Here is a 56669-nt window from a genome sequence, read left to right as displayed (position 1 = left end):
CGGGGGGGGGGGGGGGGGGGGGGGGGGGGGGGGCGGGGGGGGGGGGGGGGGGGGGGGGCGGCGCGCCCCCCCCCCCCCCCCCCCCCCCCCCCCCGGCCCCGCTCAGGCGATGAGCTGCTCGCGCAGGAGGGCGTTGCCCAGCGGGGTGAGCGTGTGCGTCACCGTGTTGTAGGACCTCAGGGTCGTCACCAGCCCGGCGCCCCGCAGGATGGACGCGTGCTGGCTGGCCGCCGCCACGGAGATGCCCACCCGGTTGCCGAGTTCGGTCGTGCTGCAACTGTCGGCGAGGGCTCGCAGGACGGCGGCCCGGGTACGGTCCAGCAGTGCGCCGAGCGCGTTGTCCTGGGCGGGGTCGTCCGCCCAGATGGCGGCCATCAACTTCTGCTTCACCGGGATGGGGTAGACCAGCACCGGCGTGCCGGCCCCCGACGAGCCGTTCAGGAGCACGGGCGCCCGCGAGTGCAGGAAGAGCGAGGGCGCCAGCAGCAGGCCGTCGTCGCCGATCTTCAACTCGCCGTCCGTACCGGGAACTTCCAGGACGGGTGACTCCCAGTGCACGGTGGGGTGCAGGGTGCTGAGCACCTTCTCCATGCCGCCGCTGAGCATGACCTGGCCGCGGGCCGCACGGTCGATGGCGAGCCTGCCGCCATTGCGCTGCCAGTACGGGGCGATCGCGTGCCGGTAGAACTCCCTGACCTCCCGGAGGATTCGGGCGCCGGATTCACCCGGCTGCCCCTCGGCGGCGCCTTCCCGGCCGATCGCGCGCCTGACGATGTCGTGGATGTCCGGGAGCGGGCGCAGGGTCGGTGTCAGCTTGAAAAGGGCCCGGAGACCAGGTGAAGCCAGGGCGTGCGCCCGCCATGGCGCGAATTCCTGGCTACCTCTTCCGGAACCCAGCAACTCCAGTGCGAGAAGCGTCTCCACGAGCTCGTCCGGCTCGTCCAGGATTCGCGTCTTCGCAAGACTCGCAGACGACAGTATAAGACGTGTCACTCTCCCACCCCCGTTAATGGCAAACGACAGCTCTGCGCTTCTTCCGATCTTCTGTGAGTTAACCTTTCTGCAGCCACCACTCCACCCCGAAGCAACCCCTCCGTCCGACGACGGAGGGGTTGAACGGGTCAAGCCGCCGGATCGAGCCGGCAACCATCGACGACCCACCGGAATTCTTCACAATGTGAACGATGTGAACGTTCTACCAGGCCACGTCATTCGTCCACAAGTTGATCTGTTCATGCTTCCACGCCATCTCACGATAGGTCAACAACCCCACTGTGCAGTCCAGTTGACCATGGCGGCTGGTGGGGAGGCGCGAACAGATTCGACCGCAAAGGGATTGTCGGGTTCCGGGTTTTCGCACAGCGAACCCTAGCCCGGCCCGACCGGCGGGGCAGGGGGGTGGGCTGCCGTCTTGGGGTGCAGAAAACTGCCCCTGGACATCCGGAGCCATTCGCTCCCCGGCCCCGCCACCCGCCTCCCACCTCCGTTGTTTCGCCCCGCCTTAAAGACGTGGCGGCCCGCAGCGGTGCGGAGGCAGGCTGGCAGTGATCCTCCTCTCCGAGCGTTGGCAGCGGCATGCCCCGGACCCGCCGCACCCCGGAACGAAAGGAACACCTCACCGTGTCGAGCCCCTTCGAGGACCCCGACGGCCGCTTCCTCGTCCTGGTCAACGACGAGGGCCAGCACTCGCTGTGGCCCGCCGCCCTGCCGGCGCCCGCCGGCTGGCGAACCGCCCGCCCCGAGGACAGCCGCCAGTCCTGCCTGGACTACGTCGAGCAGCACTGGACCGACCTGCGCCCCAGGAGCCTGGCCGGGGCGACCGGCCGCCGGACCGACTCCTGACCCGGCCACCCGGCGCCGGCCCGGGGGAGAGCCAGGCGCAGGCGCGCCTTCCGACGAGCGTCGTGCGCGCCCTGACGCAACGGGCGCGCGATCCGTTGACCTGGTGGGAGGCGGCCGTCATCGCCACCTACCAGGTCGCGGTCGACTGGCCGGCCGGCACGGTGGCACTGCTGGTCCCGCACCTCATCGGCGAGCGCCTCATCGTGGGAGCCACCAGTGCCATGCCGGTCGCCCGCCTGGCGGTGCCGGACTCCGCACACACACCAGGAGCGCACCGTCAGGCCTTGCCGGTCAGGCGCCGGATCCGGTTCTCGCGGTGCTGCCCTGGCCGGCATCCACGGACGACACGGAACTGCACCTTGCGCATGCGCGATCTGGAGCCGCCCGACTGATCAGTCGCCGTTGGCGGTGAGGGGGATGCGCAGGCTGACCCGGTAGCCGCCCTCGGTGGTCGGGCCGGCTTCGAGGGTGCCGTGCAGGATCTCGGCGCGTTCACGCAGGCCGATCAGGCCCTGCTGGGAGCTGGGCAGAGCGAGGGAGGGGCGGGCGGGCGCGCTGTTGGTGACGGTCACCCCGACGTCGGTGCCGTCCTGCCAGAGTTCGACGGTCGCGGTGGCACCGGGGGCGTGCTTGCGGGCGTTGGTCAGCGCTTCCTGGACCGTCCGGTACACGGCCCGCTGGGCGGAGGCGCCGAGGTCGGGCGGCAGGTCGCCGGTCAGGCGGGTCTCGATGCCGCTGGAGTCCACGAGCCGGTGCAGGTCGGCCAGGGTGGGCTGAGGGGTCGGTTCGGTGGCGCGGCCTCCCGAGGCGCGCAGCAGCCTGACCATGGTGCGCAGCTCGTCGAGCGTGGTGACGCTCAGGGAGCGGATGGTGCGGGCGGCGTCCTCGGCGTCCTCGTCCCGGGTGGACATCTGGAGGGCCCCGGCCCGCACGGCGATCAGGCTGACCTGGTGGGAGACCACGTCGTGCATCTCGCGGGCCAGTTGGGCGCGTTCGCGGGCGAGCACGGTCTGGGCGTGCAGGATCCGCTCGTGCTCCCTGGCCTCCTCGGTCTCGACCATCTGCCGCTCCAGGTCTCTGCGGGTCTGGAGGAGTTGCCCGAACAGGACGGCGGCGGCCGCGGTGGCCAGGCTGTACGCGAACGTGACCAGGGTGAAGGTCCGGCTGACCTCGAACGGGCCGCCGAGGGACCACGGGACGATGCCGGCGAGCGCGGTACCGAGGTTCCGCTACCGCAACCCCAAGTGCCCCCGCCAGCAGGTCCCGGAGCTCGCCCTCGAACCCGACACCGGCCCGCTGCGCCGCATCCTGCTCCAGCACCTTCGCGGTACACCTGGCACGAGCGTGGCCGACCTGCAGCGCTTCGCGCTCCTGGAGACCGTGTACCGCCCCACCCAGGTCATCCCTGTCCTCACCAGGACGCGCGACGAGCAGACGATCGCCACCGCTCCGGGGCGTATCGTGCGGACCACACAGGTGACGGCCGCACCGCGGGACACCCTGTCCTGACGTCCACTCGAAAACGGTCCAGTCCGCGCACCTCCGGCTCACGGAACGAACCAGCGGCCCGCGCCTGGTACCGGCCGTGCCCTACTCGCGGATGCCTGCGGCTTCGATCGCCCGTCGGCGGGTTGCCCGCCAGGTCGCTCCCGACGCGGTGACCACGGCGACGAGGGCGCAGAGCGCGATGGTCCCACCGATCTGGGCCCACGGGATCACCGTCGGCGCGCCGCTCACGAGCTTGTTCAGCGAGACGTGCTGGGTCACCGCAGCGAGGCCGGTCGCCACGGCGGCGAGGACGGTGCCGACGACTACCGCCACCGCCGACTCAGCCGCTGCCACCTTCACAATCTGGCCGCGCACAGCGCCGGCCAGTCCGAGCAGGGCGAACTCGCGCCGCCGCCCGGCCATCGTCATGATCAGGGTGTTGGCAACCGCGATCAGCGCGTAGGCCAGCGCGATCCCCAAGATGACCACCGCGGCGTTGTCCGTCTGCTCTGCGGCGTGCGCGCGCCGGGCCTCCAGGTAGGCGTCGTAGCTCGTGACGTGCGCGCCGGAGCCGGCCAGCACCCGGTTCACCGCGGCCGTCTGCTGCGCGTCAAGCAGCCCCGCGCCCGTCCAGGAGTCGAGGTAGACCTGGGTTGGCGTTAGTGCGCCGGTCAGCGACGCTGACAGGTAGGTATCGTCACCGTTCAGGCCCCGTGCGACGACCGCCGCGATGACGGCGGTCACCCGTGTGCCCGTGGGCAGTAGGGTGACCACCTGGTCCCCCACCGAGAGACTGTCGGACTGGGCGGCGTGTTCGTCGATGACCAGAAAGTTGTCCGGCAGCGAGGTGAGCGAGCCGGAGACCACGGGCGGTGTGATGGTCGTGCCCAGCGCCGCCGCGGGCACCGCCTTCGTGCTCAGCGAGTCGATCTGGTCGCCCTTCGCGGTGCCGATCCGGATGTTCATCGACGTGACCGCGGTGACCCGGACCCCGGGCACGGCCGCCAGCTTCTCCAGCGCCCGCGCGTCGATCCCTGCACCGCCGGGCACCACCACATCGGCTGCATGGACCTCCTGCTGCTGGCGGACCAGGACCGCGGCGTCACCGGACTTTTGCATCGTCAGCAGGGTGGCGACCAGCCCGACGGCCACCACGATCGGCGCCACCGTGGCGGCCGTACGCCGCCGGGAGGTGAGGACGTTCTCTCGTACCAGCACCGGTCCGGCCTTGGCCGAGCCGCGCAGCGGGCGGATCAGCAGCCGGGAGACCGGCCGCAGCAGGGCCGGCGCCAGCAGGGCGACCGCGCCGACGTACAGGACCGGGACCACCTCGTACTTGCGGGCGCTGGCCGCCAGGTACGGCTCGGTCCGGCCGATGACGATCCCCACGACGACCGCGCCGGTCAGCATCCCGATCCCCAGCAGCCAGCGGGTCGGCGTCATCACGCGGCGTTCCACCGCGCTCTCGCGCAGCACCTCGATCGGCCGGACCAGCGAGACACGGACCAGGGTGGCGGCCGAGCCGGCCAGCGCCGCAGCCACGCCGATGACGAAGGAGAGCAGCAGCGGCAGGGGGTCGAAGGGGATGGTGAACCAGGACGGGGCCACCTCGTGGTCGAGCATCCAGGAGCGCAGCGGCACAGTGCACAGCGGGGCAAGGACGCAGCCGCAGGCTGCCGCCGCCAGGCCGATCAGCAGTACCTCGCCGAGCACCATGCGCCGCACCTGCCGGGGCGCGGCGCCCACCAGCCGCATCAGTGCCAGTTCACGGCGGCGCTGCTCGGTGGCGAAGGCGAAGGTCGCGGTGACGACGAACACCGCGACGCACACCGCGAGTCCTGTCGTGCTGCCTGCCATCGCCTGGGCGTTGGCCAGTGCCTGGGCGCCGCCGGTGGAGTCCGGGTCGAGCCGGTTCAGGTCGTCACCGTTGAGGACCACGGCCTGGCCGGCCACGAGGCCGGACAGCTGCTCGGCGTTCTGGTCGGTGACCAGGGCGTTGACGCCGGGCGACAGGTGCTCGGCCTCGGCATCGCTGAAGAAGACCGCGCTCTCGAACCAGAGAGCGTCGGTGACCCCCACCACCCGGTAGTGACCGACCCCGATGGCAGTACTGGCCTGGGCCTGACGCCCGATCAGCGATCGGTCGCCGCCGCCGATGACGATCTCGTCCGAGGCCTGCGGAGCAAGCCCGGCCACCAAGTGGTAGCCCGCGAAGGCGGCCGTGGACCACGGGTGACCGGTCGTCCTTGCGGAACCGGGGTTCAGCTGCACCGGGAAGCTGCGGTCGGGCGTGGCCTTGCCCACCGCGCTCACCTTCGCCACGACCTCGGCCGGCAGCACCGCCGGGGCCTTCATCGTCCGCCCCTCGAAGCCCTGCGGCGCAATCACGACCTGGGCTTCCTTGAACCGCTGCGGCCCCGGGTGTGGCGTGCCGAAGGTAGCCGCGAGGGTCAGCGTCATCATGCCGATCATCGTCGTGCCGAGCGCGAGGGCGAGGAAGGCGCCCACGAAGCCCATCAAACGGTGGCGCAGGGTGGCTACGGCGATCTTCAGCATGGGTCCGTCTCGCTCTCGCCGGGTTCCAGCGCGGCCATCCGCAGGGCCACGGTCTCGGCCGTCGGCTTGAGAAGCTCGCCGGTCACCTTGCCATCGGCGAGGAAGACCACCCGCTGCGAGTACGAAGCTGCCACCGGGTCGTGCGTGACCATGATCACCGTCTGCCCGTGCTCCTCGACGACGCCGCGCAGCAGCGCCAGGACCTCCCGCGCGGTGCGCGAGTCCAGTGCGCCGGTCGGCTCGTCCGCGAAGATCACCTTCGGCCTGGTCACCAGCGCACGCGCGATGGCGACCCGCTGCTGCTGACCGCCCGAGAGCTCGGCGGGTCGGTGCTCACCACGCTCGGCGAGGCCGACCTCGGCCAGTCCCCGGTCGATCGCCCTCTGGTCGATTTTTTGCTCGGCCAACCGCAGCGGCAGCTCGACGTTCTGTCGGGCAGTAAGCGCAGGGATCAGGTTGAAGGACTGGAAGATGAAGCCCATGTGCTGACGGCGCAGCTCGGTCAGGGCGCGCTCGGAGAACTCGTGCAGCGGCGCGCCGTCGAGGAGGACCCGGCCTGCGTCGACCCGGTCGAGGCCCGCCGCGCACTGCAGCAGCGTCGACTTGCCCGAACCCGAGGCGCCCATGATCGCGGTGAAGGTGCCCGCCTCGAAGTCGACGTCCACCCCGTCGAGCGCCTGCACCCGGTTGTCGCCGCGGCCGTACGCCTTGTGCACGGCTGCCAGGCGGACAATGTCGCCCACCCTCTCCGCACTGACGAAGGCCGGGCTCGAACCCCGTGCCGGTAGAGCCTTGTTCCGGAACACTCGCTCGCCTTTTCCATAGGGACATCGGTCGACGGCATCGGTCACCCGCCGCACCGACGCTAGGGCCGTGTGCGGGATCCACACCTCCGGGCTGCCCCTGATCTCGTCCCTGAGGAACCCCTGACCCGAGTAGGCGCGGCCGTTCAGCGCAGACACCCGCAGCTCGCCACCGGCGCGGGCTTCGAACGCGACCTCGCCGCCGTCACGGCCGGCCTGACACCGCCGTGGAGCTCGGGCGTCGTCGAAGGTCATGTCAACCGGATCATTCTGGGGAATCCAAGCCGTCAAGTACCGCCGGGGATCCTTCCGCTTCGAATATGTATTGGCCGGTTGGGCCGCAGGCCGGAAGACTCAGGTGCTGTGAACATGGGGATCTCTGGTTTCTCAAAACCCACGACCCCTACCTGGCCGGCTGGCGCCTGAGAGTGAAGCCCACCGTCGGAAACCGGCCTGACGCCCGGCTGTTCACCGGGCCACTCGGCGGCCGGGTCACCACCGCGATCCTCCGCGACGCCACCCGCTGGGACGACGTCGTCCTCCGCCTCGGCCTTGAGTACCTACGCCGACACGACCTTCGCCACACCGCCCTCACCTGGTTCGCCGACGCCGGTGTCCCACCCCACGTCCTCATGCGCATCGCCGGCCACGGCCAGCTCACCACCACCCAGCGCTACCTCCACCCCGACCTCCGTTCCATCCAGCGCGCCGGAGCCCAGCTCACCGCCTACATCAACGCCACCCGCGGCCTGCCCGGCCCCAAGGTCGAGGTCGAGCAGATCCGCCAACTCGCCCTGACCAGCTGACACCAACCCGTCCCGGCTGTTCAGGGAGACCTCCGTGTCAACGCACACGGAGGTCTCCCTGCTCGGCTGCGCGGAGCTTCCGGTTGTGCCGCTAGGCTCCGTGCAGCCGAGTCCGGGGAAGAGGAAGTTGCCATGTCCAACAAGGAGTCGCGGCGCCAACGGGACGCGGCCCGCACCAGGGCGGCTGAGATGCGGCGGCAAGAGGGTCTCAGCGAGGCACACGCCCGGACCGTCGCCGAGCGGCACCTGGACCCGCGTTTCGTGCAGCGCCGTCGCACCGACGTGGGCGACGGAGTCTCTTGGCATCCCGACAGCCAGACCGGACAAGGCCTCCAGGACGCCGTTCAGCGTCAGTTGGCGCGTTTCCGGGAGAAGTTCGGGCGTGAGCCTGGTCCCGACGACCCTCTGTTCTTCGACCCGGACGCCGACGAGCCCCGCCCGAGGAGCGCATCACCGGGATGCTCGGCGAGATGGCGGTGATCGCCGAACAGGCCGGGATCGATCCGGCCTTCGTCCACGCCCGGCGCGACCTCGGGTATGTGGTCACCGAGGATACCCGGCACCTGTTCAGCGCCACCGAGGTCCAGGCGTTCTCCGACGCCGTGAAGGCGCACCAGCGCGGTCACCGCTCGCAGCCAGAACAACCGGAGCCCAACGCCCCTCTGGAAAGCCTGCGGAACGTCATCAGCGCCATCATCGACCGGCATGATCCGCGGATCGCCATGCGCTTCGTACTCGGCATCGACCGGGCGGCGGCGACGGAAGGCGAGGAGGCCGCCAGCCTCATGGCCTCCCTCCTCTTCGGCGCCCTCCCGGGCTGGCTCTCGGGCGGCCGCGGAAACGGGACTCAGCCCGAACGACGCCACCGCGGCCGTCGACTGGGTCCGTGAATCGCTCGGCACCGCCAACGGCCGCAAGGTCATGCACCTCGCCGGCATCATCCGTCACCCCAGCGCGTCCGGCGTCACCGTCAACGAAGCCGCCGACCAGCTCGGCGACGACTTCCTCCCCACGTTCATCTGGCTCACCGCCGACGTCGTCGCCACCGCGGGCAAGGGCGACGTCCACTGGCTCAACCAGTTCGACATCTCGTCGGGCGACTGAACCCCACGCGGACGGGAGTGTGCTCAGGCGCTCCCGTCCGTCCTCACCATCACCTGGCAGATGGCCCACCCCCGCACACGTGGCTGGGACGACAACACACCCCTTCGGCACGCCGGCCGTTCTCCGTGCGCCAGGAGAGCACGCCTCTGCGGCGGCAGGCGGTTGAACCGTGGCCGGCCGATCTCCCCTTGCGCCGGGAGAGCACCGCGTCCGCATCAGGTCCGATTCCACGATCCCCGGCCGATCTCCGTACGCCGGGAGAGCACGCCGAGCGAGCGGCCCTCGGTGTGCTCGTCGACGGCCGATCTCCGTACGCCGCGAGAGCACTTGATGACCTGCAAGGTTTCGGCCGCTTTGCTGTTTCTTTGTCAAGGATCGAGGTCTTGACTGTGTGCCTGGCTGACCAGTCCGAGGGTGGGGTGGACGATGAGATCGCGGTGGCTGCCTCGGTACGGCTGGGGGGCGGTGTTGTTCATCGGTTGGGGCAGGAGCCGGAGGTGGCATAGGGCAGCGATGTTCTTCCAGGTGGGTGGCGGGTCTGTGGCGGGATTCGCTGCGTCGAGGAGGGCGGCGCGGACAGGGATGCTGAGGTTCACGAGGCGGTGCATCGTGGCGGGGTCGGTCCGGTCGGGCAGCGGTTGGGTGGCTCGGCGGTTGAGCCATGTCCGGCTGTCTGCGGTGTAGACGGGCAGGACGCGCAGGGTATCGGCGCCGAGGCGGGTTTCGGGGTGAGGGTCTTCGCCTTCGGACAGCAGGTGCAAGTCAGTGATCCGGGCGGGCCGGGGGACTGCGGCCTGGCATGATCCGTGGCCTCCGCACTCGTGACCCCCGGGTCGGCTCTCGCTTTCAAACCGTCTCGGCGATCGTCACCGTGCGTAGACGATCGCGAGCCGCAAGCGGGCCTGGTCCGAGCCCTCGGAGGTATCCGGACGGTTCCGGGCGATGCCTTGGGCGCGAGGTCACGAAATCGGCTGACGTCTTGACAGATTCGAAGGCGGTCGCTCAACTGCGCGAAAACATGGCCGAATTGCGTCGTGAGGTGTCGAAAAGTCGTTGGTAACGATTCAGCATTGGTCACCGTGGGTAGTCAATTTCGGGGCCGAAAACACCCCTTGAAGGGGGTCTCGCCCCCCGGATTCGACCACTCCGGGTCCACTTGACCCCCAACCGGTCCCCAACCGTATGCGAACGAGTGTCGATCAAACCTGACGCCACGTCACGCAAAAGGCCGCTGACCTGGGCGTTAACCCGGCCAACGGCCTTTCCGACTCACGTCGGGACGACAGGATTTGAACCTGCGACCCCTTGACCCCCAGTCAAGTGCGCTACCAAGCTGCGCCACGTCCCGTGGTCTCGGCGCCTGCAGCGGGGCCTGGGGGCTCTGCTGCGGGCTTCTCGACCTCGTCTCCGGTTGCCCGGCGACGTGGAAAACAATACAGCACGTCGGGGGGTGCTCGCTGCCAGGTTCGGGGGCGGGGTGGGTCAGGGGGTGGGGTGGCGGGCGTCGTAGGTGAGGAAGGCGGGGCGGCGGGCGGCGAGGAGGAGGACGGCGGCGACGCAGGCGAGGCCGCCGGTGATCACGGAGGTCGCGGGGTTGGTGAGGGCGGCGACGGTGCCGGATTCGAAGTCGCCGAGGCGGGGGCCGCCGGCCACCACCACGATGAAGATCCCCTGGAGGCGGCCGCGCATCTCGTCCGGGGCCGCGACCTGCATCATCGTGTTGCGGAAGATCATGCTGACGGTGTCGGCGCAGCCGGCGACGGCGAGCAGCAGGAGGCCGAGCCAGAGGTTGTGGAGGGCGCCGAAGGCCGCTATGGCCAGGCCCCAGGCCGCGACGGCGGCGAGGACGGCGATGCCCTGGCGGCGCACGCGGCCGACCCAGCCGGAGAAGAGCGCGCCGACCAGGGCGCCGACGGCCGGGGCGGAGACCAGCAGGCCCACGGTGCCGGCGTCGCCGCCGTAGAAGGTGACCGCGATGGCCGGGAAGAGGGCGCGCGGCATGCCGAAGACCATGGCGGCCAGGTCGGCCAGGAAGCTGGTGCGCAGGTTGGGCTGGTCCCGCAGGAAGCGGAGGCCGTCGAGCACGGAGGCACGGCCCTTGCGCTCGCCGTGCGGGCGCATGGCGGGCAGGCGCCACATCGCGTAGAGGGTGCCGGTGAAGGCGACGGTGTCGACCAGGTAGGCGGCCTGGGCTCCGTAGGCGCCGATGAGCACGCCGCCGAGCATCGGGCCGACGGTGAGGCCGAGGTTCATGCTGACGGTGTTCAGGGCGTTCGCCGCCGGGAGCTGGTGGCTGGGCACCAGGCGGGGGATCATCGCGGAGCGGGCGGGCGAACTGATCGCGAAGAAGCCGGCCTGCGCGGCCACCGCGGCATACAGGACCGCGACCAGGCCGAGGCCGGCCAGCGCCTGGGCGGCCAGGACGGCGGAGACGGCTGCCAGACCGGCCGCGCCGAGCAGGCCGAGCCGGCGCCGGTCGACGGTGTCGGCGATCGCGCCGCCGTAGAGGCCGAAGGCGACCAGCGGGACGAGGGAGAAGATGCCGACCAGACCGGTCGCGAAGGCGGAGCCGGTCAGGTCGTACACCTGGACGGAGACGGCGACGGCCGTCATCTGCTGGCCCACCGAGGAGACGGCCTGCCCGGCCCAGACCCGGCGGTAGTCGGGGTGGTCCCGAAGCGGGCTGAGGTCGGCGAAGGCCCGCCGGTACCAGGGGGAGCCGGCGCCACCGTCCGGCCCGGGATCCGGTTCGGGTTCGGCGGAGGAGGGGGAAGAGGGGGAGGAAGAGGGAGACGCGGGCGCCGACGTGGATTGTTGATCCTTTGACATGACCCACATGCTCCGCTCCACCCCCGGGCGGCCCCGCACCGGGGTCCGCCCTGGCCCGCAGAGCCCCGCCCGGCCCCGCAGCGCCCCCGCAGCGCCCCCGCCCGCTAGCGGCTCAACACCTGCCGCTCCCCCGCCTCCACCGCGAAGTCCAGCCGGTTGCCCGGCGGCGGGAACGGGCAGATGAAGTGGTCCGAGAAGGCGCACGGCGGCAGGTAGGCCCGGTTGAGGTCGAGGACGGTGCGGCCCTCCCCGTCGGGCGCCGGCAGGGTGATGAAGCGGAAGCGGTAGGTGTCGATGCCGCTCGTCGTGTCCGCGATCACGCCGCTGAGCCGGTCGCCCGACCGGCTCACGGTCAGGGTGCGGTGCTCGCCCGCGACGGTGAAGGCGATCTGGCCGGAGACGGCCAGCGGGCGCTCCCGGCCGTCGGCGTTCGGGACCACGACGGAGCGTGCGTCGCCGTCCTCGAACGGGGTGAAGACGGCGGGCACGGCCCATTCGGGGGCGTACGGGTAGGCGGAGATGCCCGCGAAGGCTGTCCGGCGGGGTGCGGCCGGGTCGAAGACCCGCAGGGCGAGCTCGCCCTCGCGCTCGATCGGGACGAGCAGCAGGGGGCCGAGCGTGGCCGTGTCGGCGGCCGGATCGGTGTCCGGGCGCAGCAGTACCTCGCCGTCCACGGGCGTACCGGCGCCGTCGACCGTGATGCCGTCGGCGGCCGCCGCCCGGACCCGGACGCCCTCCGCATCGGCCCACCAGCGCCCGGGCAGGCCCGGGATCTCGGCGGGCTCGGGCTCCAGCCAGTGCGTACCGGTGAGGGCGAGCTGGCCGTGCTCCGCGCTCACCGACGCCGCCCGGCCCTCGCTCCAGTGCTTCCAGTCCTCTGCGGCCGTCTCCGTCATCCGTCCACCGTCCCGCTCGATCCTCGGACGGCCCGCCGTTCGGGCCGCCCGTCTCGGTCATCCACAACGCCGTCCGCCCGGACGGCTCATTCCCGTCGGCCGGAAGTCACCGAAACCGCAACACGGTGGCAACGCGCCGACACAGGGCACCACGCGAAGCCACCGGGCGCCGCACGGCGCACGGCTCCGGACACCCACCTGCCCGTCGCACAGCTCCTCGTCACACTCCTACCCCTCGTGCGCCTCCCCTTCGCGGCGCTTCAGTGGACGGAACAGCCCCTCCTGCACCACGGACACCACCAGCCGGCCCTGCCGGTCGAAGATCTGCCCGCGGGCCAGGCCGCGCGCCCCGTGCGCGATCGGGGACTCCTGCTGGTAGAGCAGCCAGTCGTCCGCCCGGAACGGCTGGTGGAACCACATCGCGTGGTCGAGCGAGGCCATGTCGAAGTTCCGCTCGCCCCACAGCGGCTCGACCGGGGCGCGGACGGCGTCCAGCAGCGTCATGTCGCTGGCGTAGGTGAGGGCGCAGACGTGGATCAGCGGGTCGTCCGGCAGCGCGCCGTTGGTGCGCAGCCAGACGCCGCTGCGCGCCTCGACGCCCTCCAACTCCTCCTTCGTCCAGCGCAGCCGGTCGACGTAGCGGATGTCGAAGGGCTGGCGGCGGCTGATGAACGGGGGGAGTTCGCCGAGCCGGGAGCCCACCTCGTCCAGGGCGCTGGGCAGGTCCTCGGGGGCGGCGACGGGCGGCATCGGGTACTGGTGCTCGATGCCGGCCTCCTCGGGTCTGTGGAAGTCGGCGGTGAGCGCGAAGATCGACCGGCCGCCCTGGATGCCGAGCACCCGGCGAGTGGTGAAGGAGCGGCCGTCGCGGAGCCGGTCGACCTGGTAGACGATCGGCACGCCGGGAACCCCGGGGCGCAGGAAGTAGGCGTGCAGCGAATGGACCGGGCGCTCGCCGTCCACCGTGCGCCCCGCCGCGACCAGCGCCTGCCCGGCGACCTGGCCGCCGAACGTCCTTTGCAGCGCCTCCTCGGGACTGCGCCCGCGGAAGATGTTGAGTTCGATCTGTTCGAGGTCGAGCAGATCGACGAGGTCGTCGACGGGGGTACCCATGCGCACGCTTCCTTTCGGGACTCCGAACGAATTCTCCAGCTCACTCGAATCCTCTGGCGACCGGGGTCATTCCCGCACAGCGGTTCGCAACCCTCGGTTCACTCGAACGAGTTGTCGATCAAGCGAACAGGTGACGGCCGGGCGCTCCTCGCCGACCGGGACCACCGGAGCGGCACGCCCCCGCACGAGCCAGACCTCCACCGAACCCGCCCCCGCGAGCCAGACCTCCACGGAACCCGGCCCCGCACGACTCAGACCTCCAGGCCCGACTCCCGCACCGTGATGTTGAGCCGCCCGACCAGCCCCAACGCCGGGTCGGCCGTCCCCGGCAGCGTCCGCACCACCCCGTGGTACGCGAACCGGGCCGGGCCGCCGAACACCAGCAGGTCGCCGCTGTGCAGCTCCAGGTCCGTCCACGGCCGGGTCCGGGTCTCGGTGTTCCCGAGCCGGAAGACGCAGCCGTCGCCCAGCGAGAGCGAGACCACCGGCGCGTCCGCCCGCTCGTCGCGGTCCTGGTGGAGGCCCATCTTCGCGCCGTGCGCGTAGTGGTTGACGATCGCGACGTCCGGCGCGTACGACGCCGCACCCGCGACCTCCCCCGGCGCGGGCCCGTACGCCTCGGCGACCGCCCGGCGCGCCAGGTCCCCGAGCAGCGGCGGGAACGGCTTGACCGGCGCGCCGTCCTCGGCGACCCGCCGGTAGCCGTACGGGTACCAGTGCAGGCCCAGGCTCACCATCCGGACGGACATCATCCCGCCGGTGGGCATCCGCACCGCGTGCAGACCGGCCGGCGGACGGGCCCACTCGCGGCAGGCGGCGACCAGGCGGCGCTGCGCGTCGAGGTCCAGCCAGCCGGGGAGCAGCACGGCGCCCGGCGCCGGCTCGGAGCGCCCGCGCGCCCCCGGGGCCCCGCCGCGGTCGCCGGACGGCTCGCCGCCGCCGAACAGCTCGCCCTGGATCACCCCACCATCCTCCCGCACCGGGCCCGACCGAGCCCGCCTCACCCCCCGGACCCGACACCGCCCCCGGTCCCTCCGGCGGCACCACCGCCACCGCCCGCGCCACCAGAGCCCGCACCACCGCCACCACCCGCGCCACCAGAGCCCGCACCACCGCCACCGCCCCCAGCCGCAGGCGCGCCTCCGAGCAGCCCCAGCTTCCGCGCACAGGAGGGCCAGGCCTCCCACCCCTGGCGGCGCACGATCTCCTCGCCCACGGTCGTCTGCTCCCGCCGGCTCGCGTGGTCCGGCCGGTCGGCGAAGCGCGGCCCTCCCGACTCCGCCCAGGTGGACGGCCGGATCTGGAGGCCGCCGTAGTAGCCGTTGCCGGTGTCCGCCCGCCAGTCGCCGCCGCTCTCGCAGTCGGCGAGCTCGTCCCACACCAGGTCGGCGACCCGGACGGCCGCTCCGGCCCGCCCCCCGCCCGACGCGACGACCAGCAGGGCCGCCGTCACGGCTGCCACCCGCGCCAGGGCTCGCCCTCCGCCGGGGCGCCCGTCCCACGACTGCTCCATGGCAGCCGACCCTAGGCTCCCCGTGCACACACCGCCCGCCCGCTGCTCCGAATGACGCCGACCGCCCCACGGGACACCGCGAAACGCCGACGGCCGCTCCCCCGCCCCGCGGGAGAACCCGCGCGGCGGAGAAGCGGCCGTGGAAGCCGGGCACGCGATGCGCGACCGAGCGTGTCGGGCAGCCGGGCCCGTCAGGGCCTCAGCACGCCGGAGGACCTCAGATGCTGAGGGTCTGGCCCGGGAAGATCAGGTCCGGGTTGCCACCGATGACCTTGGCGTTGTTCTGGTACAGGTCGTGCCAGTCCAGGCCCTGGGCGGCGGCGATGGAGCTCAGGGTGTCACCGGCCTTGACGGTGTAGCCGCCCTTGGCGGCCGGCTTGGCGTCGTTGGAGCGGTTCCAGGACTTCGCGCCCTGGTCGGCCTTCGGCGCGGCCTTCTGGGTGTCGGCCTTCGGGGCAGCCTTCGGGGCGGCCTTCGGCGCGACGGCGTCGTTCTTCGGCGCGGCCTGGGCCTTGGGCGCGGCCTTCGGGGCCTCGGCCGGCTTGGCGGCGGCCTTCGGGGCCTGCGCCGGCTTGGCGGCGGTCGAGCCCGAGGCGGAGCCCGCCGAGGTGTCGACGGCGGCCGGGGCGCCGCCCTTGGTCAGGCCGGCCTTGACGGAGCAGACGGGCCAGGCGCCCGGGCCCTGCGAGGCGAGGACCTTCTCGGCGACGGCGATCTGCTGCGCCTTGGTGGCCTGGTTGGCCTGCGGGGCGTAGGCGGTGCCGCCGAAGGCGGCCCAGGTGCTGGAGGTGAACTGCAGACCGCCGTAGAAACCGTTGCCGGTGTTGATGGCCCAGTTGCCACCGCTCTCGCACTGGGCGACGGCGTCCCAGGTGGAGACGGAGGCGGCGGAGGCCGAGGTGGCCGTGACGAGGCCGGCCACCGGCAGGGCCGCGACAGCGGCGCCCGCGACGACAGCCATCCGCACGCGGTTGCGCTTGGTGGCGGTGGAGGGGGTGGCAGCGGCGATCTCGTTACGGAAAGTCATGGGGTTCCTCTCGACAGCCCCGGGCGGGCATGCGGAACCAGGCCCCGGAGGGGCCGCGATCGCTTGCCGCGTCCGTCGGACGGCCGTGCACGTGTCGGACGTGCCCCTGCCGCCCCGGCCACCCAGCCGCTCGCCGGCGACCTGTTCGAGCGATCGCGTCGGCGGGCACCTGCCGCGCCCGGCGGACCGGGGGGCTGTGCGTCGGGGGTGAGCCCGGGTGGCGCTCGTTGCGCCGACCAAGAAGCTACGAGCCGGTCGCCCGGGAAACCAAAACCTTGGGGGTCTGCCCAGCTCAGCCCGGGGTTACCAGCGGTAACGACCAAGGAATCATGTCCGGAATGTCCGATTTAACCGTCGATTCCTAGATCAAACATCCGAAACCCGTGACTCACCTCACTCATGGATTCCGGCAGTCCCGGCACCGACTTCGACAGATTGCGACCAGGAGAACACGGGGTGCGGTCGGATCCGAGGCAATTCCCGTCAGCCTCGACGGGCACCCGTGACGCCTGACACAAGGGCCCGTTGGGCATGGCGACCTCTCCGTGTCCGCCCCCGAACGCCACCCGCACCCATCCGAGGAGACCCCCGTGCCGCGCATGCTCGACGTCAGCGACGAGGTCCGGTCCGAGATCGGCGACGACGAGGCCGACCGCCTGCTAGGCGGCGACCGCGCCCCCGACAGCTACGAGTGCACCTCCTGCCGGACCCCCGGCGACACGCACGTGGAGCCCACCAGCACCGTGCTGTTCGTCGGCGATGAGACCGCCGTCCTCGCCTTCGCGCACGCCCGCTGCATCCCCTCCCAGGTCGTCCCGGTCTCCGAGGAGCAGCTGGCGGGCGCCGTCCGCAGCATCAGCCAGTCCCAGCCGGGCACCCCGCCCTCCTCCACCGTGCCGGACGCCCCCCTGCCGGGGGTCCCCGCACCGGGCGCCCCCGCACCGGCCCAGGCGGCGCCCGCCGCGCCCTCCCCGACCCCCCAGCCCGCCCCCGGCCAGGCCGCCATCCTCGGCATCACCTGCGGCCTGGTCCTGCACGGCAAGGTCGGGCACGCCTCGCTGGTGGTCGAGCCGACCGGGCCGGTCGGCCGCCCCGGCTCCACCTCGGGCGAGGACGAGTTCCTCGACCTGCTCCAGGACGCCGGCTTCCAGCCCGTCACCGACCTGGACGAGACCCCGGAGCAGCTGCCCGGCTGGTCCGTCCTGGTCGCGATGGGCAAGCTGCACGCGATCCTCCAGCCCGCCGCGGCCGGCGGCAGCACCGGCTGGTGGCAGGCGCACCAGCCGCTCCAGGTCACCGACGCCTGGCGGATGGCGGCGAGCCAGCTCTCCGAGGTGACGATGTACGCCGTACCGGCCGGGATGGTCGGCCGGCAGCCGCGCGAGGACCTGCTGCGCCAGGCGCTGGAACGGGCGGTGGCCCTGGGCCAGGTGGTCGCCGCCTCCCTCCCGCTCGCCGGGACCTGATCCGCCTGCGCCCCCGGACCCGCCGGGCGGCGGCCGCCCACCCCCACGGCCGCCGTCCGGCGGACGCGTTCCGCCGCGCCCACCCCATCCCGTGCGCCCCTCGGCGCCCCCCGGCGCCCCGCACGCCCGAGCCGACGCCCGGACGCCCGAGCCCGCCCCGCGCATCCGCCGCACCCCGGCGCACCCACCCCCTCCGCACCCCGGCGCGTGGAGGCGCCCACGCACCCGCGGCCCGCATCCCCCGCCCCTCTCACTCGTTGGCCCCTACGTGTACAGCTACGACGTCTCCGCGTCCCCCGGCCGGTCCGCCACCGCCTCGCGCTCGATCCCGGGCATGCGCCCCTCGTACGACGCCGAGCACCCGCACTCCGCGACGCCGATCTACGACGAGCTGTACTCCGAGTACCGGCGCCTCTTCCGCGCCCTGCCCGGCGACCGCACCGGCGAGGAGGACCTGGCGTTCACCGGCTTCGCCGTCCGCGACGGCTACCCGGTGCTCGGCGAGCAGCGCTCGTACCCGCCGCAGCAGCAGGCCTTCCACACCTTCGGGGGCCAGGTGCCGGGCCTCCCCCAGTTCATGCCGGGCTCCCAGCAGCACGGCTCCGGCCACGGCGCCGCCCCGCAGCACGGTCACACCGGCCACCACGCCGGCGCCCACCCCGCTCCTCACCCGGGCAACCACACGGGCAGTCACACCGGAAGCCACCCCGACGGCGGCCGGACCGCGAACCCCGGCACCGGCCGCCACCACGCCATCCCCCGCCCCGCCACCGAGGGCACCGGCCCCGTGCCCCCGGCCCGCGCCCAGGAGCAGGCCTCCCCCCAGTTCACCAACGGCCAGGGGTGGGTCGCGGCCGGCTACCTGGGCGCCGCCCCGCTGCCGGTCCCCGCGCCCGCCCCGCCGGCGCCGCCCGCGCCCGCCCCGGTGATGGGGACGGCCACCGGTCTCGCCCCCGCCCCGTCCACCGGCGGCCGCCACCGCCAGATGCTCTCCCTCCCCCCGGGCCCCACCGTCGACCACCGCTGACGCCCGCCCCGCAGCACGGCCCCGCACCCCACCCCCCGAAACGCCGGAGGGCCCGGCCGGCACACGCCGGAGGGCCCCGCCACCACCGTGGCGAGGCCCTCCGGCCGTCGGGTCGGCGGTAACCGACCCGACGCTCTCCCTTACTACTTCTTCTTGCGCTTCTCCCGGACCCGCACCGAGATCGAGATCGGCGTCCCCACGAACCCGAACTCCTCACGCAGCCGGCGCTCGATGAAGCGCCGGTAGCCGGCCTCCAGGAAGCCCGAGGCGAACAGCACGAAGCGCGGCGGCCGGGTGCCCGCCTGGGTGCCGAACAGGATGCGCGGCTGCTTGCCGCCGCGGATCGGGTGCGGGTGGGCGGCGACCAGCTCACCGAGGAAGGCGTTCAGGCGCGCGGTCGGGATGCGGGTCTCCCAGCCCTCCAGCGCGGTCTCGATCGCCGGGACGAGCTTCTCCATGTGCCGCCCGGTCTTGGCCGAGACGTTGACGCGCGGGGCCCACTGCACCTGGACGAGGTCGCGCTCGATCTCGCGCTCCAGGTAGTAGCGGCGCTCCTCGTCCAGCTGGTCCCACTTGTTGTAGGCGACGACGACGGCGCGCCCGGCCTCGACGGCCATCGAGATGATCCGGGTGTCCTGCTCCGCGAGGGTCTCGCTGGCGTCGATCAGGACGACCGCGACCTCGGCCTTCTCCAGCGCGGCGGAGGTGCGCAGCGAGGCGTAGAAGTCGGCGCCGGCGGTCAGGTGGACCCGGCGGCGGATGCCGGCGGTGTCCACGAACTTCCAGGTCTTGCCGCCGAGCTCGATCATCTCGTCGACCGGGTCGCGGGTGGTGCCGGCCAGCTCGTTGACGACGACGCGCTCCTCGCCGGCGACCTTGTTCAGCAGGCTGGACTTGCCGACGTTGGGCCGGCCGATCAGCGCGATCCGGCGCGGGCCGCCGGGGGCGGCGTCGCCGAAGGTCTGCGGCGGGGCCTCGGGCAGCGCGGCCATGACGGCGTCCAGCAGGTCGCCGGAGCCGCGGCCGTGCAGGGCCGAGACGGGGTAGGGCTCGCCCAGGCCCAGCGACCACAGGTAGGCGGCCTCGGCCTCGGTGGAGGGGCCGTCGACCTTGTTGGCGCACAGGACGGTCGGCTTGCCCGCCCGGCGGATGATCTTGATCAGGGCCTCGTCGGTGTCGGTGGCGCCGACCTTGGCGTCCACCACGAACAGCACCGCGTCGGCCTGCTCGATGCCCAGCTCTGCCTGGGCGGCCACCATGGCGTCGATGCCGAGGACGTCGATCTCCCAGCCGCCGGTGTCGACGACCTTGAAGCGGCGGCCGTTCCAGCTGGCCTCGTAGGTGACCCGGTCGCGGGTGACGCCCGGCTTGTCCTCGACGACGGCCTCGCGGCGGCCGATGATGCGGTTCACCAGGGTCGACTTGCCGACGTTCGGGCGGCCGACCACGGCCAGCACCGGCAGTCGGACGTGCTCGGCGCCGTCCTCGGCGTCGAGGTCGAGGTCGATGCCCTCCTCGGCGGCGAGGGCCATGAACTCGGCGTAGTCGGCGGCGTCCAGCCCGCCGAGATCGGCGGCGGAGTGCTCTGCGGTCATGTTCGTCTGTTCCGTTTCCCGGCCCGGCCCTTCCCAGGGGCGTGCCGTGCGTACCTGCCCCGTTCGGGGCAGCGCGATGGTTGTTTCCGCGGCGCCTCGGCGGCCCGCGGTTCACTCGTTGTGGCCCGAGCTCGTCGGACCGAGGAGCTCCGGCCGCTCCGGTTCGGGGCCGGTCCCACGCGGACCGTTCCCGCGCGGACCGGTCCGCTCCGGCCGGCCGCACCCGCGACCGGCGTCGGCCGGTCAGACCGAGGACAGTCCGGCCCGCTCCTCCACCAGTCCGGCGATCCGGTCGATCACCTGCTCCAGGGTGAGGGCGCTGGTGTCCACCAGGACGGCGTCCGCGGCCTGGACCAGCGGGGCCGTCTTCCGGGAGGAGTCGGCGGCGTCGCGGCGGGCGAGGTCGGCGGCCATCGCGGTGATGGTCGCCTCGTCGACGCCCTTGGCGCGCAGCTCGGCGGCCCGGCGCGCGGCCCGGGCCTCCTCGGAGGCGGTCAGGAAGACCTTGACGGTGGCGCCCGGGAACACCACCGTCCCCATGTCCCGGCCCTCGGCGACGATGCCGCGCTCGGCGACCTCGGCGCAGCCGCGCTGGAGCTCCACCAGCCGGGACCGTACGGCCGGCACCGCGGACACGGCGCTGACCTTGGCGGTCACCTCGGGGCCGCGGATCGGGCCGGACACGTCCTGGCCGTCCACCGTGATGGTGGGGCCGTCCGCGTCGGTGCCCGAGACGATCACCGGCTTGCCGCAGGCGACGGCCACCGCCTCCGCGTCGTCCACGTCGACGTCGTTGGCCAGCATCCACCAGGTCATCGCCCGGTACATGGCGCCGGTGTCCAGGAAGCTCAGCCCCAGCCGGGCGGCGACCGCCCGCGAGACGGTCGACTTGCCGGAGCCGGAGGGTCCGTCGATGGCGACGACGACCGGGGCGTGCGCTCGGTCGGCAGTGTCCACGGGCGAACCTCTCTCTGAGCATGGGAGCCGGAGCCTGGGAGGCGGACGGCCGGGATTGTCTCCCTCAAGGTTAATGGACCGCCGCCGTGACCGGCTCCGCCGCCCGCCCCACCCCGCGCCGGCCGCCCGTCCGTCCTGCAGAACCCGACCGGCCCCGACCGGCCCGGCCGCCCGCCCGTCAGTCCCGCACGCTCCAGCCGCTCGACCGCAGCGCCCTGGTCAGCCCCTTCACCGCCGCCGGCGCCACCGACAGCTGGACGAAGCCGACCTGCTGCCCGGTCGAGTGCTCGATGACGACGTCCTCGATGTTGACCCCGGCGTCGCCGACCTCCCCGAACAGCCGGCCCAGCTCGCCCGGCTGGTCGCCCAGCACCACGGCCACCGTCTCGTACCGGGTCGGCGGCGCACCGTGCTTGCCGGGGATCCGGGCCTGGCCGGTGTTGCCGCGGCGCATGACCGCCTCGATCCCGGCAGCGCCGGCCCGCCGCTCGCTCTCCTCGGCGGCCTCCAGGGCGCGCAGCGCGGTGACCGTCTCGTCGAGGTCGCGGGCGACCCCCTCCAGGACGTCGGCGACCGCTCCCGCGTTGGCGGAGAGGATGTCGACCCACATGCCGGGGTTGGAGGCGGCGATCCTGGTGACGTCGCGCACGCCCTGGCCGGAGAGCCTTATGGCGGTGTCGTCGGCGTTCTCCAGCCGGGCCGCCACCAGTGAGGAGACCAGCTGGGGGGCGTGCGAGACCAGGGCCACCGCCCGGTCGTGCTCGGCGGCGTCCATCACGATCGGCACCGCGCCGCAGAGCGCGACCAGCTCCAGCGCGGCGTTGAGGGTCTCGGTGTCGGTGTCCGCGGTCGGGGTGAGCACCCAGGGGCGGCCCTCGAAGATGTCGGCGCGGGCGGCCAGCGGGCCGGAGCGCTCGCGACCGGCCATCGGGTGGCTGCCGATGTAGTGGACGGTGTCGCAGCCGAGCTCGGCGACCTCGCTGCCCGGGCCGGCCTTCACACTGGCGACGTCGGTGTACCAGTGCGCCAGGTTGCGGCGCTGGCAGTCGGCCAGCACCTTGCCGACCAGCGCGGGCGGCACCGCGATGATCGCCAGGTCCACCGGGCCGTCGACCGGGTCGGTGGTGCCCGCCCCGAGCGACTCGGCGGTGCGGGCCGCGTCCGGGTCGGCGTCCTCCAGGTGGACGGTCAGCCCGCGAGCGGTCAGCGCGAGCGCGGCGGAGGTGCCGATCAGTCCGGTGCCGACGACGACGGCAGTGCGCATGGCGGGTCGCTCTCCTCATCACGATTCTCGGTCACGAATCTCGACAGGTGCCGGGACCGTCCGGGAGCACCCGCGCCCCATCCTCCCTCATCCGCCCGGCCGAAGTCCCCACCGTCCGCCCGGCAACCGCGGCGGCCGCCCCGGCAGCTTCCGGGCCCGGCAACCGCGGCGGGCCCGCCCCCGTCCCACACAGTGCACACGCCGCAGCCGGAAAACCTGCGACGCCCGCCCCGAGCCGGGCAGACTGGCCGCCGGGGCACGGGCGCCACGAAGCAGGCGCCACGAAGCGGGCGCCACGAGGCGAGCGCCACCAGACGAGCGCCGCGCGGCGGGCGACACGCGAACGAAGGGGTTGCGCATGGACGATCAGCACCACGGCCCGGGCGGGCCGTCGAAACCGCCGGCCGTACCGGCCCACCCGTCGGTCCTCGACTCCGTCGTGGTGTACGCCGAGGGCGCGGTGTGCCGCCGCCGGGCCACCGTCCCCCTCCCGCCCGGCGGCCGGCTGCGGCTGACCGGCCTGCCCGCCGCCGTGGACGGCCGCTCGCTGCGCGCCCGGGTGCTCGCCGGGCCGGCCGGCACCGCCGTCACCGAGGCCCGGCTGGAGCTGCTCGCCGAACTCCGCGAGCCGGACGAACTCCCGGGCCTGCAACGGGCCCTGGACGAGGCCGCCGAACGGTGCGGCGCGCTCGCCGAGCGCCTGCGGCTGGTCGAGGCGGCCGTCGCCGAGACCGCCGCGCTGCGCCCCGTCCCGCCGCGGCGCCGCCGCGACGAGCCGCTGCGCCGCACCCCCGCCGACGCCTGGCTGGAGCTCGCGGACTTCGTCGAGGCCCGGCTGTCCCGGCTCCAGCAGCGCGCCGAGGAGCTCACCCGGGAGCTGGAACTGGCCGACCACGAGCGCGCCCTGGCCGCCGACCGGCTGGAGCGGGCGTCCACCGCCGAACGGGCCGAGCCCGTCGGCACCGGCACCACCGCCCTTCTCACCCTCGGCACCGACGGCACCGACGGCACCGCACCAGCCGCCGACGCCGCCACCCCGACCACCGGCACCGCCGCACCCACCACCGACACCGCCACCCCGGCCGACGGCCACCCCGTCCTGGAGCTGGAGCTGGAACTGGAGTACGGCGTCCCCGCCGCCCGCTGGGTCCCCGCTTACCGGCTGTCCTACCGCACCGGCTCCGACACCGCCGACCTGGTCCTGCGCGCCGCCGTCGCCCAACGCACCGGCGAGGACTGGACGGGCGTGCGCCTCGCCCTGTCCACCGCCGACCTCGACCGCCGCACCGACCTGCCCCGGCTCGCCTCGCTGCGGATCGGCCGCAGCCAGCCCGCCCCGCCGCCCTCCGGCTGGCGCGAGCCCCCGGCGGGCCTGAACGACCTCTTCTCCGGCTACGACGCGGCCGGCGCCGACCGCCCCGCCCCGCGGCCCCACCCGTACGCCCCGGCCGCCGCGGCGGGCCCCGTGCGCGCCGCCCGGGTCGGCGGCGTCCGTCCGGGCGGCCCCCGGGCCGAGGCCTTCGCGGCCGAGGAGCACTTCGCCCCCGCCGCGCCGGGCCCGTACGGCGGCGGCCTGCTGAACGCCGACCAGCCGATGCCCGCACCCCCGGGCGCCCCCGCCGCCCCGGGCGCCGCCGCCCCGGGTGCCCCGGCCGGCTTCGCCGGGTACGGCGGCCCGCCGCTCCCGCCCCCCGTCGCCGCCGCGCCCGCGCCGTCCCAGGCCAAGCGCGGCCTCCCGGCCACGGAGGCCCAGCGCCACCCCGCCCCGCCCCCGCCGCCCGGCCTCGCCCCGGACGCCTCCCTGCTCGACTACCCCGACCTCGTCCTGGCCGGCCCCGAGGAGCCCGCCGACCGCCGCGGCACCCTGCGCCCCCGCCTTCACCACACCCACCAGCCCGGCTACCAGGCCCTGACGGCACCCGGCACCGACGGCACGACCCGGCTGCGCACCCTCGCCCTCCCCCGGCACGCCGTCCCGCCCCGCGAGTCGGCCGGCTCCTTCGACCACCGCTTCGACGCCGCCGCCCCCGCCGACGTCCCGTCCGACGGCACCTGGCACACCGTCACCGTCGGCGGGATCCCGCTCACCGTCGCCCCCGAGTACGTCACCGTCCCCGCCGTCGAGGAGAAGGTGTACGCGACGCTGGTGCTCGCCAACCGCACCGACCAGGCCGTTCTGGCCGGCCCGGCCGAGGTCACCGTGGACGGCGAGTTCCTGCTCACCGCCGCCCTGCCCACGCTGGCGCCCGGCGGCACCCGGCGGCTGGGCATCGGCGTCGCCGAGAGCATCGAGGTGGCGCGCCGCACCGAACTGCACGAGTCCACCACCGGCGTGCTGAAGGGCAACAGCACCGTCCTGGACCACCGGGTGCACGTCCGGCTGGCGAACCGGCTCGCACGCGCCGTCACGGTGGAGGTCCGCGAACGGGTGCCGGTCGCCTCCGACGCCGAGATCCGGATCGAGGAGCGGGCCGACTGGCACGCCCCGGCCGTCCCGGCCCCGGACTGCCCGCCCAGCACCCGGCTCTGGCGCGTCGACCTGCCGCCGGGCGGACGCACCGAGCTGGCCGGCGGCTACCTGATCAGGATCCCGGCCGGCAAGGCCGTCGTCGGCGGAAACCGGAGGAACTGAGCGATGACCGTCGAAGCCCTTCCCCTCCCCGTCACCGCCGTGACCTGCCTGGAGGACCGCGCCCACGTCGAGCGCAGCACGACGGTCGGGCTGGCCGCGGGCGTGCAGCGGCTGCGCCTCGGCCCGCTCACCGCCCTCGCCGTCGACCGCACCCTGCGCGCCGAGTCCGGCACCGACGGCGTCCGGGTGCTGGACGCCCGGCTGGTGCGCGGCTGGGCCCCGCGCGCCCCGCTGCCGCCCGGCCCGGACGACTCCGAGCTGCGCCACCGGCTGCACCGGCTGGACGCCGAGACCCGCCTGGCCGAGCAGGCCAGGGCCCGGTTGGAGGCCCGGCTGGCACTGCTCGCCCGGCTCTCCGCCGACCTGCTGCGCGAGATCGGCGAGGGCGCCGGCCTCGGCGAGCTGGAGCCCGACCGCTGGGCCCGGGAGCTCGGCCGGGTGGACGCCGAGCGCGAGCGCTACGGCGAGGAGCTGCGCACCGCCCACTCCCGGCTGCGCCGCCTGGAGCAGGAGCGCTCACAGGCCGTGGCCGCCCTGGAGGAGGCCGAGGAGGACCCGGCCGAGCTGACCGCCCACCTGGAGCTCACCGTCGAGGCGGCCCGGCCCGGCCCCGCCGAGCTGACCGTCTCCCACCTGGTGCCCTGCGCGCTGTGGCGCCCCTCCTACCGGGCGGTCCTGGACGGCGGCGAGCTGCGCCTGGAGTCGGAGGCGGTGGTCTGGCAGCGCACCGGCGAGGACTGGGCGGGTGCCCGGCTCACCTTCTCCACCGCCCGCTCCGCCCTCGCCACCGCCCCGCCGGCCGTCGTCGAGGACCGCCTGGTGCTGCGCGAGCGCACCGACGAGGAGCGCCGCACGGTCGAGGTCGAGCTGCGCGAGGAGGCGGTCGCCGCCCTGGGCCCGGCCTCCGGGGTGCCGGGCGTGGACGACGGCGGCGAGGTCCGGGTGCTGCCCGCCCCCGCCCCGGCGACCGTGCCCTGCGACGGCCGTGCGCACCGGGTGCCGCTGGGCGCCTTCACCGCCCCGGCGGACAGCGAGTACGCCTGCGCCCCGGAGCTGTCCCCGCTGGTCACCCAGGTGGTCCGGTTCCGCAACGCGGCCGGGCACCCGCTGCTGTCCGGCCCGGTCGAGCTGGTCCGGGGCAGCGGCTTCACCGGCCGCGGCGAGCTGCGCTTCACCGCCGCCGGGGCCGAGGCGGAGCTGTCCTTCGGCAGCTCGGACGACTACCGGGTGGTCCGGGAGGCCGAGGAGCGCCGGGCGACGGCCGGCCTCACCGGCCGCCAGACCACCACCCGGACGGTCCGGCTGCACCTGTCCCGCTTCTCCGGCCCGGAGGAGCTCGACGAGCGGACCGTCACGGTGCGCGAGCGGGTGCCGGTCTCCGAGGTGTCGGCGGTCGAGGTCCGGCTGCGCAAGGAGGACTGCTCCCCGGCGCCGGACTCCTTCGACGCCGAGGGCATCGTCCGCTGGGACGTGCCGCTCGCCCCGGGCGCCCGGCGCACCGTCACCCTGGTGTACGAGGTGTCGGCCTCCGCCAAGGTGGCCGGGCTCTGACCGCCGCGGGCGGCCGTCGGCGGACACCGCCGTGCCGGTGACGGCCGCTCAGGACCGATCCGCAGACAACGGGTAGAAAGGGAAGCATGATCCTCCACCTTGCCCCCCTGGACGACTGGCTGGCGGACCCCGGCCGCCCGTACGCCACCGCCTCGCTGCTCACCGACGGGTTCATCCACTGCTCGGCGGACGAGCGGACGGCGCTCGCGGTGGCCAACGCGTTCTTCACCGACACCCCCGACCCGCTGATGGTGCTGCTGATCGAGGAGTCGCTGGTGGAGCCGATGGTGAAGTGGGAGGCCGCGCACGGCGCCCCGCCGCCCGGGGCCACGCCGGGCGTGCTGTTCCCGCACATCTACGGGCGGCTGAACCGCACCGCCGTCGTCGGCCTGCAGAAGGTCGAGCGCGGGCCGGACGGCCGCTGGGCCTCCCTCAGCCCCTGGAGCTGACCGGCCCTCCTCGGACAGGCGCCTCTAGAGCCACCCCCGCTCCCGGGCCGCCATGCCGGCCTGGAAGCGGGTGGTGGCGCCCAGCGAGCGCATCAGGCTCTGGAGCCGGCGCTGGGTGGTGCGGGCGCTCCAGCCGAGCGACCGCGCGATCGACTCGTCGGTGAGCCCGGCCGCCAGCAGGCCGAGCAGCTTGCGGTGGTCGGCCTCCGGCTCCGGCCCGGCGCCGTCCCCGTCGACCGCCGCCTGGAGCCGGACGGCCCGCTCCCACTCCGCCTCGAACAGCGTGTCCAGCGCCTGGAGCAGCGCCGAGGGGTGGATCACGTACGCGGCGTCCAGCACGCTGTCCCCGACGCTGATCGGGATGATCGCCATCCGGTCGTCCGAGATGATCATCTTCATCGGCAGCGACGGCCGCACCCGCGCCTCCTCACCGTCCGCGACGCCGACCAGGATGTTCTTCTCCAGCCGCCCCGGCCAGGCCACCGCCTCCCGGTCGTAGACCGTCCGGAACTTCACGCCCTCGCGCAGCCGCCGCCGCTGCAGGGGCATCGGCGCGACCGGGTCCTGGATGTACGGCGGACGGTCGAAGCCGCGCACCTGGTACTGGCTGGTCTCGGTGATGTGCTCCAGGCGCTGGGCGATCGCCTCGCCGCCGGTCAGCACCTCCACCGAGTGCGCCGGGTCGGTGTACCGCGAGGCCTCCCGGAAGGCGTCCATCAGCCGGTGCATCTCGGCCCGGGCGTAGCGCAGCTCCGACTCCCGGTGGCCGATCAGGGTGCCGATCGCGACGTCCGGGGGGACGGGCAGGTAGCGGTGCCGGTCCACCGGCGCCCGGGTCGCCATGCCCTGCTGCGCCAACCGGTCCAGCGCGCGCACGCTCTGCTGGAACGTCAGCCCGCAGCTCTCCGCCAGCTCCTCCGCCGTGGACTGCGGGCTGGCCACCAGCGCCGCGTAGACCTGCCCGTCCGGCTCCGCCAGCCCCAGCGCGCCGAGGGCCTGCCCGCCGGCCCGTCCCAGTGCTGCATCGGACACGACGCCTCTCCCCCTGCTCGCCCGTTCCCGCTTGGCCGTTCCGTCGGCCGCCCCCGCCCCGACCGCGCCGCCGTGCTGGCGCGGTCCCGCCACGCGGCGGGGTGGCGCTCCGGTGGCCATCCTCGGCCACGGATCATGGCGCTGACAAGGCCGTGACCAGCGGTTGCGTCCCGGCTCACACGCCCCGTCCGGAATGCGGACATCCGCGGACGCGGCTCCGGGCCGCGCCGGGGAACGCCGGAGCCCCCGGCCGCGTGGCGTGCGGACGGGGGCTCCGGCTGGACGGTGCTCCGGCTCGGCGGGGCGGACCCTACAGGCCGACCTCGCGCATCAGCTGGCCGACCTCCGGGTTGGTCAGGCGGCGCAGCCAGCCCGACTTCTGGTCGCCCAGGGCGATCGGGCCGAAGTGGGTGCGCACCAGCTTCTCGACCGGGAAGCCGGCCTCGGCCAGCATCCGGCGGACGATGTGCTTGCGGCCCTCGTGCAGGGTCACCTCGACCAGGTAGTTCTTGCCGACGTTGGAGACCACCTTGAAGCTGTCGGCACGGGCGTAGCCGTCCTCCAGCTCCACGCCCTGGGCCAGCTGCTTGCCCAGGTCGCGCGGGATCGGGCCCTGGATCGCGGCCAGGTAGGTCTTGGTCACGCCGTAGCGCGGGTGGGTGAGGCGGTGGGCCAGCTCGCCGTGGTTGGTGAGCAGGATGATGCCCTCGGTCTCGGTGTCCAGGCGGCCGACGTGGAACAGCCGGGTCTCCCGGTTGGTCACGTAGTCGCCCAGGCACTGGCGGCCGTCCGGGTCCTCCATGGTGGAGACCACGCCGGCCGGCTTGTTCAGCGCGAAGAACAGGTAGGACTGGGTGGCGACGGTCAGGCCGTCCACCTTGATCTCGTCCTTCTGCGGGTCGACCCGCTTGCCCTGCTCGGTGACGCGCTTGCCGTTGACCTCGACCCGGCCCTGCTCGATCAGCTCCTCGCAGGCGCGGCGGCTGCCGACGCCGGCCCGGGCCAGCACCTTCTGGAGGCGCTCGCCCTCGGGCTCGCCGAAGGTCTTGGGCAGCTTGACGGCCGGCTTGTCGTGCCGGGCGAGGACGGCGTCCTCGATCTTGGCCTGGAGCTCGCGGGAGCGCTGCGGCTGGCGCCGCGGGTCGCCCGGGGCGCCCTGGCCCTCCCGGCGCGGGCGCGGGGCCGGGCCGGGGCGCCGGCCGGCGTAGCCGCCGCGGGCGGGGGTGGCGTTGGGGCCGCCGCCGTACTCGGGGCGGTCGTACTTGCGCTCCTCGGGCCGCAGCGGGCGGTCCGGGTAGCGGCGGTCGTCGCGCCGGTCGTCACGGCCGACGGAGCCGCCGCGCGAGCCGCCGTCACGCCCGTAGGAGCCGCCGCGCGAGCCCGAACCCGAGCCGCCGCGGCCGCCGCCGTACGAACCCCCGCGCGCGCCCGAGCCGCCGCGGGCGCTGCCGCTGCCGCCGCCGTAGGAGCCGCCGCCCCGGCCCCCGCCCTGTCCGCCGCGACCGCTTCCGCCGCCGCTGCTGTTCCTGCCGTTGCCACTGCTACGCATCAAAGTGTCCGTACGTCGTTCCGTCTGGGATGTGCGGTCGTTTCGGCCGACCTCACCGCCCCCTACCGATCCGGCCCGGCCCGACCGGCCTCGCCACTGCCGTCCGCGGCCTGCGCGGCAGCGGCGGCGACCGCCTCCGCGATCATCGTGCCCTCCAGGGACTCCGCTTCCACGTCGTCGACCTCGGGCAGGAAGGGAGCGAGCTCCGGCAGCTCGTCCAGGCCGCGGAGCCCCATCCGTTCCAGGAAGTAGTTCGTCGTCCGATACAGGATCGCACCTGTTTCGGGCTCGGATCCGGCCTCTTCCACCAGTCCTCGCTGTACCAGGGTACGCATCACGCCGTCACAGTTCACACCGCGGACGGCGGAAACCCGCGATCTGGACACCGGCTGCCGGTAGGCGACCACCGCCAGGGTCTCCAGCGCGGCCTGGCTGAGCCGGGCCTGCCGGCCGTCCAGGAGGAAGCGGTCGACGGCCTCGGAGCAGGCGTCCCGGCTGTAGAACCGCCAGCCGCCGGCCACCAGCCGCAGGTCGAAGCCGCGGCCCTGGGCGGTGTACTCGGCGGACAGCTCGCGCAGCGCCGCGGCCACCTCGGCCCGCGGCCGCTCCAGCGCCCCGGCCAGCCGCTCCTCCGCCACCGGCTCGTCGGCGACCATCAGGACGGCCTCCAGCCCGGCCCGCAGCCCGGCGTCCGCACGTCTCCCGGTGGCCGGGGCCGGCTGCTGCGGCACGACCCGCCCCTCCGCGGGCTGAACGCCCTCGGCGGGCCCCGCGGGCTCCGGCGGATCCGGCAGCAGCGCGAAGGCCGGCTCCAGCCACTCCTCGGTCCGCGGCCGCCCCGGCAGCCCCAGGGGGCGCCGCACCGGCCGCCCGCCCTCGTTCCCGCCGCTCATCGCCGCCCGCCCTCCTCGGCCCCGCCGGCTCCGTCAACCCCGTCAATCCCGTCAACCCCACCGACCGAACCGGCCCCACCGGCCGAACCGGCCTCGCCCGCCGGCCGGTCGAACTCGTCCGTCACCTCGACGGCGCCCCGGCCCTCCCCGGCCACCCAGCGCACCCGCAGCTCGCCCAGCGCCTCCGGCTGCTCGAAGGCGAGCACCTGCTCCCGGTACAGCTCCAGCAGCGCCAGGAAGCGGGCCACCACGACCAGGTCGTCCGGCGCGTCCTCGACCAGCCGCTGGAAGGACGCCTCGCCCAGTTCGGTGAGCAGGGCCACCACCAGCGCGGCCTGCTCGCGCACGCTCACCGGCGGGGTGTGGATGTGGTCCACCGCCACGACCGGCGCGGGCCGGGGCTCCATCGCCCTGGCCGCCAGCTCGGCGAGCCGCTGCGGCCCGATGCCGAGGACGACCTCCGGCAGCAGCTCCGCGTGCCGGGGCTCCAGGGCGGCCGTCCGGGGCCGGCGCAGCAGCTCGGCCGCCCAGCGCTCGCCGAACACGGCCGCCGCCCGCTTGTACGCCCGGTACTGCAGCAGCCGGGCGAACAGCAGGTCGCGGGCCTCCAGCAGGGCGAGGTCGGCCTCGTCCTCGACCTCCGCCACCGGCAGCAGCCGGGCCGCCTTGAGGTCGAGCAGGGTGGCGGCCACCACCAGGAACTCGGTCGTCGCGTCCAGGTCCCAGTCCGGGCCCATCGCCCGGATGTGCGCCAGGAAGTCGTCCGTCACGGTGGCCAGCGCCACCTCGGTGACGTCCATCCGGTGCCGCGCGATCAGGCCGAGCAGCAGGTCGAAGGGGCCTTCGAAGTTGTCCAGCCGTACCCGGAAGCCGCCCCGCGACTCGTCCTCGGTCGCGCTCTCGGCGGTGCTGGCTGGTTCGGTGGTCCTGGGCATGACGGTCCATCTTCACCCGGGGCCGCCTCCGGGCCCGCCCCGGGGCCGCCCGACACGCCGCCCGCGCCGCACCCCGCGCTCCGCCCGGCACTCCCGGGCCCCCGCTGTGGACCGGCCCCCGCCGGGCGCCCACGGGCCCGTACGGCGCCTCGGCGCACCCGGTACGGCCTCCCGGCCCCTCTCGGGCCCCTTCCGGCCGCCCTGCCGCCGTGTCGCCCGTCTCGGCCTGTCGTCCCGTCTCGGCCTGTCGCCCTGTCTCGGCCTGCCGCCGTCTCGCCCGCCCGCGGCCTCCCCACGCCGGGCCGGCGCCCCCCTCGACGCCCGGCGCTCGACCGCCGGCCGCCCGTGCGCGGGCCTCAGCGGCCGCGCAGCCGCCGCACCAGGATCGAGGCCTCGCCGCGCTGTTCGAGGTCCGCCAGGACGACCGCGATGGCCTCCCGGACGATCCGCCCGCGGTCCACGGCCAGGCCGTGCTCGCCGCGCAGCACCAGCCGGGTGTGTTCGAGGTCCATGAGCTCCTCGGCGGACACGTACACCGTGATCTTCTCGTCGTGCCGCTCGCGCCCGCTCGGCCGGCGCGGGGCGCGGCCGCGCGGGCGGGCCCGGCCGCCGGCACCGGCCTGCTCCTCGGCGGCGCCCTGGTGCGCCCGGCCCGCCGGCGCGGCTGCGGGGCCCCGGCCGGCCGTGGCGGTACCCGTGGCCGCGCCGGCGGGCCCGGCGGCCGCACCGGACCGCTGGACGGGCGGCTGCGCGGGCGCCGGCACCGTGGCGGCCGCCTGCTGCTCCGGCGTCAGCTGCCGGTCGTCCTGGTCGCCCTGGACGGACTCGGCGCCCTCGGCGCCGTCCGGTCGGCCGTTGACGGCCCGCGCGGTCTCCGGTCTGGATGCCTCGGCGGCCGGACGCGGCGCGAGGGACGGCGACAGCGCCATCCCCCCCGTGGTCCGGAACAGCTCGTCGGCACCCGGGAGACTCACTCGGCGGGGCGGCACCGGTCGAGCACCTCCCTGGCGAGCTGGCGGTAGGCGGCGGCACCGACCGAGTTGGTCGCGTACGTCGTGATGGGCTCGCCGGCGACGGTGGTCTCCGGGAAGCGCACGGTCCGCCCGATGACGGTGTGGAAGACGTGCTCGCCGAACGCCTCGACGACCCGCGCCAGCACCTCGCGGCTGTGCACGGTGCGCGAGTCGTACATGGTGGCCAGGATGCCGTCCAGGCGCAGGTCGGGGTTGAGCCGCTCGCACACCTTCTCGATGGTCTCGGTCAGCAGCGCGACCCCGCGCAGCGCGAAGAACTCGCACTCCAGCGGGACGATCACGCTGTGAGCGGCCGTCAGGGCGTTGACCGTCAGCAGGCCCAGCGAGGGCTGGCAGTCGATGATGACGTAGTCGTAGTCCGGCAGCAGCGGCTTCAGGGCGCGCGCCAGCGCGGACTCCCGGGCCACCTCGCTGACCAGCTGCACCTCGGCCGCGGAGAGGTCGATGTTGGAGGGCAGCAGGTCCATCCCCGGGACGGCCGTCTTCAGCAGCACCTCGTCGGCCGTCAGGCCCCGCTCCATGAGCAGGTTGTAGACGGTGACGTCGAGCTCCATCGGGTTGACGCCGAGGCCGACCGAGAGGGCGCCCTGCGGGTCGAAGTCGACGAGCAGCACCCGGCGGCCGTACTCGGCCAGCGCCGCGCCCAGGTTGATGGTCGACGTGGTCTTGCCGACGCCGCCCTTCTGGTTGCACATGGCGATGATCTGGGCGGGGCCGTGCTCGGCCACCGGCGCGGGGATCGGGAAGTACGGCAGCGGACGGCCGGTCGGGCCGACCCGCTCGCGGCGCTGGCGCGCGGCGTCGGGGGCCAGCGTGGCGGCGTACTCCGGGTCCGGCTCGTACTCGGCGTCCGGGTCGTCGTAGGCGCCGTAGGCGAACTCGCCGTAGGCCAGGCCGTAGGCCGCCAAGTCGGCGTCGTGATCGGTCACCGTGGTCACCTGTGCTGTGTTCTGGCGTGCTTCGAAAGTACGGAGTGCGACCGAGCCGACCTCGGCCGAGCCCACGGAGGGCTGCCGGGCCCCGGGCTCCTCACTCGGCTGGCCGGCGGTGAGCTCCGCCAGTCCTGGCTGACCACCCCCGGGAGCAATTGTCGACTCATTCACAAGTCGTCTTACCTCCTTGGGCATCCAGGACTCTATGTCGATTCGTCAGTGTGGCAGCATGCCGACGGTTTGCGACTCTAGGCCGTTCAAGGCGTTCGCAGCAACACAATCCACGGTAGTGGGCAGGATGTGTCGACTATCGAGCGGGCTCCTGTCAAGGGATGAGCGGGCCACTGGCCCCAACGTTTCTGCGGGCGGGTGACATGACCGGCGGACATTGACGACAGAGCGACCTACCCGGTGCGGCCGGGCGACTTGCCCGGCCCCCCGGCCGTTCGCGGGCACGGCGAAGCCCCCGGCCCGAAGGGATCGGATCGGGGGCGAACGACCGCCGGGCGGTCAGGGGGTTCAGGCGAGCACGCTCTCCAGGGAGACCGACTCCAGGCCGAAGGCCTCGGCCACGGCCGGGAAGGTGATCTGGCCCTCGTGCACGTTGAGGCCCTTGGCCAGCGCGGCGTCGCGGCGCAGCGCGTCCTTCCAGCCGCGGTTCGCCAGCTCCAGCACGTACGGCAGGGTGGCGTTGGTCAGCGCGTAGGTGGAGGTGTTCGGGACGGCGCCCGGCATGTTGGCCACGCAGTAGAAGACCGAGTTGTGGACCTTGAAGGTCGGGTCGTCGTGCGTGGTGGGGCGCGAGTCCTCGAAGCAGCCGCCCTGGTCGATGGCGATGTCGACCAGCACGGAGCCCGGCTTCATGCGGGAGACCAGCTCGTTGGTGACCAGCTTCGGGGCCTTGGCGCCCGGGATCAGCACGGCGCCGACGACCAGGTCCGCCTCCAGGACGGCCTTCTCCAGCTCGAAGGCGTTCGACACGATGGTCTTGACCTTGGTGCCGAAGATGCGGTCGGCCTCGCGCAGCTTGTTGATGTCGCGGTCCAGCAGGGTCACCTCGTAGCCCATGCCGACGGCGATGGTGGCGGCGTGCCAGCCGGAGACGCCACCGCCGATGACGACGGCCTTGGCCGGGTGGGTGCCGGGCACGCCGCCCGGCAGGGTGCCGCGGCCGCCGGCCGGACGCATCAGGTGGTACGAGCCGACCTGCGGGGCCAGGCGGCCCGCGACCTCGGACATCGGGGCGAGCAGCGGCAGCGCGCCGTTCGACTGCTGCACGGTCTCGTACGCGATGGCGGTGGTGCCCGAGGCGATCAGCGCGTCGGTGCCGGCGCGGTCGGCCGCCAGGTGGAGGTACGTGAAGAGGGTCTGCCCCTTGCGCAGCCGGTGGTACTCGGAGGCGATGGGCTCCTTGACCTTCAGCAGCAGGTCGGCGGTGGCCCACACCTCGTCGGCGGTGGGGAGGATGGTGGCGCCGGCGGCCACGTACTCCTCGTTCGGGATCGAGGAGCCGAGACCGGCGTTGTCCTCGATGTAGACCTCGTGTCCGTTGCGGACCAGCTCATGCACGCCGGCGGGCGTGATGGCCACGCGGTACTCGTGGTTCTTGACCTCGCGGGGGATGCCGACCTTCACGGCTAAACACGTCCTCTTGCCATGGGGGTCCCGACCGGAGAAGACCGGTGGGCGACGCGCACGTGGGGAAGCCTCCGGGGCAGCCCGGGGCAGGGATCGCTGCGCGACTGAGTTCGAGTGTAATGAAGCCCAGGCGGCGTGTCAGCCTTCCAAAGTGAATAATTTTCCCGCACACATTGGCAGGTTCGTAGGCTTCCCCTGCGACTTACCTGCCAAAGACGTTGCAACCGGGCATCTTCGACGGTACTCCGATAGTCCCCCTCACCACCCGGCGTCGACACGTTCCCGCAGGTCCGCGAGGGCGCTCCCGACGGCCTCGCGGCCCCGCTCGTCGCCCAGCCGGCGCAGCACCGCGAGGGCCGCGCGGTACTCCCGGTCCGCCTCCTCGAAGCGCCGCTGCGCGGTGTGCGCCTCGGCCACCCGGGCGAGCAGCCGGGCCTCGGCGGCGTGGTCCCCGAGCGCCTGCCGCAGGCCCAGCGCCCGGCCGTACCAGTCGGCGGCCCGGACGGCGTCGCCGAGCGCCCGGTGGCAGTTGGCCGCGCTCTCCAGGGCCCGGGCGCACAGCGGTTCGTCGTCGGCCGTCCGGGCGTGCTCCAGGGCGGCCCGGTAGTGGACGGCGGCCGGCTCCCAGCGGCCCGCCGAGGCCTGGAGGTCGCCCAAATTCAGCAGCGCGGCCGAGGCCCGGCGGGGCCGGCGGTTGCGCTCGGCGACGGTCAGCACCAGCTCGTGCAGCCGGTAGAGGTCGGTGGGGGCGGCGGCCCCGGTCAGCGGCAGCGTCCGCAGCAGCGCGGTGACCAGCCGCCCGGCCGAGCCGTCCAGGTCCCCCTGGCCGATCGCGTCGGCCACCGCGCCGAGCAGCAGCTCCCGCTCGCCCAGCAGCCACTCGCGGGCGTGCGCGGCCGAGCCCAGCCGCAGCGGGGCGGGCAGCGGCTCCGGGGCGGGGCCGGCCGCCGGGTCGAGCAGCGCGCGGGCCGACTCGGTGAGCCGGACCAGCCGCTCCAGCAGCCGGGCCCGGGCCAGCTCGGTCTCGGCGGGCCTGTCCTCCTGCTCCCGCAGCCGGACCAGCCGGGGGTAGAGCCGCCCGGGCACCCGGTAGCGCGGGGTGCCGTCGGCGGCCGGCGCCTCCTCGCCGAGCAGCTCCCGCTCGGCCAGCGCGGCCAGCGTCGCGGCCGCGTCCGGCACCGGGCAGCCGACCAGGGCGGAGGCGGTGCGCGGGTCGGCGGTCTGCGCCGGGGCCAGGGTGAGGGTGCGCAGCATCCGCGCCTGGGCGGCCGGCAGCCCGCGGTACAGCAGGGTGAAGGCGCCGAGCAGCGGGTCGTTGTCGGGGACGGGCACCGGCCCGGCCGGTTCGGGGCCGGGCTTCACCCAGGCCGCCGGGTCGCCGGCCGACTCGGCCGCCGCGGCCGCCCCCGGCGCCGCAGGGCCGCCGGCCCGGCCCCGGGCCGGCTTCCCCGCGTCCGGCTTCCCCGGGGGAGGCGTCCCCTCCTTCTTCTTCCCCGCCGCAGCCGCGGCGGCTGCGGCGGGGACGGCGGCTGCGGCGGGGGACCGCTCGGCGGCGGTCCCGGTGGCCGCCGTCTCCTCCCCCACCACCCGGTTGAGCTCGCGCGCCGCGTCCGTCACCGCGATCTTCGGGTCGCTCCGCAGCCACCCCGCCATCAGCCGCAGCGCGGCGGGCCGGGAGGCGCAGGCCTCGGCCAGGTCCGCCCCGCCGACCGGGTCGCAGGAGATCCGGGTGCCGCCGACCAGGTCGGCCAGCAGTTCCGCGGAGGCCTGCCGGTCCAGCCCGCCGAGGATCACCGGGTCGATGTCCTCGATCCCGGTGAGCGGCCCGGCCGTGGTGGCCAGCACCAGGCAGCCGGGCTCGTCGGCGAGCAGCGGCCACACCTGCCCGGCGTCCCGCACGTCGTCCAGCACGAGCAGCACCCGCAGCCCGGCGAGCGCCTCGCGCAGCGCCACGCAGCCGGGCTCGTCCCGCCCGTCCTCGCCGCCGCCGGGCAGCGGCACATCTCCCTGCGGGTCGAGCTGCTCCAGCAGCAGCCGGGCGGCCCGGGCGGGCGGCACCCGGCTGCCGTCCGGGGCGGACATCCGGACGAACAGCACGCCGTCCGGGTAGCCGGCGGCGACGGTGCGGGCGAAGCGCGCGGCCAGCGCGGTCCGTCCGGAGCCGGGGCGCCCGGCCAGCACCAGCACCGGGCAGCGCCCGCTCGCCGGGCGGGCGGCGGCCGCCCGCAGCGCGGCCAGTTCGGCCCGCCGCCCGACGAAGAGCGCGGGCCCGGCCGGGAGCCGCTCCAGGCCCGGGACGGCCCCGGCGGGCGCGCCGGGGCCGGGGTCCATCGTCGCCGTCTTCCTCGCCACCCGTGCCACTCCCGACGTCATCCCGCGCTCGGCATCCGACGCTCGGCATCCGGTGCCCAGCCTCCGGAGCTCAGCGGAGGCGGCCCGGGACGGGCGCCCTGTCTGCGAAGCGTAGTTCGACCGTCCGGCTCAGCCGAGGTGACATCCGGTCGTACGAATCGGCAAATCACCCCAACGACTCAACCGGGCGGCGGTCCGTCCCCCGGGCGGCCGACTCAGGCCTCGAAGGGGCGGGCCGGCCAGGGCGAGTCCGCCGGGCGCAGCGCGTCCAGCCCGTCCGGGCCGGCGAGCGCGGCGTGCACGGCGAGGGCGCCGGTGACGAGGGTCGGGTTGTGCAGCTTCCCGGCCTGGATCAGCCGGACCAGCTCCGGCACGGGCACCCAGGCGAGCTCGATCTCCTGCTCCTCGCCCTCGGCCGCGAAGCGCTCGCCGTCGGCGGGCGACAGGTCGGTGGCGAGGAACATCCGCAGCGCCTCGTCGGTGCCGCCCGGGGAGGTGTAGTAGTCGGCGAGGATCCGCCAGGTGCCGGCCTTGCAGTGGGCCTCCTCGTACAGCTCGCGCTGCGCGGCGCGCCACGGGTTCTCGCCGGGCACGTCGAGCAGGCCGGCCGGCAGCTCCCACAGCCGCTGGCGCACCGGGTGGCGGTACTGCCGCAGCACCAGCACCCGGTGCTCGTCGTCCAGCGCGAGCACCGAGACCGAGCCCGGGTGGGTCTGGTAGTCGCGCCGGGCCCAGCTGCCGTCGGGCATCCGGACCTCCTCGCTGCGGACCCCGGTGACCTTCCCCTGGAACGGGGTCCCGCTCGCCCGGACCTCCCACTCCTCGGCCACGTCGGCGATTTCCTGGCGGCTCTGCTCGTCCATCGCTCTCCCCTTTTCGTCAGTACGACACAATCTAACGCCGGACGGCGGCCCCGCGGGAACCGCGGAGCCGCCGTCCGGTGAACGACCTGGGAGGACTACTCGCCGGCCCCGGTCTTGATCTCGATGGCCGCCTTGACCAGGCCCGCGAAGAGCGGGTGCGGGCGGGTCGGGCGGGACTTCAGCTCCGGGTGGGCCTGGGTGGCCACCAGGTACGGGTGCACCTCGCGCGGGTACTCGACGTACTCGACCAGGTCGCCCTTGGGCGAGAGGCCGGAGAACTGGAGGCCGGTCTTCTCCAGGTCCGCGCGGTACGCGTTGTTGACCTCGTAGCGGTGGCGGTGGCGCTCCTCGACGTACTGCTCCCCGCCGTAGACCTCGCGGACGATCGAGCCCTCGGCGAGCTTGGCCGGGTACAGGCCCAGGCGCATGGTGCCGCCGAGGTCGCCCTTGCCGTCGACGATGGCCAGCTGCTCGGCCATCGTGGAGACGACCGGGTGCTTGGCGGCGGAGTCGAACTCGGTGGAGTTGGCCTCCGGCAGGCCGGCCAGGTTGCGGGCCGCCTCGATGACGACGCACTGCAGGCCCAGGCACAGGCCCAGCAGCGGGACCCGGTTCTCGCGGGCGTAGGTGATGGCGCCGACCTTGCCGTTGACGCCGCGGTCGCCGAAGCCGCCGGGGATGCAGATCGCGTCCACGTCGCCGAGCTGCTCCCGGGCGCCCTCGGGGGTCTCGCAGTCGTCGGAGGTGACCCACTTGATCTCGACCCGGGCGTTGTTGGCGAAGCCGCCGGCGCGCAGCGCCTCGGTCACCGACAGGTAGGCGTCCGGCAGGTCGATGTACTTGCCGACCAGGGCGACCTTGACGATGTGCTGCGGCTCGTGGACGCGGCGCAGCAGGTCGTCCCAGGTGGTCCAGTCGACGTCGCGGAACGGCAGGTCCAGGCGGCGCACCGCGTAGGCGTCCAGGCCCTCGCCGTGCAGCACCTTGGGGATGTCGTAGATCGACTTGGCGTCGATGGCCGCGACCACGGCCTCCTCGTCCACGTCGCACATCAGCGAGATCTTGCGCTTGATCGCCTGCGGGACCTCGCGGTCGGCGCGCAGCACGATCGCGTCGGGCTGGATGCCGATGTTGCGCAGCGCGGCGACGGAGTGCTGGGTGGGCTTGGTCTTCAGCTCGCCCGAGGGGCCGATGTACGGCAGCAGGGAGACGTGCACGAAGAACACGTTGTCCCGGCCGACCTCGTGGCGGACCTGGCGGACGGCCTCCAGGAACGGCAGCGACTCGATGTCGCCGACGGTGCCGCCGACCTCGGTGATCACCACGTCGACGTCCTCGGTCGCCATCCGGCGGATCCGGGCCTTGATCTCGTTGGTGATGTGCGGGATGACCTGGACGGTGTCGCCCAGGTACTCGCCGCGGCGCTCCTTGGCGATGACGGTCGAGTACACCTGGCCGGTGGTGACGTTCGCCGAGCCGTGCAGGTTGGTGTCCAGGAACCGCTCGTAGTGGCCGATGTCCAGGTCGGTCTCGGCGCCGTCGTCGGTGACGAACACCTCGCCGTGCTGGAACGGGTTCATGGTGCCCGGGTCCACGTTGAGGTACGGGTCGAGCTTCTGCATCGTCACGCGCAGGCCGCGGGCCTTGAGCAGCGCGCCCAGGCTGGAGGCGGTCAGCCCCTTGCCGAGCGAGGAGGCGACACCCCCGGTGACGAAGAGGTGCTTGGTCGTCACGGCGCGGCCGTTCGCTGCCTTGCCGGAATGGGGCTGTGCCAAGAGGGGGCTCCCGTGGGTCGCGTGTCGAAGGTGACGTGGGCGGGAGCTCGGGGTTCGCCGGGCGACGGGAGGCCGGCTCGGTGCGCGGCGCTCGCTGGGTCGTCGGTTCGGCTGGTCCGGGGCGTTTGATCCCGCCGGTCCACGGGATACCAGGGTATCAGTGACGCGACCCGGACGCGGTTCGGGCCGCGCGCCGCGCCAGGAGCGCGCGCGGGGCGCACCACCGGCGCATCAGCAGCCCCAACCGTCACGCCGGTCGCACGACCCCCCGGACCGGGCCAGAGCGCGGCGCCCGTCCGGACCATGCCGGGCCCTCCGGGCGGACCAGGCGGAGGTGATCCTTCCGGACCATCCTGGGCCGGGCCCTCGCGATGCACGGCATTTCCGCCGAATTGCGGCGCCACACCGGGCTGCGCCCGCGTGCTTCGCCCCTTTCGTCCGTCGTAAGCTGCTCGGACGCATCGCCGACAGCACGAGCACGCGGAGGGCGTGGGAGGGTCAGGACACTCCCGGTCCCCGATGCGCGACCGGACCTCCCCGTAATTCCCGCTCATCCCCACCCACTCCAGGGGCTCGACCGAGCCCCGCGGACACTCCAGCAGGGCCTGCCACCACCCCCGGCAGGCCGGACGTCCCGGGGTGGACCTCCGGCCCCGCAGACCGCTCGCTCCCTCCGCTCGCCGATGCCCTGACCACATTGCGAACTGGAGATCCACGTGGCCGGCCGTATCGAGGACTACGCACTCATCGGGGACATGCAGACCGCTGCCCTGGTCAGCAGGGACGGGGCGGTGGACTGGCTCTGCCTGCCCCGCTTCGACTCCCCGGCCGTGTTCGCCGGCCTGCTCGGCACCGATGAACACGGCTTCTGGCGGATCGGCCCGGCCGAGGTCGTCCGGACCGAGGTCCCCGCACCGGCCGCCGCCACCCCCGCCACTCCCGCCGCCGCGGCCGGCACCGGGCGGGTCCGCATCGCCGACACCGCCGACCTCCGGGTGCCCCCGCCCACCGCCGCCGCCCCCGCCGTGCCCGCCGACCGCCGCCGCTACCGGGGCGACTCGCTGATCCTGGAGCAGGAGTGGGACACCGAGGGCGGCACCGTCCGGGTGATCGACTTCATGCCGCCGCGCCCGCTGGCCGGCAAGGACGCCGTCCCCCAGGTGGTCCGGATCGTCGAGGGCGTCTCCGGCACCGTGCGGATGCGCTCCGCGGTGCGGATGCGCTTCTCCTACGGCCGGGTGGTGCCCTGGGTGCACCGCGTCGAGCAGGCCGACGGCGGCCACCGCACCGTCGCCATGGCCGGGCCCGACTCGGTCTGGCTGGACGGCGAGGCCGAGACCTACGGCCGAAACCTCACCACCTACGCCGACTTCACCGTCGCCGCCGGCGAGCGGATCGCCTTCGCCCTCACCTGGCAGGCCTCCCACCTCGACCCGCCCAGGCCGCCGGACGCCGAGGAGGTGCTCGACGCCACCGCCGACTTCTGGCACGAGTGGGCCGGGCAGTGCACCTACCAGGGCCCCTACCGCGAGGCCGTGATCCGCTCCCTGATCACCCTCAAGGGCCTCACCTACGCCCCCACCGGCGGCATCGTCGCGGCCCCCACCACCTCCCTGCCCGAGGACATCGGCGGCGAGCGCAACTGGGACTACCGCTACACCTGGCTGCGCGACGCCGCCATCACCCTCTCCTCGCTGCTGCGCACCGGCTACCGCGAGGAGGCCCGCGCCTGGCGCGAGTGGCTGCTGCGCGCCGTCGCCGGGGACCCGGAGAACCTCCAGATCATGTACGGCATCGCCGGCGAGCGCGAGCTCACCGAGTCCTCGCTGGACTGGCTGCCCGGCTACGAGGGCTCCCAGCCCGTACGGGTCGGCAACGGCGCCGCCGGGCAGCTCCAGCTCGACGTCTACGGCGAGGTGGTCGAGGCCCTGCACCTGGCCCACATGACCGGCCTGGTCCGCAACGACCACGCCCACCACCTCCAGCTGCGCCTGATCGACTACCTGGAGGACCACTGGCAGGAGCCGGACGAGGGCATCTGGGAGGTCCGCGGCCCGCGCCGGCACTTCGTCCACTCCAAGGTGATGGCCTGGGTCGCCGTCGACCGCACCATCAAGCTGCTGGAGCAGACCCCCGAGGACGAGCCCTGCGGCGGCCACCTGGAGCGCTGGCGCGCGCTGCGCGCGCAGATCCACGCGGACGTCTGCGAGAAGGGCTACGACCCAGAGCGCAACACCTTCACCCAGTACTACGGCGGCAGGGAGCTGGACGCCTCGCTGCTGCTGATCCCGCAGGTCGGCTTCCTGCCCCCGGACGACAAGCGGGTGATCGGCACCATCGAGGCGATCCAGCGCGAGCTGTCCACCGAGGACGGCTTCGTGCTGCGCTACCCGACCCACGACGAGTCCGGCAACAACGTGGACGGCCTCTCCGGCCACGAGGGCGCCTTCCTGGCCTGCTCGTTCTGGCTGGCCGACGACCTCGCCATGATCGGCCGGGTCCAGGAGGCCCGCGAGCTGTTCGACAAGCTGCTCTCGCTGCGCAACGACCTCGGCCTGCTCGCCGAGGAGTGGGACCCGCGCCTCAAGCGCCAGGTCGGCAACTTCCCGCAGGCCTTCAGCCACGTCCCGCTGATCGACACCGCCCTGCGGCTGACCGCCTGCGGCGCCGCGTACCTGTCCGCCCAGCCGGACGGCCCGGCCGCCGACCGGGTCGAGCGGGCCACCGTCTGACGGCGCCTACGGGCGCTGCACCAGCTCGTCGTAGGTGCTGAGCACCTGGGCGACGGTGGCGGCCTCGTCCGGCCAGGTCTCGGCCTGCTGCCGGCCGGCCGCCGCCAGCCGTTCGCGGCGGGCCGGGTCGGCCAGCAGGGCGCGCACCGCGCGCCCGAGCGCCGCCGGGTCGCCCGGGGGCACCAGCGCGGCGGCGTCGCCGACCAGTTCGGGGATGCCGCCGACGGCGGTGGCGACGACCGGCACGCCGGCCCGCATCGCCTCCTGCACCACCAGCGAGCGGGCCTCCCAGCGGCTGGAGACCACCACCAGGTCGGCGGCGGCCAGCAGGTCGGGCACGTCCGTGCGGTAGCCGAGCAGCCGCACCGGCAGCTTCTCCGCGGCCGCCCGCTCGCGCAGCGCGCCCGCCTCCGGGCCGTCCCCCGCGAGCAGCACCAGCGGTTCCGGGTCCAGCGCGGACAGCTCCCGGGCGGCGTCCAGCAGCAGCCCGAAGGCCTTCTGCGGGACGAGCCGGCCGACCGCCAGCACCAGCGGGCGGTCCGGTCCGTCACCGAGCAGCGCGGCCCGCGCCTCGGCGCGGCCGAGCAGGCCCTCGGGCATCGGCGGCGCGGCCACCGGGCCCAGCCGGGCGTCGGTGGCGCCCAGCTCGCGCGCCCGGGCCACCAGGTCGGAGGAGGCGCCGAGGACCAGGTCCGCGGCGCGCGCCACCCGGCGCTCCATCAGCCGCTGGAGCCGGCGCTCCATGCCCGTGGCCAGCAGCGCGTGGTGCGAGGTGACCACCAGCGGGGTCTCGGGCCGCAGGCCCGGGAAGCGGCCGGCGGTGCGCAGCGCCAGGTCGGACAGCAGCCCGGCGCGCAGTCCGTGGGCGTGCACCACATCGGCGCCGGTGAAGGCCCGGCGCAGCTCGCCGATCGCGGTGGCGTCGCTGCGGGCGCCCGCGGTGGGGGTGATGTCGACGGTGTGGAACCGGGCGCCCGTCCGGGAGAAGCCGAACAGCGCGTCCGTACCGGCCGGCGCGCAGACCGTGACGTTCACTCCGTGCGCGACCAGGCCCTGGGCCAGGGAGCGCACGTGCGCACCGATGCCGCCGGTGCTGGCGGCCAGGACGAGTACCACGTGCAGCTGCCCCCGTTCGGGGACGGCCGCGGTGGCCCGGGCGGCGGAATGGTCCACGTCGTCTCGCATCCGACTCGATCGGGTTTCGCGCGCCGCTCCGCGAGGATTGCCCGCCGGGCGGCGCTCGGGGCTGGGAAGCCAGTGTCCAGCCGCCACGATGCCAGGTCGGCGGCCCTCTTGGACAGTCGGCGCCACCGGGGCGCGTCGCCGACGTCCGAGCGGGCCGCCGGGGCCGGTCAGCGGCGGCGCGGGGCGCGGGCGGCGGCCAGCAGTTCCTCCGCGTGGGCGCGGCCCAGCTCGGAGTCCTCCAGGCCGGCCAGCATCCGGGACAGCTCGCGCACCCGCTCCTCGTCGTTCAGCACCTTGACGCCGCTGCGGGTCACGGTGCCGTCGTCGGTCTTCTCCACCACCAGGTGCCGGTCGGCGAACGCGGCGACCTGCGGGAGGTGGGTGACCACCACCACCTGGGCGGACTCGGCCAGCTTGGCCAGCCGGCGGCCGATCTCGACCGCGGCCTTGCCGCCGACGCCCGCGTCCACCTCGTCGAACAGGTAGGTCGGGACGGGGTCGGCGCCCGCGAAGACCACCTCGACGGCGAGCATCACGCGCGACAGCTCACCGCCGGAGGCGCCCTTGGCGATCGGGCGCGGCTGGGCGCCCGGGTGCGGGGCGAGCAGCACCTCGACCTCGTCCACGCCGTGCGGGCCGTAGGCGACGGTGCGCCCGTCGACCTCCAGCCCGGCGAGGTCGTCGACCCGGCTGATCGCGAAGGTCACCCGGGCGTGCGGCATGGCCAGTTCGGCGAGCTCGGCGGAGACCGCCTCGGCGAACCGCCCGGCCGCGGCGTGCCGGGCCCGCGACACCTCGGCGGCCAGCTCGGCCAGCTCGGCCCGCAGCTCCGTCTCCCGGGCGCCGAGCTCGTCGATCCGGTCGTCGTCGCCGTCGAGCTCGGCGAGCCGCGCCGCGCCGGCCTCGGCCCAGGCGATCACCTCGGCGAGCGAGTTCTCCTCGCCGCCGTACTTGCGCAGCAGCTGGGCCAGCACGGCCCGGCGGTCCTCGACGGCGGCCAGGCGCACCGGGTCGGCGTCCAGGTCGTCGGCGTAGCCGGCCAGGTCGCCGGCCACGTCGGCGAGCAGGTAACCGACCTCGTTGAGGCGGTCGGCCAGCGCGGCCAGCCGCTCGTCGTGGTGGCGCACGGCGTCCAGGGCCCGGCGGGACTGCGCGAGCAGGGTGCCCGCGTCCAGCGCCTCCGGGTCGACCGGGTCGCCGGCCAGGGCGGCGTGGGCGAGGGCCGCGGCGGAGGACAGCGCGTCGGCGTGGCCGAGCCGCTCGGCCTCGGCGGCCAGCTCCGCGTCCTCCCCGGCCACCGGCTCGGCGGCGGCGATCTCGTCCAGGCCGAAGCGCAGCAGGTCGGCCTCCTGGGCGCGCTCGCGGGCCCGGGTGGTCAGCTCCTCCAGCGTCGCGGAGACCTCGCGCAGGAGGCGGTAGGTCTCCCGGTAGCGGGCCAGCGGCTCGGCCACCGAGGCGCCCGCGTAGCGGTCCAGCGCGCCGCGCTGGCGGGCCGGGCGCAGCAGGCGCTGCTGGTCGGTCTGGCCGTGCACGGCGATCAGGTCCTCGCCGAGCTCGGCGAGCAGGCCGACCGGAACGGACCGGCCGCCGACGTGCGCCCGGGAGCGGCCCTCGGCGGAGACCGTCCGGCTGATCAGCAGCGCGCCGTCGTCCAGCTCGGCCCCGGCCTCGATCGCGCGGGCCGCGACCGGGGAGCCGGCGGGCAGCTCCAGCCGGCCCTCCACGACGGCGCGTCCGGTGCCGTTGCGCACCAGGCCCGGGTCGGCGCGGCCGCCCAGGAGCAGTCCGAGGCTGGTCACGACCATCGTCTTGCCGGCGCCGGTCTCCCCGGTCACGGCGGTGAAGCCGGGGGCGAGTTCGACCACCGCGTCGTCGATGACCCCAAGATCCCGTATCCGCATCTCGTCCAACACGGAGACGACCTTACGAGGTTCCGCCCCCGCCGCGCGACGAGCGACAACGGCGCGCGGCAACTCGGTGCCCGGAAGTTCATCCCTTCCGGGCGTCCCCGGCGGGCACCGGCACGGTGCACCAGGGCAGCAGGAGCTGCACCAACGGGCCGATGGCCAGCGCGTACGCGACGGTGCCGACGCCGGCGGTGCCGCCGAGCAGCAGCCCGGCGGTGAGGACCGTCACCTCGATGCCGGTGCGGATCAGCCGCAGCGAGCGGCCGGTGCGCCGGTGCAGGCCGGTCATCAGGCCGTCGCGCGGGCCGGGGCCGAGCCGGGCGCCGATGTAGAGGCCGGAGGCCAGGCCGTTGAGGGCGATCGCCGCGGCGGTCAGCGCGATCCGGGCGGGCAGCGCGCCGGGGCCGTCCACCACCCGCAGGGTGAGGTCCATGGCCGCGCCGATCACCAGGACGTTGGCGACGGTGCCCAGGCCCGGGCGCTGGCGCAGCGGGATCCACAGCAGCAGGACGAGGGCGCCGCAGATCGTCACCCAGGCGCCGACCGAGAGGCCCGCGGTGCGCTGGAGCCCCTGGTGCAGGACGTCCCAGGGGTCGAGGCCGAGGCCGGCGCGGAGCATCAGCGCCATGCTCGCGCCATACAGGGCGAGGCCGACGAACAGCTGCGGGATCCGGCGGCCCAGCGCGCCGGTGTCGCCGAACACCCGGGCGGCGAGCGTCCTGCCCGCCCGCGCGGGGGCGGCCGGGGCCGCGGCGGCGGGGGACGGGGTGCTGGACGGGGTGGCCGGTGCCGGTCCGGTCGTGGTGGCCAAGGCTGCTCCTGCGGTGGTGCTGCACCGCCGGGGCGCCCGGCGGTGGCGGACGGTGTGGCCGCCCTGCCATGATGGCCAGGCCAAAGCAGCCCTCTCCAGGGCCAATACCCAGCAAGTGGACTGATCGCCATGGCCGACTGGCACACCACCGTCACCCCGCCCGCCCTGGCCCGGCTGCTCGCCACCGCCCGGCTCCCCGAACCGGCCGCCGCCCGCCGCCCCGCCTACCGCACCCTGGCCGGACAGATCCGGCTGCTGGTCACCGAGGGCCGGCTGCCGGTCGGCGCCCGACTGCCCGCCGAACGCGAGCTGGCCACCGCCCTCGCGATGAGCCGCACCACCGTCGCCACCGCGTACGAGACCCTGCGCGGCGACGGCTACCTGCGCAGCCGGCGCGGCTCCGGCAGCTGGACCGCCCTGCCCGAGGGCGCCCCGCCGCCCGGCGAGGCCCTGCACCCCGTCCCGCCGGACGAGCAGGGCCGCATCCTGGACCTCGGCGTCGCCGCCCCGCCCGCCCCCCAGCCCTGGGTCGGCCGGGCCGCCGCCCGCGCCGTCGAACAGCTGCCGTACTACGCCTCCGGGCACGGCCACTACCCCACCGGCATCCCGGTGCTGCGCGAGGCCGTGGCCCGGCGCTTCACCGAGCGCGGACTGCCCACCACCCCCGACCAGATCCTGGTCACCACCGGGGCGATGGGCGGTCTGCACCTCGTCCAGCGGGCGCTGCTCGGCCGCGGCGACCGGGTCGCCGTCGAGGCGCCCAGCTACGCCCACACCCTCCAGGCGCTGCGGCTGACCGGCGCGCGCCTCGTCCCGGTGCCGTACGCCTGGACGCCGCGGCCCGCCTGGGACCTCGACGAGTGGCGGCGGGTGCTGCGCGGCGCCGGCCCCAGGGTCGCCTACGTCATCCCGGACTTCCACAACCCGACCGGCGCGCTGGTCGACGAGGAGCAGCGCCGCGGGCTGCTGGCCGCCGCCCGGGCCGCCGGGAGCGTCGTGCTGGCCGACGAGACCACCGCCGAACTCGGCTGGGGCGTACCGGAGTCCACCCCGCTGCCGCGCCCGACGGCGGCGCTGGACCGCTCCGCCCAGGTGGTCACCGTCGGCTCGGCGGGCAAGCTGCTCTGGGGCGGCCTGCGGATCGGCTGGGTACGGGCCGCCCCCGCGCTGGTGCGCCGGCTGGCCTCCGAGCGGGTCTACAGCGACGTCGCCACGCCCGTGCTGGACCAGCTGATCGCCGCCGAACTGCTGGGCGATCCGCTGCCCGAGGTCCGGGAGCACCAGCTGGCCGGGCTGCGGGCCACCGCCCGGGCCTTCGCCGCCGCCCTGCCCGAACGGCTGCCCGGGTGGAGCTTCGCCGTGCCGCCCGGCGGGCTCTCGCTGTGGGTCTCCACCGGCGGCCTGTCCGGTGCCGCGCTGGCCCGGGCCGGGGAGCGCACCGGGGTGCGGATCGCCTCGGGCAACCGCTTCGGCTCGGACGGCGCCTTCGAGCACCACATCCGCCTGCCGCTCACCGTGCCCGCCGCAACCGTCCCCGCCGCCGTCGAACGCCTCGCCGCGCTGGCCGCCCGGGCGGCGGACGGCGGGCGGCTCGAAACGGCCGACGAGGCCCAGCCGCTGGCCGTCTGACGGGCCGTCAGCGGCCGGGGCCCCGGGGGCGGCCCGGGCCCGGTCGCGGCCCGGCCTCAGTGGCGGCCGGTCCTCAGTGGTGGTCGGCCCGGCCGCGCCAACCCGTCACCGGCAGCGCGAACTTGGCCACCAGCCGGTCGGTGAACGGCGCCGAGTGCAGTCTGGCCAGCCGCACCGGCGTCCGCCCCCGGCGGACCTCCACCCGTGCCCCCGCGGGCAGTTCGACCGAGCGCCGCCCGTCGCACCAGAGCACGCCGTGCGGCGTCTTGGGCTGCACCTCGACCGCCAGCACCGACTCCGGCGAGGTCACCAGCGGGCGGGCGAACAGCGCGTGCGCGGAGATCGGCACCATCAGCAGCGCCTCCACCTCCGGCCACACCACCGGCCCGCCGCCGGAGAACGCGTACGCGGTGGAGCCGGTCGGCGTCGCGCACACCACGCCGTCGCAACCGAAGTTGGAGACCGGGCGGCCGTCCACCTCGGTCACCACCTCCAGCATCCGCTCCCGGGACGCCTTCTCGATCGAGGCCTCGTTCAGCGCCCAGTCCTCGTGCACCACGTCACCGTTGGTGCGGACGATGACGTCGATCGTCATCCGCTCCTCGACCTCGTAGTCGGCGTCCACGACCCGCTCGACGACCACGGCCAGGTCGTCCCGCTCGGCCTCGGCGAGGAAGCCCACCCGGCCCAGGTTGATCCCGAGCATCGGCAGCCCATGCGAGCGCGCCAGCTCCGCCCCGCGCAGCAGCGTCCCGTCCCCGCCCGCCACCAGGATCAGCTCGCAGCCGTCCGCCGCCCCGGGGCCCTCGGCCACGGTCTGGACGCCCTCCGGCAGGTCCAGGTCCACCGCCTCGGCCTCCAGCAGTCTGATCCGGAGTCCCGCCTTCAGCAGCCCCTGCACCAGGCCCTCGACGCTGCGCAGCGCCGTCTCCCGGCCGGTGTGCGCGATCAGGAAGACCGTACGTTCTTCGTCGCTCATGCCGCTGCCCTCTCCCTAACGCCTGCCGGGTCGCCCTTGGCCCCGGTGCGGCCGCGCCATACGGCATGGCGGGCCGGACGCTCGCAAGGCACCCTACCGGGGCCCCTCCGCCACGGCCCGGTCCGCGTCCGCGGGGTCCAGCTGCGGGGCGTCCCGCCGCAGCCAGAGGAAGTACTCGACGTTGCCGGACGGCCCCGGCAGGGGGCTCGCGGTGACGGCGCGCACGCCCAGCCCGAGCTCCCACGCCTGCCCCGCGACCTGGCGCACCATCTCGGCGCGCAGCTGCGGGCTGCGCACCACCCCGCCGCTGCCGAGGCGCTCCTTGCCGATCTCGAACTGCGGCTTGACCATCAGCACCAGGTCGGCGTCCTCGGCCGCGCAGGAGGCGAGGGCCGGGAGGACGAGGCCCAGCGAGATGAACGAGAGGTCGCCCACCACCAGGTCCACCAGGGTGCCGCCGATCAGCTCCGGTGTCAGCTCGCGCACATTGGTGCGGTCCATCACGGTGACCCGCTCGTCGCTCTGCAGCGACCAGGCGAGCTGCCCGTAGCCGACGTCCACCGCCAGCACGTGCGCGGCCCCGGACCGCAGCAGCACGTCGGTGAACCCTCCGGTGGAGGCGCCCGCGTCCAGGGCCCGGCGGCCCTCGACGACCAGCCCCTGCGGCACGAAGGCCGCGAACGCGCCGGCGAGCTTGTGGCCGCCGCGCGAGACGTAGTCGGGGTCGTTCTCGTCCTTGGCCACCACGACCGCCGCCGAGGTCTCCACCTGGGTGGCCGGCTTGGTCGCGGTGGTGCCGCCGACGGTCACCCGGCCGGCCGCGATCAGCTCGGACGCGTGCTCACGCGATCGGGCCAGCTTGCGGCGGACCAGTTCCGCGTCGAGTCGGCGTCGTGCCACTGCCACTGGTGTTTCAGCTCCTACGGATCCTGCGGGTCATTCCCGGTCGAGCGCGGCCAGTGCGTCGACGAGCCGCTGGTGAACATCTTCGTACACCGCGACGTGTGCCTCGGCCGGGACCCCGTCCAGCACCTCCAGCCGGGCCAGCGCGGCATCCACCCCGGGGTGGCCGGTGGGGGCCGGTCCGGCCCCCGGCGGCTCGGCGGGCAGGACCGGCGACGGCGGGGCCGCCAGCGGTGGCGGGAGCGTGGGCGGCACGGGCGGGCGCGGGGCCGCCGGCGGTTCACTCGTCTCGGGCATCGGGCTTCTTCGGGCTGTCGTCGGGCTTCCTCGTACTGGTGGCCTTGCGGACGGTGGTCCTCCTGGTCGCCGCGCGCTTCGCGGGCGTCCCGGCCCGGTCCTCGGCCGGCTGGGCGGTGGCCGTCTTCTTGACGGTCGTCGTCCTCTTCGCGGCGGCCTTCCCGGTGGTGGCCTTCCTCGCCGCCGTCCCCTCGTCGGCCGCCTTCTCGTCGGCCGCCTTCTTGGCCGCCGCCTTCTTCGCCGCGGCCTTCTTCGCCGTCTTCTCGGCGGCCGGCTTCTTCGCCGCGCTCCTCCCGTCGGCGTCCTTCCCCGGGACGTCCTCTCCCGGGACGTCCTTCCCGGCGGCGTCCTTCCCGGCGGCCCTCTTCTTCGCCGCGGGCTGCTCCCCCGGCACCGGGCCGGCCGCCGCCACCGGCGGGACGGGCGGGACGGGCGGGACCGATGGGCCCGATGGGACCGGCGGGTCGACCTCCACCGGCTCGTCCACCTCCACCCGCTCGGCGACTATCGGCTCACCCGCCACCCGGACGGGCGCCTCCTCGTCCTCGAACTCCCAGCCGCGCCCGAACAGGTCGCCGGCCCGCGGCGCCGGCACCGGCTCCTCGGCCTCCCGCGCCCCGGGCCCGGAAGCCGCCGACGGGGCCTCCTCCTCGACCTCGCGCAGCTTGGCCTCCAGGTACGCCAGCACCACGCCGACCTTGGTCACCTGGTCGCCGACCTTCTCGAAGACCTTCTCCGCCTCGCTGCGCGCCACGCCGACCGCCAGGTCCACCCCGGCGCGCCCGGCGGTGACCGCCTCCCCCGCGAGGGTCTGCAGGGTCTCCACCGACGGCGGGAACCGGTCGCCCAGCCGGCGCTCGACCTCCGTGACGTCGACCCCGGCCTTCTCCAGGACCGAGGCGGCCGTCCCGGCGACCAGCCGACCGACCTCCCCGACCACCCCGGCGGCGGCCTCCACCACTCCCCGAACCGTCCTCGGCAGCATCCGGGTGCCTCCCAATCGCCTGTACGCGTCGCTCCGTGGCCCTCAACTACCCGGGCGCCGCTCCGGGCACCCCACCGACGACGCTACCGCCAAAACCCTCCTGAGGTACCGTGGCCCGCAGTGAGCACCGTAGCGACCGGGGGAGGGAGCCGCCCCGTGGCGAACGCCGAGCAGTGCCGGGAGGCACTGGAACAGCTCAGCCGGAACATGGCGAAGTCCACCGGCGACGTCCGCAAGGCCGCGGCCCTCGACCGCTCGCTCAGCTGCCGGATCACCGACCTCGACCTGACCTTCACCGGGCGGCTGCGCGACGGCCGGATCCAGGACGTGGTGTCCGCCCCCGGCGCGCCGGCCGGGAAGGCGGAGATCCGCCTCACCATGAGCAGCGACGACCTGGTCGCGCTGGTGGGCGGGCGGCTCAACTTCGCCTCCGCGTGGGCGAGCGGCCGGGTCAGGCTGGAGGCGGGCTTCCGCGACCTGCTGCGGCTGCGCGCCCTGCTCTGACCCCGGCCGCCCGCCCCGGGCCGCCCCAGCCCGTTCCGGCCCGCCTCCGCCGGGGCCCGACCGCCCCTGGTCAGAACCCCAGGTCGGCCAGTGCCTTGCGGCCGTCCACCGGCGCGCCGCCCGCGTCCAGCACCGCCCACGCCGCCGCGCACAGCGCCCGCAGGCCGTCCCAGCGGTCCCCGGTGCCGGACAGCCGCAGCACCCCCGCCCCGACGCCCGCGACCCAGCCGCCGCACCCGAAGCCGCCGTCCACCGCCGTCACCGCCGGGTGCGGCACCAGCAGTCCGCGCAGGTCCGCCGCCAGGTAGGTCGGCCGGTGCTCGACCGGGGCCGCCAGCAGCAGCTCCGGGGTGGTCACCCCGGTGAACACCAGCAGGCTGTCCACCCCGCCGTTGAACGCGCCCTCGATGTCGGTGTCCAGCCGGTCCCCGACCACCAGCGGCCGCTCCGCGCCCGTGCGCAGCACCGTCTCCCGGTGCATCGGCGGCAGCGGCTTGCCCGCCACCTCCGGCTCCACCCCGGTCGCCGCCCGCACCGCCGCCACCAGGGTGCCGTTGCCGGGCGCGATGCCCCGCGCCCGCGGCACCGTCAGGTCCAGGTTGGACGCCACCCACGGCAGGCCGCTCTGCACCGCGTACGCGGCCTCCGCCAGGTCCGACCACCCCACCGAGGGGTCGAAGCCCTGGACCACCGCGAGCGGCCCGTCGGCCAGCGAGCGGACCGCGACCAGGCCCAGCTCGGCCAGCGCCTCCTCCAGCCCGAGACCGCCCACGACCAGCACCTTCGACCCGGCCGGCACCTTCTCGGCGACCAGCCGGGCGGCGGCCTGGGCCGAGTTGATCACGTCCGCCGGCTCGGCCGGGACGCCCAGCTCGGTCAGGTGCTCGGCCACCACCCGCGGCGGGCGGGAAGCGTTGTTGGTCACGTACGCGAGCCGCATCCCGGCCGTCCGGGCGGCGTCCAGCGCCTCCACCGCGTGCTCGATCGCGTGGGCGCCGGCGTAGACCACGCCGTCCAGGTCCAGCAGCGCGGTGTCGTAGGCGTCGGTCAGCGGCCGCTCGCTGCCGCCGGGGGCGGTCCGTCGCTCGGGGGTGGCCGTCTCGGTCATGGCTGCGCTACCTCATTCACTGCGTCGTCGGTCACTGCGTCCTGCGGGCCGCACGTCCTCGTGCGGCCCGGCGTCGGCCGGGTCGGGCCCGGCGTCCGGGCCCCCGGCCCCGGCCGGCGGGCGGCACCGCGTCCGGCCGCTCAGGCGCCGTCCTCGGCACCGGCCGCCCCCGCCGGGGGTGCCACGTACCCGGGGGCTCCCGGCAGCAGCGGACCGTACGCACCGGCGCGGGCCGCCAGGGTCGCCCGGGTCTGCCGCAGCGCCTGCCGGTAGTGGTCGGCCTCCGGCCGCATCGCCACCGCCAGCGCCAGGTGCTCGGCGGAGGTCTCGAAGTCGCCCAGCCGGGCCGCCGCGACGCCCCACCCGAACTGAGCGTAGTCGTCCGCCGGATCCGCGAGCGCCACGGCACGGAAGTTCTCCAGCGCCGCCGCGTACGAACCCGCGTCGAACTGGGCACGCGCTAGCGCCTCGCGGATGCTGCGCGAGTGCGGCTCCGCCGCCAGCGCCCGGGCCAGCAGCTGCTCGGCGGCCGCCGGGTGCCCCTGCGCCAGCAGCCGGGCGCCCCGCCGGAACCAGTCGTAGACGTCCCCGTCCGGCTCCCCGGTGCGGCTCTGCCGCGGCAGGCCGCCGCTCCCCGGGCCCTCGGCCGGAGCGTCCGCGCGGGCGTCACCGGCCGGCCCGCCCGACTCGGCCGGGCCGCCGCCGTCCACCCGTTCCTGCCCGTCGTCCATGCCGTACCTCGCCCTCGGTCGCACACCCGCCCCACGACTCGGCACGGGTATTCCGATCTCTCAACAACGCGTACCCGGTTACGATGCCCAGAATGAGCACACCCAGTGCAGAAGACGGAGTCGAGACTCCCGAGGGCGGCCCCGGCGATCCCGGGCACGTCGCCACCGCCGGCCTGTCCCTGTCCCCCTTCCGCGGCCTGCGCTACGTCCCCGACCGGGTCGGCACCCTGGCCGCGGTGACGTCCCCGCCGTACGACGTCGTCGACCCGGGCCGCCGGCTCTCCCTGGAGACCGCCGACCCGCACAACGTGGTCCGGCTGATCCTGCCCCGGCCCGAGCCCGAGGACGCCGGCGACCGCCCCGACCGGGACACCCGCTACCGGCACGCCGCCCGGCTGCTGGCCGCCTGGCAGCGCGAGGGCGTCCTGGCCGCCGACCCCGAGCCCGCGATCTACGTCTACGAGCAGCGGGTGCCGGCCACCGCCGACTCCCCCGAGCTGCTCCAGCGCGGCCTGATCGGCGCCCTGGCGGTGAGCGGACGCGAGGGTGGCGTGGTGCTCCCGCACGAGGACGTGATGCCGCGGCCGGTCGCCGACCGGGTCGGCCTGATGCGCACCACCCGGGCCAACCTGGAGCCGCTGCTGCTCACCTACCGCGGCAACGGGGGCGCCTCCGGCGTGATCGAGCGGACGGTCGCGGGCGAGCCGCTGCTCTCCACCTCCACCACCGACGGCACCCACCACCGGCTGTGGGCGGTCACCGACCGGGCCGAGATCGCCGAGATCGGCCGGGACCTGGCCACCTGCCGGGCGCTGATCGCCGACGGCCACCACCGCTGGGAGATGTACCTGCGCCTCCAGCGCGAGCACCGCCACCTGCCGCGCAGCCCCTGGGACCGCGGCATGGTGCTCCTGGTGGACACCGCCCGCTACCCGCTGCGGGTCCGCGCCATCCACCGCGTGCTCTACCGGCTGCCGGTGGCCGAGGCGCTGGAGCGGCTCGGCGACCACTGGAAGGTCAAGGAGGTGCCCGGCCCGCTGCCCGCCGCACTCCAGGCCCTCGCCGAGCAGAAGCGGCACGGCGGCAACGGCTTCGTGCTGACCGGCGGCGACGGCGTCTACTGGCTGATCGGCGAGCCCGAGGAGGCCCTGCTCGACGCCACCGTGCCGCACGGCCGGCCCGAGGAGTGGCGCCACCTGGACGCCACCGTCCTGCACGCCACCCTGCTCGACCACACCTGGCACGTCCCCGACGGCCCGGACGACATCGGCTACCTGCACACCGCCGCGGCTGCCGAGCAGGAGGCCGCGCGCACCGGCGGCACCGCCGTCCTGCTGCACCCGGTCCGGGAGTCCGTGGTGCGGCGGCTCGCCGAACAGGGCGTCACCATGCCGCGCAAGTCCACCTCCTTCGGGCCCAAGCCGGCCACCGGGCTGGTGCTGCGCAACCTCGCGCTGGGCTGATCCGCCGCCGCCGTTCCGGCCCGGGGCCGGAACGCCGTGAGGCCCTGCCGTTCCCGGAGTGACCGGGGAACGGCAGGGCCTCACGGCGTTGCGGGGGAGCCTGCTCAGCTCTTGTCGGCGTCGGCGTCGGCCTTGGCGGCCTTCGGCTCCTCGGCCTCGGCGTCCTCGGCGTCCTGCTGGGCGCCCTGGGTGCGCTCGGGGACGACACCGTCGAAGTCCTCGTCGATCTCCAGGTCGTCCTCGTCGTAGAACTCCTCGACGTCCTCCTCGTCCTCGAAGATCACGCGGTCCTCGGCGTTGTCGCCGCCGGCGCGCTTCTTGGCGGGGGCGTCGGCCGACTCGGCCCCGTCCTCGTCCAGCTCCGGGTCGAGCGTGTCGGTGAACTCCACACCGTCGATCTCGGCCAGCCGCTCCGAGGCGTTGGTGGTGCCGTCGGTGTCCGCCTCGGCCGCCTTGGCGAACCAGTCACGGGCCTCGTCGGCCCGGCCGGCCGCGATCAGGGCCTCGGCGTAGGCGTACCGCAGGCGCGCGGTCCACGGGTGCACGGCGCTGGAGGCCAGCTCCGGGCTCTGCAGCGTCACCACAGCGGCGTCGAACTGCTCCATGTCGGTGCGGGCACCGGCCGCCACCAGGCGCATCTCGACCTGGCCGGCCTTGTCCAGCTGCTTCACCTCGGGCTCACCGGCCATCGCCAGTGCCCGCTCCGGACGGCCCAGACCGCGCTCGCAGTCGGCCATCACCGGCCACAGGTCCGCCCGGCCGGTCATCCGACGGGCGGCGCGGAACTCGGTCAGCGCCTCGGAGTACCGCTGCGTCATGTACGAGGCGAACCCGGCCGCCTCACGGACGGCCGCCACGCGGGAGGCCAGCCGGAGCGCGACGCGCGAGTACTGGTAGGCCTCCTCCGGCTCGCTGTCGAGCAGGCGGGCGACCATCACGAGGTTGCGGGCGACGTCGTCCGCGAGGGTCTTGGGCAGGCTCTTGAGCTCCTGGCGCACGTCCGCGTCCAGCTCGAAGCCGGTGACGTCCTCCGGGATCGGCAGGCGCTTGACGGGCTCGTAGTTGCCCCGGCGGTCGTCGTAGTCCCGACGCTCGCCACCGCGGTCGTCGCGGCCCCGGCCGTAGCCGCCGCCACCCTGGCGGTCGTCGCGGCGGAAGCCGCCACCGGCCGGGCGGTCGTCACGGCGGAACCCGCCACGGTCGCCGCGGTCGCGGTTGAAGCCGCCGGAGGGGCGGTCGTCGCGGCGGAAGCCGCCGCGGTCGCCACCGCGGTCACCGCCGCGGTCGTCGCGGTCACGGTACGGGCGGTCGTCACGACGCGGGCGGTCGTCACGCTCGTCATGGCGGAAGCCGCTCGGCCGGTCATCGCGACGGAAGCCGCCGGAGGGGCGGTCGTCACGGCGGAACCCGCCGCGCTCGCCGCGGTCGCCGCCGCGGTCGTCACGGTCGCGGTTGAAGCCGCCCGAGGGGCGGTCGTCGCGGCGGAAGCCGCCGCCGGCCGGACGGTCGTCACG

48 protein-coding genes, 1 tRNA gene and 1 pseudogene are annotated in these 56669 nt (G+C 74.8%); 15 read left to right on the top strand and 35 right to left on the bottom strand.

What is annotated here, in order from left to right:
- Positions 1-102: 102 nt before the first annotated feature.
- The gene (locus ACH5AR_RS32770) at positions 103-924 is read right to left on the bottom strand and encodes an ArsR/SmtB family transcription factor (protein ID WP_396305162.1); all 822 of its coding nucleotides are present in this window, start codon (positions 922-924) and stop codon (positions 103-105) included.
- Between the two features lie 696 nt (positions 925-1620).
- Between ACH5AR_RS32770 and ACH5AR_RS32765 the strand changes: the two genes are divergently transcribed.
- Together ACH5AR_RS32765 and ACH5AR_RS32760 are read left to right on the top strand one after the other, a co-directional pair.
- A complete protein-coding gene (locus ACH5AR_RS32765) occupies positions 1621-1842 on the top strand; it encodes an MbtH family protein (protein WP_396305161.1) in 222 nt (73 codons plus the stop codon).
- Between the two features lie 62 nt (positions 1843-1904).
- On the top strand, positions 1905-2234 hold the full coding sequence (locus ACH5AR_RS32760) for a hypothetical protein (RefSeq protein ID WP_396305160.1): 330 nt from the start codon (positions 1905-1907) through the stop codon (positions 2232-2234).
- On the opposite strand, the pseudogene ACH5AR_RS32755 reads toward ACH5AR_RS32760, so the two are convergent.
- Positions 2235-3056 (bottom strand): annotated as a pseudogene (locus ACH5AR_RS32755) (sensor histidine kinase); the annotation flags it as partial.
- On the opposite strand from ACH5AR_RS32755, the gene ACH5AR_RS32750 reads away from it, so the two are divergent.
- Positions 2965-3351, top strand: coding sequence for a hypothetical protein (locus tag ACH5AR_RS32750; RefSeq protein ID WP_396305159.1), 387 nt, complete (start codon positions 2965-2967; stop codon positions 3349-3351). The pseudogene ACH5AR_RS32755 and the gene ACH5AR_RS32750 overlap by 92 nt on opposite strands.
- Before the next feature lie 81 nt (positions 3352-3432).
- Here the strand turns inward: ACH5AR_RS32750 and ACH5AR_RS32745 are convergent, their stop codons facing one another.
- Complete coding sequence (locus ACH5AR_RS32745) at positions 3433-5886, bottom strand: FtsX-like permease family protein (protein ID WP_396305158.1); 2454 nt, start codon at positions 5884-5886, stop codon at positions 3433-3435.
- Positions 5880-6620, bottom strand: coding sequence for an ABC transporter ATP-binding protein (locus ACH5AR_RS32740; protein ID WP_396305168.1), 741 nt, complete (start codon positions 6618-6620; stop codon positions 5880-5882). The genes ACH5AR_RS32745 and ACH5AR_RS32740 overlap by 7 nt, the downstream gene beginning before the upstream one ends.
- Positions 6621-7117: 497 nt before the next feature.
- Here ACH5AR_RS32740 and ACH5AR_RS32735 point away from each other — a divergent pair, with 497 nt between their 5' ends.
- From ACH5AR_RS32735 to ACH5AR_RS32725, 3 genes are all read left to right on the top strand, one after another.
- Positions 7118-7495 carry a tyrosine-type recombinase/integrase gene (locus ACH5AR_RS32735; protein ID WP_396305157.1) on the top strand — a complete coding sequence of 126 codons (378 nt, stop codon included), beginning with the start codon at positions 7118-7120 and terminating at the stop codon, positions 7493-7495.
- Positions 7496-7953: 458 nt separating this feature from the next.
- Positions 7954-8385 (top strand): hypothetical protein, encoded by a 432-nt coding sequence (locus ACH5AR_RS32730; protein WP_396305156.1) that lies wholly within the window; start codon positions 7954-7956, stop codon positions 8383-8385.
- A gap of 31 nt (positions 8386-8416) precedes the next feature.
- Positions 8417-8599, top strand: coding sequence for a hypothetical protein (locus ACH5AR_RS32725; RefSeq protein ID WP_396305155.1), 183 nt, complete (start codon positions 8417-8419; stop codon positions 8597-8599).
- 368 nt (positions 8600-8967) lie between these two features.
- Here the strand turns inward: ACH5AR_RS32725 and ACH5AR_RS32720 are convergent, their stop codons facing one another.
- The 8 genes from ACH5AR_RS32720 to ACH5AR_RS32685 form a co-directional block, all read right to left on the bottom strand.
- On the bottom strand, positions 8968-9360 hold the full coding sequence (locus ACH5AR_RS32720) for a hypothetical protein (RefSeq protein ID WP_396305154.1): 393 nt from the start codon (positions 9358-9360) through the stop codon (positions 8968-8970).
- A gap of 513 nt (positions 9361-9873) precedes the next feature.
- A tRNA-Pro gene (locus ACH5AR_RS32715) sits at positions 9874-9947 on the bottom strand.
- Between the two features lie 134 nt (positions 9948-10081).
- The gene (locus ACH5AR_RS32710) at positions 10082-11428 is read right to left on the bottom strand and encodes an MFS transporter (RefSeq protein ID WP_396305153.1); all 1347 of its coding nucleotides are present in this window, start codon (positions 11426-11428) and stop codon (positions 10082-10084) included.
- A 104-nt stretch (positions 11429-11532) separates the two neighbouring features.
- Positions 11533-12324, bottom strand: a complete 792-nt coding sequence (locus tag ACH5AR_RS32705) for a DUF1684 domain-containing protein (RefSeq protein ID WP_396305152.1) — start codon at positions 12322-12324, stop codon at positions 11533-11535.
- Between the two features lie 228 nt (positions 12325-12552).
- Positions 12553-13437 carry an acyl-CoA thioesterase gene (locus ACH5AR_RS32700; protein ID WP_396305151.1) on the bottom strand — a complete coding sequence of 295 codons (885 nt, stop codon included), beginning with the start codon at positions 13435-13437 and terminating at the stop codon, positions 12553-12555.
- Between the two features lie 251 nt (positions 13438-13688).
- Positions 13689-14303, bottom strand: coding sequence for an alpha-ketoglutarate-dependent dioxygenase AlkB family protein (locus ACH5AR_RS32695; RefSeq protein ID WP_396305167.1), 615 nt, complete (start codon positions 14301-14303; stop codon positions 13689-13691).
- A gap of 134 nt (positions 14304-14437) precedes the next feature.
- Positions 14438-14950: a transglycosylase family protein gene (locus ACH5AR_RS32690; RefSeq protein WP_396305150.1), complete on the bottom strand. Its 513-nt coding sequence runs from the start codon at positions 14948-14950 to the stop codon at positions 14438-14440.
- A gap of 217 nt (positions 14951-15167) precedes the next feature.
- The gene (locus tag ACH5AR_RS32685) at positions 15168-15977 is read right to left on the bottom strand and encodes a transglycosylase family protein (protein WP_396305149.1); all 810 of its coding nucleotides are present in this window, start codon (positions 15975-15977) and stop codon (positions 15168-15170) included.
- 599 nt (positions 15978-16576) lie between these two features.
- Between ACH5AR_RS32685 and ACH5AR_RS32680 the strand changes: the two genes are divergently transcribed.
- Together ACH5AR_RS32680 and ACH5AR_RS32675 are read left to right on the top strand one after the other, a co-directional pair.
- Positions 16577-17443: a hypothetical protein gene (locus ACH5AR_RS32680; protein WP_396305166.1), complete on the top strand. Its 867-nt coding sequence runs from the start codon at positions 16577-16579 to the stop codon at positions 17441-17443.
- Positions 17444-17711: 268 nt separating this feature from the next.
- On the top strand, positions 17712-18470 hold the full coding sequence (locus ACH5AR_RS32675; RefSeq protein ID WP_396305148.1) for a hypothetical protein: 759 nt from the start codon (positions 17712-17714) through the stop codon (positions 18468-18470).
- Between the two features lie 143 nt (positions 18471-18613).
- On the opposite strand, the gene der is transcribed toward ACH5AR_RS32675, so the two are convergent.
- The 3 genes from der to ACH5AR_RS32660 all read right to left on the bottom strand — a co-directional run bounded on the left by der (position 18614) and on the right by ACH5AR_RS32660 (position 22286).
- Entirely contained in the window at positions 18614-20065 is a 1452-nt protein-coding gene (der, locus tag ACH5AR_RS32670; RefSeq protein WP_396305147.1) for a ribosome biogenesis GTPase Der, read from the bottom strand.
- A 243-nt stretch (positions 20066-20308) separates the two neighbouring features.
- Positions 20309-21022: a (d)CMP kinase gene (gene cmk, locus ACH5AR_RS32665; RefSeq protein WP_396305146.1), complete on the bottom strand. Its 714-nt coding sequence runs from the start codon at positions 21020-21022 to the stop codon at positions 20309-20311.
- A gap of 178 nt (positions 21023-21200) precedes the next feature.
- Positions 21201-22286 (bottom strand): prephenate dehydrogenase, encoded by a 1086-nt coding sequence (locus ACH5AR_RS32660; RefSeq protein WP_396305145.1) that lies wholly within the window; start codon positions 22284-22286, stop codon positions 21201-21203.
- 358 nt (positions 22287-22644) lie between these two features.
- Here ACH5AR_RS32660 and ACH5AR_RS32655 point away from each other — a divergent pair, with 358 nt between their 5' ends.
- The 3 genes from ACH5AR_RS32655 to ACH5AR_RS32645 all read left to right on the top strand — a co-directional run bounded on the left by ACH5AR_RS32655 (position 22645) and on the right by ACH5AR_RS32645 (position 26918).
- Positions 22645-24918 (top strand): DUF4139 domain-containing protein, encoded by a 2274-nt coding sequence (locus ACH5AR_RS32655; protein ID WP_396305144.1) that lies wholly within the window; start codon positions 22645-22647, stop codon positions 24916-24918.
- Positions 24919-24921: 3 nt separating this feature from the next.
- The gene (locus tag ACH5AR_RS32650; RefSeq protein WP_396305143.1) at positions 24922-26469 is read left to right on the top strand and encodes a mucoidy inhibitor MuiA family protein; all 1548 of its coding nucleotides are present in this window, start codon (positions 24922-24924) and stop codon (positions 26467-26469) included.
- Between the two features lie 86 nt (positions 26470-26555).
- Positions 26556-26918, top strand: a complete 363-nt coding sequence (locus ACH5AR_RS32645; protein ID WP_396305142.1) for a DUF952 domain-containing protein — start codon at positions 26556-26558, stop codon at positions 26916-26918.
- A 24-nt stretch (positions 26919-26942) separates the two neighbouring features.
- Here the strand turns inward: ACH5AR_RS32645 and ACH5AR_RS32640 are convergent, their stop codons facing one another.
- The 10 genes from ACH5AR_RS32640 to ACH5AR_RS32595 all read right to left on the bottom strand — a co-directional run bounded on the left by ACH5AR_RS32640 (position 26943) and on the right by ACH5AR_RS32595 (position 39921).
- The gene (locus ACH5AR_RS32640; protein WP_396305141.1) at positions 26943-27950 is read right to left on the bottom strand and encodes a helix-turn-helix domain-containing protein; all 1008 of its coding nucleotides are present in this window, start codon (positions 27948-27950) and stop codon (positions 26943-26945) included.
- A 310-nt stretch (positions 27951-28260) separates the two neighbouring features.
- On the bottom strand, positions 28261-29499 hold the full coding sequence (locus tag ACH5AR_RS32635; RefSeq protein WP_396305140.1) for a pseudouridine synthase: 1239 nt from the start codon (positions 29497-29499) through the stop codon (positions 28261-28263).
- Positions 29500-29561: 62 nt separating this feature from the next.
- Positions 29562-30392 (bottom strand): SMC-Scp complex subunit ScpB, encoded by an 831-nt coding sequence (gene scpB, locus ACH5AR_RS32630; protein ID WP_396305139.1) that lies wholly within the window; start codon positions 30390-30392, stop codon positions 29562-29564.
- Complete coding sequence (locus ACH5AR_RS32625) at positions 30389-31327, bottom strand: segregation and condensation protein A (RefSeq protein WP_396305138.1); 939 nt, start codon at positions 31325-31327, stop codon at positions 30389-30391. Before ACH5AR_RS32625 ends, scpB begins: the two co-directional genes overlap by 4 nt.
- Positions 31328-31683: 356 nt before the next feature.
- Positions 31684-32256, bottom strand: a complete 573-nt coding sequence (locus ACH5AR_RS32620) for a hypothetical protein (RefSeq protein ID WP_396305137.1) — start codon at positions 32254-32256, stop codon at positions 31684-31686.
- Positions 32257-32297: 41 nt separating this feature from the next.
- Positions 32298-33365, bottom strand: a complete 1068-nt coding sequence (locus tag ACH5AR_RS32615; RefSeq protein ID WP_369808367.1) for a ParA family protein — start codon at positions 33363-33365, stop codon at positions 32298-32300.
- A gap of 447 nt (positions 33366-33812) precedes the next feature.
- Positions 33813-34928, bottom strand: a complete 1116-nt coding sequence (ald, locus tag ACH5AR_RS32610) for an alanine dehydrogenase (protein WP_396305136.1) — start codon at positions 34926-34928, stop codon at positions 33813-33815.
- A gap of 261 nt (positions 34929-35189) precedes the next feature.
- Positions 35190-37283 carry an AAA family ATPase gene (locus tag ACH5AR_RS32605; protein ID WP_396305135.1) on the bottom strand — a complete coding sequence of 698 codons (2094 nt, stop codon included), beginning with the start codon at positions 37281-37283 and terminating at the stop codon, positions 35190-35192.
- A gap of 215 nt (positions 37284-37498) precedes the next feature.
- Entirely contained in the window at positions 37499-38146 is a 648-nt protein-coding gene (locus ACH5AR_RS32600; protein ID WP_396305134.1) for an NUDIX domain-containing protein, read from the bottom strand.
- 95 nt (positions 38147-38241) lie between these two features.
- Positions 38242-39921: a CTP synthase gene (locus ACH5AR_RS32595; RefSeq protein WP_396305133.1), complete on the bottom strand. Its 1680-nt coding sequence runs from the start codon at positions 39919-39921 to the stop codon at positions 38242-38244.
- A 716-nt stretch (positions 39922-40637) separates the two neighbouring features.
- Here ACH5AR_RS32595 and ACH5AR_RS32590 point away from each other — a divergent pair.
- On the top strand, positions 40638-42653 hold the full coding sequence (locus ACH5AR_RS32590) for a glycoside hydrolase family 15 protein (protein WP_396305132.1): 2016 nt from the start codon (positions 40638-40640) through the stop codon (positions 42651-42653).
- A 6-nt stretch (positions 42654-42659) separates the two neighbouring features.
- Here the strand turns inward: ACH5AR_RS32590 and ACH5AR_RS32585 are convergent, their stop codons facing one another.
- The 3 genes from ACH5AR_RS32585 to ACH5AR_RS32575 all read right to left on the bottom strand — a co-directional run bounded on the left by ACH5AR_RS32585 (position 42660) and on the right by ACH5AR_RS32575 (position 46556).
- Positions 42660-43838 (bottom strand): glycosyltransferase family 4 protein, encoded by a 1179-nt coding sequence (locus tag ACH5AR_RS32585; protein WP_396305131.1) that lies wholly within the window; start codon positions 43836-43838, stop codon positions 42660-42662.
- Between the two features lie 167 nt (positions 43839-44005).
- A complete protein-coding gene (gene recN, locus ACH5AR_RS32580; RefSeq protein ID WP_396305165.1) occupies positions 44006-45739 on the bottom strand; it encodes a DNA repair protein RecN in 1734 nt (577 codons plus the stop codon).
- Between the two features lie 88 nt (positions 45740-45827).
- A complete protein-coding gene (locus tag ACH5AR_RS32575) occupies positions 45828-46556 on the bottom strand; it encodes a YitT family protein (protein WP_396305130.1) in 729 nt (242 codons plus the stop codon).
- A gap of 129 nt (positions 46557-46685) precedes the next feature.
- Here ACH5AR_RS32575 and ACH5AR_RS32570 point away from each other — a divergent pair, with 129 nt between their 5' ends.
- On the top strand, positions 46686-48185 hold the full coding sequence (locus ACH5AR_RS32570; RefSeq protein WP_396305129.1) for a PLP-dependent aminotransferase family protein: 1500 nt from the start codon (positions 46686-46688) through the stop codon (positions 48183-48185).
- Between the two features lie 73 nt (positions 48186-48258).
- Here ACH5AR_RS32570 and ACH5AR_RS32565 read toward each other — a convergent pair whose 3' ends face one another.
- From ACH5AR_RS32565 to ACH5AR_RS32550, 4 genes are all read right to left on the bottom strand, one after another.
- Positions 48259-49164, bottom strand: a complete 906-nt coding sequence (locus ACH5AR_RS32565) for an NAD kinase (RefSeq protein ID WP_396305128.1) — start codon at positions 49162-49164, stop codon at positions 48259-48261.
- A 93-nt stretch (positions 49165-49257) separates the two neighbouring features.
- Positions 49258-50064, bottom strand: a complete 807-nt coding sequence (locus ACH5AR_RS32560; protein ID WP_396305164.1) for a TlyA family RNA methyltransferase — start codon at positions 50062-50064, stop codon at positions 49258-49260.
- A 36-nt stretch (positions 50065-50100) separates the two neighbouring features.
- On the bottom strand, positions 50101-50364 hold the full coding sequence (locus tag ACH5AR_RS32555) for a hypothetical protein (RefSeq protein WP_396305127.1): 264 nt from the start codon (positions 50362-50364) through the stop codon (positions 50101-50103).
- Positions 50348-51349 (bottom strand): hypothetical protein, encoded by a 1002-nt coding sequence (locus tag ACH5AR_RS32550; protein ID WP_396305126.1) that lies wholly within the window; start codon positions 51347-51349, stop codon positions 50348-50350. The genes ACH5AR_RS32555 and ACH5AR_RS32550 overlap by 17 nt, the downstream gene beginning before the upstream one ends.
- A 156-nt stretch (positions 51350-51505) precedes the next feature.
- Between ACH5AR_RS32550 and ACH5AR_RS32545 the strand changes: the two genes are divergently transcribed.
- Complete coding sequence (locus ACH5AR_RS32545) at positions 51506-51853, top strand: SCP2 sterol-binding domain-containing protein (protein WP_396305125.1); 348 nt, start codon at positions 51506-51508, stop codon at positions 51851-51853.
- Between the two features lie 70 nt (positions 51854-51923).
- Here the strand turns inward: ACH5AR_RS32545 and ACH5AR_RS32540 are convergent, their stop codons facing one another.
- Both ACH5AR_RS32540 and ACH5AR_RS32535 read right to left on the bottom strand, forming a co-directional pair.
- On the bottom strand, positions 51924-52961 hold the full coding sequence (locus tag ACH5AR_RS32540; RefSeq protein WP_396305124.1) for an HAD-IIA family hydrolase: 1038 nt from the start codon (positions 52959-52961) through the stop codon (positions 51924-51926).
- A gap of 140 nt (positions 52962-53101) precedes the next feature.
- Complete coding sequence (locus tag ACH5AR_RS32535) at positions 53102-53692, bottom strand: tetratricopeptide repeat protein (RefSeq protein ID WP_396305123.1); 591 nt, start codon at positions 53690-53692, stop codon at positions 53102-53104.
- A 92-nt stretch (positions 53693-53784) separates the two neighbouring features.
- Between ACH5AR_RS32535 and ACH5AR_RS32530 the strand changes: the two genes are divergently transcribed.
- Positions 53785-55155: a DUF1015 family protein gene (locus tag ACH5AR_RS32530; RefSeq protein ID WP_396305122.1), complete on the top strand. Its 1371-nt coding sequence runs from the start codon at positions 53785-53787 to the stop codon at positions 55153-55155.
- 104 nt (positions 55156-55259) lie between these two features.
- On the opposite strand, the gene ACH5AR_RS32525 is transcribed toward ACH5AR_RS32530, so the two are convergent.
- The gene (locus tag ACH5AR_RS32525) at positions 55260-56153 is read right to left on the bottom strand and encodes a tetratricopeptide repeat protein (protein ID WP_396305163.1); all 894 of its coding nucleotides are present in this window, start codon (positions 56151-56153) and stop codon (positions 55260-55262) included.
- Positions 56154-56669: the final 516 nt, after the last annotated feature.

It is taken from the genome of Kitasatospora sp. NPDC018619 (assembly GCF_044391605.1).
Lineage (GTDB): Bacteria > Actinomycetota > Actinomycetes > Streptomycetales > Streptomycetaceae > Kitasatospora.
Note: the sequence above shows the minus strand (reverse complement) of the source record. Positions and strands in the feature narration are given on the sequence as shown.

Coding starts and splice junctions, on each gene's coding strand:
- ACH5AR_RS32745 (WP_396305158.1), bottom strand. CDS start 5,886: ATGCTGAAGATCGCCGTAGCCACCCTGCGCCACCGTTTGATGGGCTTC.
- ACH5AR_RS32730 (WP_396305156.1), top strand. CDS start 7,954: ATGCTCGGCGAGATGGCGGTGATCGCCGAACAGGCCGGGATCGATCCG.
- ACH5AR_RS32725 (WP_396305155.1), top strand. CDS start 8,417: ATGCACCTCGCCGGCATCATCCGTCACCCCAGCGCGTCCGGCGTCACC.
- ACH5AR_RS32710 (WP_396305153.1), bottom strand. CDS start 11,428: ATGTCAAAGGATCAACAATCCACGTCGGCGCCCGCGTCTCCCTCTTCC.
- ACH5AR_RS32705 (WP_396305152.1), bottom strand. CDS start 12,324: ATGACGGAGACGGCCGCAGAGGACTGGAAGCACTGGAGCGAGGGCCGG.
- ACH5AR_RS32700 (WP_396305151.1), bottom strand. CDS start 13,437: ATGGGTACCCCCGTCGACGACCTCGTCGATCTGCTCGACCTCGAACAG.
- ACH5AR_RS32690 (WP_396305150.1), bottom strand. CDS start 14,950: ATGGAGCAGTCGTGGGACGGGCGCCCCGGCGGAGGGCGAGCCCTGGCG.
- ACH5AR_RS32685 (WP_396305149.1), bottom strand. CDS start 15,977: ATGACTTTCCGTAACGAGATCGCCGCTGCCACCCCCTCCACCGCCACC.
- ACH5AR_RS32680 (WP_396305166.1), top strand. CDS start 16,577: ATGCTCGACGTCAGCGACGAGGTCCGGTCCGAGATCGGCGACGACGAG.
- der (WP_396305147.1), bottom strand. CDS start 20,065: ATGACCGCAGAGCACTCCGCCGCCGATCTCGGCGGGCTGGACGCCGCC.
- ACH5AR_RS32660 (WP_396305145.1), bottom strand. CDS start 22,286: ATGCGCACTGCCGTCGTCGTCGGCACCGGACTGATCGGCACCTCCGCC.
- ACH5AR_RS32655 (WP_396305144.1), top strand. CDS start 22,645: ATGGACGATCAGCACCACGGCCCGGGCGGGCCGTCGAAACCGCCGGCC.
- ACH5AR_RS32650 (WP_396305143.1), top strand. CDS start 24,922: ATGACCGTCGAAGCCCTTCCCCTCCCCGTCACCGCCGTGACCTGCCTG.
- ACH5AR_RS32645 (WP_396305142.1), top strand. CDS start 26,556: ATGATCCTCCACCTTGCCCCCCTGGACGACTGGCTGGCGGACCCCGGC.
- ACH5AR_RS32635 (WP_396305140.1), bottom strand. CDS start 29,499: ATGCGTAGCAGTGGCAACGGCAGGAACAGCAGCGGCGGCGGAAGCGGT.
- scpB (WP_396305139.1), bottom strand. CDS start 30,392: ATGAGCGGCGGGAACGAGGGCGGGCGGCCGGTGCGGCGCCCCCTGGGG.
- ACH5AR_RS32625 (WP_396305138.1), bottom strand. CDS start 31,327: ATGCCCAGGACCACCGAACCAGCCAGCACCGCCGAGAGCGCGACCGAG.
- ACH5AR_RS32620 (WP_396305137.1), bottom strand. CDS start 32,256: ATGGCGCTGTCGCCGTCCCTCGCGCCGCGTCCGGCCGCCGAGGCATCC.
- ACH5AR_RS32600 (WP_396305134.1), bottom strand. CDS start 38,146: ATGGACGAGCAGAGCCGCCAGGAAATCGCCGACGTGGCCGAGGAGTGG.
- ACH5AR_RS32585 (WP_396305131.1), bottom strand. CDS start 43,838: ATGCGAGACGACGTGGACCATTCCGCCGCCCGGGCCACCGCGGCCGTC.
- recN (WP_396305165.1), bottom strand. CDS start 45,739: ATGCGGATACGGGATCTTGGGGTCATCGACGACGCGGTGGTCGAACTC.
- ACH5AR_RS32570 (WP_396305129.1), top strand. CDS start 46,686: ATGGCCGACTGGCACACCACCGTCACCCCGCCCGCCCTGGCCCGGCTG.
- ACH5AR_RS32565 (WP_396305128.1), bottom strand. CDS start 49,164: ATGAGCGACGAAGAACGTACGGTCTTCCTGATCGCGCACACCGGCCGG.
- ACH5AR_RS32555 (WP_396305127.1), bottom strand. CDS start 50,364: ATGCCCGAGACGAGTGAACCGCCGGCGGCCCCGCGCCCGCCCGTGCCG.
- ACH5AR_RS32550 (WP_396305126.1), bottom strand. CDS start 51,349: ATGCTGCCGAGGACGGTTCGGGGAGTGGTGGAGGCCGCCGCCGGGGTG.
- ACH5AR_RS32540 (WP_396305124.1), bottom strand. CDS start 52,961: ATGACCGAGACGGCCACCCCCGAGCGACGGACCGCCCCCGGCGGCAGC.
- ACH5AR_RS32535 (WP_396305123.1), bottom strand. CDS start 53,692: ATGGACGACGGGCAGGAACGGGTGGACGGCGGCGGCCCGGCCGAGTCG.
- ACH5AR_RS32530 (WP_396305122.1), top strand. CDS start 53,785: ATGAGCACACCCAGTGCAGAAGACGGAGTCGAGACTCCCGAGGGCGGC.